The sequence below is a fragment of the Pantoea sp. RIT-PI-b genome, assembly GCF_001187905.1.
Classification (GTDB): domain Bacteria; phylum Pseudomonadota; class Gammaproteobacteria; order Enterobacterales; family Enterobacteriaceae; genus Pantoea; species Pantoea nemavictus.
In genome coordinates this window covers 461,371-519,041 of the sequence record NZ_LGIS01000033.1, presented here as the reverse complement: position 1 = coordinate 519,041, position 57,671 = coordinate 461,371, and the positions used below count along the sequence as shown (strand labels likewise).

52 protein-coding genes (1 of these 52 running past the window's edge) are annotated in these 57,671 nt (G+C 54.0%); 25 read left to right on the top strand and 27 right to left on the bottom strand.

What is annotated here, in order from left to right; genetic code table 11:
- Positions 1-206: 206 nt before the first annotated feature.
- The 4 genes from AC790_RS23175 to AC790_RS23165 all read right to left on the bottom strand — a co-directional run bounded on the left by AC790_RS23175 (position 207) and on the right by AC790_RS23165 (position 10,612).
- A complete protein-coding gene (locus tag AC790_RS23175; RefSeq protein ID WP_049853375.1) occupies positions 207-6,161 on the bottom strand; it encodes an autotransporter outer membrane beta-barrel domain-containing protein in 5,955 nt (1,984 codons plus the stop codon).
- A gap of 279 nt (positions 6,162-6,440) precedes the next feature.
- The gene (locus AC790_RS24500; RefSeq protein WP_152929156.1) at positions 6,441-6,938 is read right to left on the bottom strand and encodes a hypothetical protein; all 498 of its coding nucleotides are present in this window, start codon (positions 6,936-6,938) and stop codon (positions 6,441-6,443) included.
- A 24-nt stretch (positions 6,939-6,962) separates the two neighbouring features.
- Positions 6,963-9,977, bottom strand: coding sequence for an RNA-directed DNA polymerase (locus tag AC790_RS23170; protein WP_049853374.1), 3,015 nt, complete (start codon positions 9,975-9,977; stop codon positions 6,963-6,965).
- A 173-nt stretch (positions 9,978-10,150) separates the two neighbouring features.
- On the bottom strand, positions 10,151-10,612 hold the full coding sequence (locus AC790_RS23165; RefSeq protein WP_049853373.1) for an Lrp/AsnC family transcriptional regulator: 462 nt from the start codon (positions 10,610-10,612) through the stop codon (positions 10,151-10,153).
- Between the two features lie 260 nt (positions 10,613-10,872).
- On the opposite strand from AC790_RS23165, the gene AC790_RS23160 reads away from it, so the two are divergent.
- Complete coding sequence (locus tag AC790_RS23160) at positions 10,873-11,295, top strand: DUF2000 domain-containing protein (protein ID WP_049853372.1); 423 nt, start codon at positions 10,873-10,875, stop codon at positions 11,293-11,295.
- On the opposite strand, the gene AC790_RS23155 is transcribed toward AC790_RS23160, so the two are convergent.
- Positions 11,292-12,200 (bottom strand): AraC family transcriptional regulator, encoded by a 909-nt coding sequence (locus tag AC790_RS23155; protein WP_049853371.1) that lies wholly within the window; start codon positions 12,198-12,200, stop codon positions 11,292-11,294. The genes AC790_RS23160 and AC790_RS23155 overlap by 4 nt on opposite strands.
- A 99-nt stretch (positions 12,201-12,299) precedes the next feature.
- Between AC790_RS23155 and AC790_RS23150 the strand changes: the two genes are divergently transcribed.
- Positions 12,300-13,046: an SDR family oxidoreductase gene (locus tag AC790_RS23150; RefSeq protein ID WP_049853370.1), complete on the top strand. Its 747-nt coding sequence runs from the start codon at positions 12,300-12,302 to the stop codon at positions 13,044-13,046.
- On the opposite strand, the gene AC790_RS23145 is transcribed toward AC790_RS23150, so the two are convergent.
- A complete protein-coding gene (locus AC790_RS23145) occupies positions 13,043-13,645 on the bottom strand; it encodes a helix-turn-helix domain-containing protein (protein ID WP_049853369.1) in 603 nt (200 codons plus the stop codon). The genes AC790_RS23150 and AC790_RS23145 overlap by 4 nt on opposite strands.
- Before the next feature lie 43 nt (positions 13,646-13,688).
- On the opposite strand from AC790_RS23145, the gene AC790_RS23140 reads away from it, so the two are divergent.
- Genes AC790_RS23140 through AC790_RS23130 form a run of 3 tightly spaced genes read left to right on the top strand, consistent with a single transcriptional unit; the run spans position 13,689 to position 15,274 of the window.
- A complete protein-coding gene (locus AC790_RS23140) occupies positions 13,689-14,384 on the top strand; it encodes a B3/4 domain-containing protein (protein WP_049853368.1) in 696 nt (231 codons plus the stop codon).
- A gap of 43 nt (positions 14,385-14,427) precedes the next feature.
- Positions 14,428-14,916: a GNAT family N-acetyltransferase gene (locus AC790_RS23135; protein ID WP_049853367.1), complete on the top strand. Its 489-nt coding sequence runs from the start codon at positions 14,428-14,430 to the stop codon at positions 14,914-14,916.
- Positions 14,903-15,274, top strand: coding sequence for a RidA family protein (locus AC790_RS23130; protein ID WP_049853366.1), 372 nt, complete (start codon positions 14,903-14,905; stop codon positions 15,272-15,274). The genes AC790_RS23135 and AC790_RS23130 overlap by 14 nt, the downstream gene beginning before the upstream one ends.
- Here AC790_RS23130 and AC790_RS23125 read toward each other — a convergent pair.
- Positions 15,261-15,689, bottom strand: a complete 429-nt coding sequence (locus tag AC790_RS23125; RefSeq protein ID WP_049853365.1) for an NUDIX hydrolase — start codon at positions 15,687-15,689, stop codon at positions 15,261-15,263. The two genes, AC790_RS23130 and AC790_RS23125, sit on opposite strands and share 14 nt — an antisense overlap.
- Positions 15,690-15,768: 79 nt before the next feature.
- Complete coding sequence (locus AC790_RS23120) at positions 15,769-16,917, bottom strand: MFS transporter (protein WP_235440771.1); 1,149 nt, start codon at positions 16,915-16,917, stop codon at positions 15,769-15,771.
- Positions 16,918-17,163: 246 nt separating this feature from the next.
- Here AC790_RS23120 and AC790_RS23115 point away from each other — a divergent pair, with 246 nt between their 5' ends.
- Positions 17,164-17,658 (top strand): MarR family winged helix-turn-helix transcriptional regulator, encoded by a 495-nt coding sequence (locus AC790_RS23115; RefSeq protein ID WP_049853363.1) that lies wholly within the window; start codon positions 17,164-17,166, stop codon positions 17,656-17,658.
- Positions 17,659-17,748: 90 nt separating this feature from the next.
- Positions 17,749-18,288, top strand: coding sequence for a cytochrome b561 (gene cybB / locus AC790_RS23110; protein ID WP_009128419.1), 540 nt, complete (start codon positions 17,749-17,751; stop codon positions 18,286-18,288).
- Between the two features lie 30 nt (positions 18,289-18,318).
- Here the strand turns inward: cybB and AC790_RS23105 are convergent, their stop codons facing one another.
- The gene (locus AC790_RS23105; RefSeq protein WP_049853362.1) at positions 18,319-18,672 is read right to left on the bottom strand and encodes an MmcQ/YjbR family DNA-binding protein; all 354 of its coding nucleotides are present in this window, start codon (positions 18,670-18,672) and stop codon (positions 18,319-18,321) included.
- A gap of 126 nt (positions 18,673-18,798) precedes the next feature.
- Here AC790_RS23105 and AC790_RS23100 point away from each other — a divergent pair, with 126 nt between their 5' ends.
- Positions 18,799-19,914 (top strand): metallophosphoesterase, encoded by a 1,116-nt coding sequence (locus AC790_RS23100; protein WP_049853475.1) that lies wholly within the window; start codon positions 18,799-18,801, stop codon positions 19,912-19,914.
- Between the two features lie 62 nt (positions 19,915-19,976).
- Here AC790_RS23100 and AC790_RS23095 read toward each other — a convergent pair whose 3' ends face one another.
- Positions 19,977-20,588, bottom strand: a complete 612-nt coding sequence (locus AC790_RS23095) for a TetR/AcrR family transcriptional regulator (protein WP_049853361.1) — start codon at positions 20,586-20,588, stop codon at positions 19,977-19,979.
- A 137-nt stretch (positions 20,589-20,725) separates the two neighbouring features.
- On the opposite strand from AC790_RS23095, the gene AC790_RS23090 reads away from it, so the two are divergent.
- Positions 20,726-21,961, top strand: a complete 1,236-nt coding sequence (locus tag AC790_RS23090; RefSeq protein ID WP_049853360.1) for an MFS transporter — start codon at positions 20,726-20,728, stop codon at positions 21,959-21,961.
- On the opposite strand, the gene AC790_RS23085 is transcribed toward AC790_RS23090, so the two are convergent.
- The gene (locus AC790_RS23085; protein WP_049853359.1) at positions 21,918-22,559 is read right to left on the bottom strand and encodes an HD domain-containing protein; all 642 of its coding nucleotides are present in this window, start codon (positions 22,557-22,559) and stop codon (positions 21,918-21,920) included. The two genes, AC790_RS23090 and AC790_RS23085, sit on opposite strands and share 44 nt — an antisense overlap.
- Positions 22,560-22,672: 113 nt before the next feature.
- Here AC790_RS23085 and AC790_RS23080 point away from each other — a divergent pair, with 113 nt between their 5' ends.
- Complete coding sequence (locus AC790_RS23080; RefSeq protein ID WP_049853358.1) at positions 22,673-23,635, top strand: GlxA family transcriptional regulator; 963 nt, start codon at positions 22,673-22,675, stop codon at positions 23,633-23,635.
- Between the two features lie 34 nt (positions 23,636-23,669).
- On the opposite strand, the gene AC790_RS23075 is transcribed toward AC790_RS23080, so the two are convergent.
- Entirely contained in the window at positions 23,670-24,506 is an 837-nt protein-coding gene (locus AC790_RS23075; protein WP_049853474.1) for an alpha/beta fold hydrolase, read from the bottom strand.
- A 253-nt stretch (positions 24,507-24,759) separates the two neighbouring features.
- Here AC790_RS23075 and AC790_RS23070 point away from each other — a divergent pair, with 253 nt between their 5' ends.
- A complete protein-coding gene (locus AC790_RS23070; RefSeq protein WP_235440770.1) occupies positions 24,760-25,767 on the top strand; it encodes a GlxA family transcriptional regulator in 1,008 nt (335 codons plus the stop codon).
- Between the two features lie 4 nt (positions 25,768-25,771).
- On the opposite strand, the gene AC790_RS23065 is transcribed toward AC790_RS23070, so the two are convergent.
- A complete protein-coding gene (locus tag AC790_RS23065) occupies positions 25,772-27,712 on the bottom strand; it encodes a methyl-accepting chemotaxis protein (RefSeq protein WP_049853357.1) in 1,941 nt (646 codons plus the stop codon).
- Between the two features lie 257 nt (positions 27,713-27,969).
- The gene (locus AC790_RS23060) at positions 27,970-30,393 is read right to left on the bottom strand and encodes a membrane-bound PQQ-dependent dehydrogenase, glucose/quinate/shikimate family (protein WP_235440769.1); all 2,424 of its coding nucleotides are present in this window, start codon (positions 30,391-30,393) and stop codon (positions 27,970-27,972) included.
- A 381-nt stretch (positions 30,394-30,774) separates the two neighbouring features.
- Here AC790_RS23060 and AC790_RS23055 point away from each other — a divergent pair, with 381 nt between their 5' ends.
- Complete coding sequence (locus tag AC790_RS23055; protein ID WP_049853356.1) at positions 30,775-31,884, top strand: Fic family protein; 1,110 nt, start codon at positions 30,775-30,777, stop codon at positions 31,882-31,884.
- Between the two features lie 156 nt (positions 31,885-32,040).
- Here AC790_RS23055 and AC790_RS23050 read toward each other — a convergent pair whose 3' ends face one another.
- The 3 genes from AC790_RS23050 to AC790_RS23040 all read right to left on the bottom strand — a co-directional run bounded on the left by AC790_RS23050 (position 32,041) and on the right by AC790_RS23040 (position 33,822).
- Positions 32,041-32,397 carry a YebG family protein gene (locus AC790_RS23050; RefSeq protein ID WP_049853355.1) on the bottom strand — a complete coding sequence of 119 codons (357 nt, stop codon included), beginning with the start codon at positions 32,395-32,397 and terminating at the stop codon, positions 32,041-32,043.
- A gap of 73 nt (positions 32,398-32,470) precedes the next feature.
- Positions 32,471-33,265, bottom strand: coding sequence for an SIR2 family protein (locus AC790_RS23045; RefSeq protein ID WP_008108794.1), 795 nt, complete (start codon positions 33,263-33,265; stop codon positions 32,471-32,473).
- Positions 33,262-33,822, bottom strand: a complete 561-nt coding sequence (locus AC790_RS23040) for a non-canonical purine NTP pyrophosphatase (RefSeq protein ID WP_009128449.1) — start codon at positions 33,820-33,822, stop codon at positions 33,262-33,264. Before AC790_RS23040 ends, AC790_RS23045 begins: the two co-directional genes overlap by 4 nt.
- Before the next feature lie 375 nt (positions 33,823-34,197).
- Here AC790_RS23040 and AC790_RS23035 point away from each other — a divergent pair, with 375 nt between their 5' ends.
- Positions 34,198-35,529 (top strand): bifunctional diguanylate cyclase/phosphodiesterase, encoded by a 1,332-nt coding sequence (locus AC790_RS23035; RefSeq protein WP_235440768.1) that lies wholly within the window; start codon positions 34,198-34,200, stop codon positions 35,527-35,529.
- An 85-nt stretch (positions 35,530-35,614) separates the two neighbouring features.
- On the opposite strand, the gene AC790_RS23030 is transcribed toward AC790_RS23035, so the two are convergent.
- The 9 genes from AC790_RS23030 to AC790_RS22990 all read right to left on the bottom strand — a co-directional run bounded on the left by AC790_RS23030 (position 35,615) and on the right by AC790_RS22990 (position 44,009).
- Positions 35,615-36,103, bottom strand: a complete 489-nt coding sequence (locus AC790_RS23030) for a hypothetical protein (protein ID WP_235440767.1) — start codon at positions 36,101-36,103, stop codon at positions 35,615-35,617.
- A 244-nt stretch (positions 36,104-36,347) separates the two neighbouring features.
- Complete coding sequence (locus tag AC790_RS23025) at positions 36,348-37,253, bottom strand: ABC transporter substrate-binding protein (protein ID WP_049853353.1); 906 nt, start codon at positions 37,251-37,253, stop codon at positions 36,348-36,350.
- A complete protein-coding gene (locus AC790_RS23020) occupies positions 37,253-38,050 on the bottom strand; it encodes an amino acid ABC transporter ATP-binding protein (RefSeq protein ID WP_049853352.1) in 798 nt (265 codons plus the stop codon). The genes AC790_RS23025 and AC790_RS23020 overlap by 1 nt, the downstream gene beginning before the upstream one ends.
- On the bottom strand, positions 38,034-38,957 hold the full coding sequence (locus AC790_RS23015) for an amino acid ABC transporter permease (protein ID WP_049853351.1): 924 nt from the start codon (positions 38,955-38,957) through the stop codon (positions 38,034-38,036). The genes AC790_RS23020 and AC790_RS23015 overlap by 17 nt, the downstream gene beginning before the upstream one ends.
- Before the next feature lie 9 nt (positions 38,958-38,966).
- On the bottom strand, positions 38,967-39,479 hold the full coding sequence (locus tag AC790_RS23010; RefSeq protein WP_009128461.1) for a GNAT family N-acetyltransferase: 513 nt from the start codon (positions 39,477-39,479) through the stop codon (positions 38,967-38,969).
- Between the two features lie 9 nt (positions 39,480-39,488).
- Positions 39,489-40,421 (bottom strand): ABC transporter substrate-binding protein, encoded by a 933-nt coding sequence (locus tag AC790_RS23005; protein ID WP_009128463.1) that lies wholly within the window; start codon positions 40,419-40,421, stop codon positions 39,489-39,491.
- 16 nt (positions 40,422-40,437) lie between these two features.
- The gene (locus AC790_RS23000; RefSeq protein ID WP_049853350.1) at positions 40,438-41,751 is read right to left on the bottom strand and encodes an LLM class flavin-dependent oxidoreductase; all 1,314 of its coding nucleotides are present in this window, start codon (positions 41,749-41,751) and stop codon (positions 40,438-40,440) included.
- A gap of 82 nt (positions 41,752-41,833) precedes the next feature.
- The gene (locus tag AC790_RS22995) at positions 41,834-42,991 is read right to left on the bottom strand and encodes an amidohydrolase (RefSeq protein WP_049853349.1); all 1,158 of its coding nucleotides are present in this window, start codon (positions 42,989-42,991) and stop codon (positions 41,834-41,836) included.
- Positions 42,992-43,013: 22 nt separating this feature from the next.
- Complete coding sequence (locus tag AC790_RS22990; protein WP_009128467.1) at positions 43,014-44,009, bottom strand: MsnO8 family LLM class oxidoreductase; 996 nt, start codon at positions 44,007-44,009, stop codon at positions 43,014-43,016.
- Between the two features lie 339 nt (positions 44,010-44,348).
- Here AC790_RS22990 and AC790_RS22985 point away from each other — a divergent pair, with 339 nt between their 5' ends.
- The 10 genes from AC790_RS22985 (at position 44,349) to AC790_RS22940 (ending at position 54,921) form a co-directional block, all read left to right on the top strand.
- Positions 44,349-45,971 carry a TIGR04028 family ABC transporter substrate-binding protein gene (locus tag AC790_RS22985; RefSeq protein WP_049853348.1) on the top strand — a complete coding sequence of 541 codons (1,623 nt, stop codon included), beginning with the start codon at positions 44,349-44,351 and terminating at the stop codon, positions 45,969-45,971.
- 12 nt (positions 45,972-45,983) lie between these two features.
- Positions 45,984-46,928: an ABC transporter permease gene (locus tag AC790_RS22980; RefSeq protein WP_036621453.1), complete on the top strand. Its 945-nt coding sequence runs from the start codon at positions 45,984-45,986 to the stop codon at positions 46,926-46,928.
- Positions 46,925-47,782, top strand: a complete 858-nt coding sequence (locus AC790_RS22975) for an ABC transporter permease (RefSeq protein WP_049853347.1) — start codon at positions 46,925-46,927, stop codon at positions 47,780-47,782. Before AC790_RS22980 ends, AC790_RS22975 begins: the two co-directional genes overlap by 4 nt.
- Positions 47,779-49,389: an ABC transporter ATP-binding protein gene (locus tag AC790_RS22970; RefSeq protein ID WP_049853346.1), complete on the top strand. Its 1,611-nt coding sequence runs from the start codon at positions 47,779-47,781 to the stop codon at positions 49,387-49,389. Before AC790_RS22975 ends, AC790_RS22970 begins: the two co-directional genes overlap by 4 nt.
- A complete protein-coding gene (locus AC790_RS22965) occupies positions 49,386-50,375 on the top strand; it encodes a putative FMN-dependent luciferase-like monooxygenase (protein ID WP_009128485.1) in 990 nt (329 codons plus the stop codon). Before AC790_RS22970 ends, AC790_RS22965 begins: the two co-directional genes overlap by 4 nt.
- 235 nt (positions 50,376-50,610) lie before the next feature.
- Positions 50,611-51,714, top strand: a complete 1,104-nt coding sequence (locus AC790_RS22960) for an alkylhydroperoxidase domain protein (RefSeq protein WP_049853345.1) — start codon at positions 50,611-50,613, stop codon at positions 51,712-51,714.
- Positions 51,715-51,716: 2 nt separating this feature from the next.
- Positions 51,717-52,868: an amidohydrolase gene (locus AC790_RS22955; RefSeq protein ID WP_049853344.1), complete on the top strand. Its 1,152-nt coding sequence runs from the start codon at positions 51,717-51,719 to the stop codon at positions 52,866-52,868.
- Positions 52,869-52,891: 23 nt separating this feature from the next.
- The gene (locus tag AC790_RS22950) at positions 52,892-53,740 is read left to right on the top strand and encodes a VOC family protein (RefSeq protein ID WP_049853343.1); all 849 of its coding nucleotides are present in this window, start codon (positions 52,892-52,894) and stop codon (positions 53,738-53,740) included.
- 181 nt (positions 53,741-53,921) lie between these two features.
- Complete coding sequence (locus tag AC790_RS22945; protein ID WP_049853342.1) at positions 53,922-54,473, top strand: GNAT family N-acetyltransferase; 552 nt, start codon at positions 53,922-53,924, stop codon at positions 54,471-54,473.
- A 172-nt stretch (positions 54,474-54,645) separates the two neighbouring features.
- Positions 54,646-54,921, top strand: a complete 276-nt coding sequence (locus AC790_RS22940; RefSeq protein ID WP_049853341.1) for a hypothetical protein — start codon at positions 54,646-54,648, stop codon at positions 54,919-54,921.
- Between the two features lie 206 nt (positions 54,922-55,127).
- On the opposite strand, the gene AC790_RS22935 is transcribed toward AC790_RS22940, so the two are convergent.
- Positions 55,128-55,640: a polyketide cyclase gene (locus AC790_RS22935; protein ID WP_049853470.1), complete on the bottom strand. Its 513-nt coding sequence runs from the start codon at positions 55,638-55,640 to the stop codon at positions 55,128-55,130.
- Positions 55,641-55,815: 175 nt separating this feature from the next.
- Between AC790_RS22935 and AC790_RS22930 the strand changes: the two genes are divergently transcribed.
- Together AC790_RS22930 and eptA are read left to right on the top strand one after the other, a co-directional pair.
- Positions 55,816-56,715: a LysR family transcriptional regulator gene (locus AC790_RS22930; protein ID WP_049853340.1), complete on the top strand. Its 900-nt coding sequence runs from the start codon at positions 55,816-55,818 to the stop codon at positions 56,713-56,715.
- A gap of 382 nt (positions 56,716-57,097) precedes the next feature.
- Positions 57,098-57,671: the beginning of a phosphoethanolamine transferase EptA gene (gene eptA, locus AC790_RS22925; RefSeq protein WP_049853339.1), read on the top strand. It continues 1,061 nt past the right edge of the window; the window shows 574 of its 1,635 coding nt (coding positions 1-574); it begins with the start codon at positions 57,098-57,100; the stop codon falls past the right edge of the window.

Genomic DNA, 57,671 nt, shown 5'->3' with positions numbered 1-57,671 from the left:
GCAAAAGCTTAAAAGCCTTTAACCTACCATACAAGAACATTATAAGACGGCGAAATTCATAATCGGCATAAGGTTAGCGATAAATATTTATTTCAAAATGAAATCATCAATGGTGGCTGCTGGATAGGATTTTCAGGTTGGCATCTCGCCCACGTTGAGGCGTTCAACATGGGCGAGATGAAAACAACTATTAAAGGAAGTTAATCTTAAAACGACCAGCGCACTCCCGCGTTATAGCGCCAGCCTTTGGCGCCGTTGCCGTCGATCTCTTTGCGATAATCTGCTTCGGCATACAACGATATATCCTTGTTTAGCGTTGCGCTGCCGCCCAGGCCGACATCCCACATCTGGCCGAATTTACCGCTGTCAAACGTTTGACTGCCCTCTGCATCCGCCGCACCAATTTTGGTTTTCGCAGTGCCGCCCCAGCCTTTGTAGTAATTGGCGCGAACATATGGCGTATAGGCGTTCTGGCTGCCGTCTTGCCAGGTGCGATCGAGGCGCGCGCCGAGACGGCCAATGGTTTGATCGTAATCGTTATACGACACGCGGGTGTTATCACGATCGGTGAAGCTATCCATCTTCATCTGCAGCCAGGTAATTTGCGCCTGCGGTTCGAGGCGCACGCCGTTGGCGAAGGTGAACGGATAGCCCGACTCCACCGAGGCCGTCCAGCCGTTGCCTTTCGGTGATGCCACCTCTTTCTGCCGCGCAATATCCGTCTCGCCGCGATACCAGCCCCAACTCAGCGAGCCATCGAGGTAGAATCCGCTGTCGCGCAGCCAGGTGCCGTAGAGCGAAATGGTGTCGCTATCGAAACTGGTGGAGCTGTAACCGTCCGCCGCCTGTGGACGAATGCGCGTATTACCCCGCGTATACGCCACCCCACCGCGCAGGCTCTCTTCAGCACCATCAACCTGCAGCAGATTGCCGCCCAGTTGCACCGCGCTGTAGTCCAGGTCGAAGTCGTAACCGTAATCGGCTGAACCGCGATTACTTTGGTACTTCAGATTAGAGCCGAGATAACGAATAAACATCTCGCCGCCCACGCCTTCAGGCCCGCCTTGCTGCTGACGCAGTTCACCGAGGCGCTTATGCAAGTCGTCAGTCACCGCCAGCGAGTAGTAAGCCAGACCAACCGGCGCCGAGATATACGATGGCACCTGCGGTGTAACGGCCAGGCGCGCCGCACGCTGGCCGCTGCCCGCTTGCGGCTGGCACAGCGAGCCGTCTTCACAGACGAAGGTATTAACGAGACGATAATCCCACGCCCCCGCAGCCGAACTGCCCGGCGCGAAGGTGGCTAAGCCGTATTGCCACGGCCCGGATGCGACATAGCCATTCTTCAGCACAAAGCTGGTGGCGCTGGCGTTACCGGTTACCTGCGCCAGCGAGACGCCTTCGTTGCCAGCAATCACGCCATCGCGGTTGCTATCCAGCACCGGGCCGCCAGCCAGTTTATCCTCAATCAAAGTGGTGCCCGTGGCATTGCCATTGACGCGTAACAAATCACTTTGCGTTGCCGTCGAATTGAGTTTCAGGTTGCCGCCGGTTGATGCCAAATCGCCATCAATGGTTAAGGTATTCGCCGCTGCGTTGCCGCCGTTGGTGAGATCCAGCGTACCGGCGTTGTTTACCACCAGCGAATCGTCGGTTGCGCCCTGCAGTAGCGGATTGACGTTATCACCGGCGAACAGCGTACTGCCGGCATCAATATTGATGGTGCTGTGTGCCAGTTTGATATTGTCGGTCAGCGTCCATTGGGTATCGAAGAAGTTGAGCGTGCTCCAGCCCGCGCCGAGGTTGGTGCCTTTGCTGGCATCATCGCTGGCAAAGGAACCGCCGCGCGCCGACAGCTTGCTGAGGTTAAGCGTGCTGCCCGCTCCGTTTTCAGTAGTGATGTGGCGCGTATCCGCCAGGCTGACTTTTTGCACCGTCGCCTGATTCGCCGCACCGCTGCCCATGGTCAGGCTGCCGTTCAGCGTGCCGCCGGTAACGATCAGCTCATCGCTGCCGCTGCCGGTATTCACGTCGCCGATTACCGAACCATCAAGGAGCGCGATCACATCATTGCCTGCGCCACCGGCCACCACGACCTGATCCGGGAACGGTGCGTTGATGGTGCCTTCATTGACAAATACCGTGTTTCCGCCGCGCAAATCGATCAGCGGAGAGACGCGGCTGAGTGAGCTAATCGATCCCTGATTGATCACCTGGCTGGCGGTGCTGGTCTTAATCGCCGAGCCGCCGTTAGCATCGCGAATGCTAATCGACCCCTGCGAAATGACTCTGCCGCTGGTATTGGCGCGAACGCCGGTGCCCTGCGTGGAAACCAGAATCGAATAGTCCTTGCCGATCACCAGATCGTTACTGGTGGTCGAGCCATCTTCATTTTCGAAGCGATAGCCGGTGCCGGTACCGCTGACGTTAATCAGCACGCGACCATTAGGATCAAATGAGGTGGCCGAACGCACGCCGTTGCCGCCTGATACTTCAAGCATCACGTTATCCAGCGAGATGTTGGCGGTTTCAGCCCGGTTATTGAGGACACTTCCGCTGCCTAAAGCGCCGATAATGATGTCGTTGGCTTCAACGCCCTGCGCACCGCTATCGAGCAGCAAACCGTCGGCTTTGCGCATCGCTTGTATCGTGCTCGCGCCCTGCCCGTCGCCATAGATTTTTAGCCAGCCACCGTCGCCAACACGCAACGCGGCGATGCCGTCGTCAACGCGCAGGGAGCTATCCATTGGCACGTATTGCCCGTAGCCGCTGCTGACGTCTACGCCCGTGCCCGAAGCAATATGGATGCTGCCACGGTTAATGAAATTACCGCCGTCATGCACGCGCGCGCCGGTGCTGTTGGGGCCGCGCAGATCGACTGCGCCCTGATACTGGTTGAAAATGCGCGCGCCGTCGCTGACATCAAAAGCGGTGGCATGGCGGCCATTGCCGTTGATTAAACCGGCGGCGTAGATCTCCGTTTCATTGGTACTCGCCTGTGCCGCGGTATTGTTGCGTCCGTTAAGCGTGATGGTGTTGGTTAATACGCCGGAAGCGTTATAGGTTGCGCGCATCACCGTGGCATTCTTGCCGGTAACAAGATAATTATCGGTCCCAGACACGTAGGATCCCGACTCTGACACCACAATACCGGTGGTGTTTTTGCCGCTGAGCGTAACGGTGCCGGCGGCCTGCGGGTTGAGCCACCCCTCAGTGGCGACTTCATACAGCGTCGAACCTTCAGTACTGACGTTAACGTTGCCACCATTGCTGATCAGCCGCGAACCATGATCCTGAATCTGATAGCCCACCTGCTGTGGATGATGAAACACCACGCTACTCTGCGGGCCAAGGTTAACCTGTCCCCCCGCGCTCACCAGTCCACCGACCGTGTAATCGCCAAACAGATTCATAATGCTGTTTTGATTGATGCGGGATAGCCGGTCATAGGCAACAAAGCCGTAGGCGCCCGAGTAAATATTCAGCGTACCGGTATTGTTGATGTCAGTGGTTGTCACCTTGTCGCCGACAAACTCATAACCATCGGCATACAGCGCCACACCATTATTGGCGACGCTGATTTCGCCGCTATTGGTCACCTTGCCGCCGTTGGTCGCATAGATTGCCTGCGGTGCCAGCCCCATTAAGCTGATATTGGCGGTATTGATCACCTGCGCATGATTACGCGCAATCAAACCACGCTGAAATTTATCATTACCGCTTAGCGCTGCATGGTTGGTTAACAAGGTATTTTCATTAAACTGCGTGTCGGGATTAACCACAGAGCCCTGCAACAAATAGCGATTACCGTCCACTTGAGCCCAGCGGGCATCTTGACCGATAAGGTTGACCTTGGTTGCCGCATCAACGGTGGCACGTGCACCGTCGGTAATCCACAGCCCGGAAGCGTAATCACTGTTCAGATTGAAGGTCGCCCCGTGAGTGGCGACCTCGCTGCCGTCGCCGGCGGCAAATACGCCAAGGGCAAAGGGCGCATTCATGGAGAGCGTCATGCCGCGGCCATCAAAATCCGCGCCCTGCTCAAGGCGAAAAAGCGTGCCGCCGTTACTAGATGTGGCGTAGTGCCCGTTAGCCGGCAAGTTGATTTTGGCGTTGGGCCCGATGGTGTAAAAACTGATTTGTCGCTGAGCGAGAAAGTCTCCATTGCCTACGGATGAGGGCACGGCGCTGGGAGTGACGTTGACTGTGGCATTGCCTTCAGCGCGGATGCCGATGCCTGCCGTGCCGCGCAAATTAATTTTCCCGCTGAGATTAGCCGTAGCGCTGCTGCCCGGCTCACCTATCACCCAAACCGCGGTATTGTTGGTGCCGCTAAAACGATCGGCATCACCACGCACGTTAATGGTGCCGCTGGAGTAAGCGCTGGCGCTGTCACCATCACGCGCGATGACTTTGAGGCCGGTGCCGTTATCGCCATTAAGATTGATGGTGCCAGCATTGCCCACCTTACCGCCGCTGCCGGCATTAATCGCCAACATGCCAACGTTTTCCAGAGGCTGATATTGCGCTTTGCCGTTTACATCGATCACACCGTTGTTACGGGTGACGGCGTTCGGTGCAAGTTCTACCCGCATTCCCACCGCATTTTGTACTTTGGAACCAATCACGATGCGGCCATCGTTAATCACTTTTGAATCCAGCAGCTGATAAATGCCGCTGACACCGCCACTCAAATTAACGGCGACCTCTTCGCTGCGATCATTTTTACGATTCTGCGGTGCACGGCCGATATAGAGGGTGCCGTCTTTGGCATTTACGAAACTACCGTTTCCATCGCTGCTCGGCAGCACGCCCGCCGCGCTGCCAGCGCCGGAAATGTTGCTGACGCCGACATTGATATTGCCGTGGTTCACCACCTTGCTGTTGTAGGAACTGATGCCGGTACTGAAGCCCGCGCCGGGTTGCAGATTGATGACGCCTCGATTGATAAAGTGGCTACTGTAATTGGCGGTCACCGCGCTACCGGCCGCACCAACCGTGCTGCTATCGACGCCTTTGCCGTTGGCGTTATTAAGAAAACCGGCATTAATCACGCCATTGTTTATTCCGCGCGCGCCGTTGAGCAACTCCAGGCCAGAACCGGTGCTGGAGAGCTTGCCATTGATAATCGCTTTCGCGCCATTTATGGCGCGCATCACCACGCTATTGCTGTTCACCACCTCCAGCGTTTTGCCGCGATTGATTTTGACCGTCGCCTTAGGACCATCGGCGCTGAGCACCACCTGATCGAAAATCGGTAGCGCCACCTCATCGTCGAAGTTGTTGCTGCTCATGCGATAGACCACGCGTCCGTCCCGCAGCGCGTAGGCTTTGTTAAATTCTGCGTTGTAGCTGTCGGTGCTGAGATTGGCGTTGGACAGTTGATCGATCAGCCAATCGTTGTAATTGCGAAGATCATTGAGATTGGTGACGTTGAAGGTGCTGGTGCCGCCGTCCAGCGTGTTGACGGTGAAAACACCCGCATATTGCACCACGTTGCCCACGTCATAAGCCAGGCGATCGCCGCCGTATGGCGTGGTGCCTGCGGTGAAGGTGATGCGATTATTGGAATTCCAGTTGAGGTTGCCTTTGTTGCTGGCGGTAAATAACTGGCTTTGCTTCGCCGCCATCGACCAGCTATTCGTTGAGGAATTGGCCGCTGCGTTATGCTCGCCAATATCGATATTAAGCGTGCCATTGCTGACGGCAGCGACGCGTGCATTAATATATTGTTTGTCGTTTACATCAAAATAATCTGGCACTACGGTATCCAGACCTACCGCGGGAAGATCGACAATTTCAGACGTTTTAAACACTGAATATGTGGTGTAAGTATTTTCCTCATAATTAGGAATACCAATTAAATAGCTCTGCTGACCGATTTGCAGTCGCGCTTCGCCAATGACATTGTCATTGATAATTCGACCAATAGTGCGCAACTCACCAATCGTCACGCTGCCCGTGCCATTTTCACCGGGCGTAAACTGCGGCAATCCACTGAGCGTTTGCGTGCTGCCATTACATAAACAGTATGCACCCACTTTATTGTCATTAATTTCAGGCGTATAGGGCTTTAATATCGCAGCCGTTGTCGGCAGCACAGGGAACATCATGCCTTGCGCAGCCACAAGGCTTAGTAACACCGGATTTAATTTAAACACAATGTTTTCCTCAACAGAGAAAAGACAAATTGCGTACGGATGTACGCTTCAGGTTTGTTTAACTGACTGAATTATTTTGTTTCAGGTTTTTAATGTTTGAAATTGGGTGAAATGAGTATCAACGCTAGTTAGGGTTAGCGTCTAGTTTGAGTTAAGGATTTGTGAGATGGGAGAGAGGATTTAGGAATTTGGCTAAAAACACATAGCATAAAAATGGACCTAATTAGCGGTCATAAATAAAACTCACCAATGTTTATTATTATAAACATTGGTTTTGATTCAGGGAATAGATGTGGAAACTAAATCATTTATCAAATCAATTAAAGATTCATCCCAGTGACGCTCCCTAACAGTGCTTGATATTTTAAGATGATCAATATGTCTTGAAAGCTGTGATTTTATAGTCGAATTCCACTTTTCGTCATTTATATCAATGGATAATATTTGCTCAAATGAAAAAAGCATTGATGAGACGAACCAACAATATTTAGCATATTCTTCTGTAACTGAAAGTGGCTTCACCATTCCGTTTGAGAAGTTTGGATATGCGATACACATTGACAAATATTGGTGATAAATTTGGTACGCTGTAGCACTCTTAGATTCCTTCCTACTTGATATTAATTGGTTATATGCAACACTCGCAGCATATAAAGCAATGACTACGCCAGCTATTGTAGCAATACCAGATAAAATTCCGATCCATTTTAGCCACATATTAACGTCTATGAAAACAGACCAACCAGTTTCGAAACAAGTGAAGCTTTTACTTTTCATTTTTTAAAATTACCACCGTCGTATTTACATTCTTGTTTTACACATTTCAAACCCTACTGGAACAGGTTTGAATTCAGAGTCACTATCTGTCATATCCCCATTTTTTTGAAACTCTCTTAATGGACCATATTTTATTTCGGCTATCACATATGTATCAGACACTCCCCCTTTTACTCTTACGGTATCTCTTTTAAAATCGGCTCTGTAAGGTGCACGAACACGGCTATCACCATACTTTCTATTATTTACTTGGACAATGAAAGAATGCGTGTCATGAGAAGCGCCTTCAATTAAATAACTAAAAGTTTTAACGTCAGGATTCCATTCTAAAACGAATAAACAATCAACTAAACCTTGATATCTTGTTCTATTCAACGGATTTGTCAGATCGCTGCACAAGATTACTCCAAAGTGAAAGCCGCCATGTTTATATGTAGGGAATTTCTCATTATTACTTAAGGAAGATGAATACAACATTAAACCAGAGTCACTTAACGCTTTCCTTTCTCCATGCGACGGAGAGTTTTTAGATTGCAAAATTAGAAAATTACTATCATAACCAGGCCATACAGTAGTTAAGGAAAGCAAACAATCATTTCTTATTATTTTGCTATTATTAGTGTCAACATAGCATTCTATACCTGCTATTAATGATTTTTTCTGTCTTCCAAGCCGATAAGATATATTAATCGCCCATCGCAAAGGGATGGAGCACTCTGGGAAAACAATGTAATCAGATGGCTCATTACATTTCAAAATATCATTTATCAATTTATTTATCTTTTTATATCTTTCTAAAGATTCATCACACTTTCCCTCAAGCGTTAATTCATATTGGTTATCTTCAGTTAAAAAATTTGTTAGCGCAACCTTGACAGTTAAATAATGAGAACTAGGTATGTTAATTGAAACCACTCCACTTTCAGACTTTGAATAACCAACATTACCATTAAAATATGTGCCAGCGCCTCTTAAAGCAAATATACTATCTTTAAAAAAAATCACATCTTCTAATACTTTCGGGCAAATAAAAGCAATTTCCTGTATTGTTTGAGGTCTTGTTGGAAAAACTAATGCTTGTAAGTGTGGCGTTTTCAGCTGCGTTTCTTTACAAAATTTATCAATTAAATTCAGTCTTAGAACATGATTGAAACTTTCATTTTCAGACATTAAAAGATTATCAAAGTTATCTTTTTGTGAGTAATGCCAATAATCTTTATATGGTCTGTAGCCAAAATCGGCATGTAAGACATTTAGACATAAATTTTTTAACTCGTATTCTGAAAGCTCAATATGGTTATTACCAATTAGTCTTGTCAGCTCGTCAGTTATTTTTTTTAACTTACTCCAACCATCAAATCCTCGGACTGTAGCAGACTGTATTGCTGAATCATATAGTCTTTCGTGAAGATATTTTTTACAACTAATCAGTTTTTCATCAGCCAATGTCCCTGACGTTTTCTCAATAAGATCAAAGCATTTATTTATTTTTTTTATGAAATCTAGAGAAAAATCAAAATCATTATTTACTATCATTAACTTAAATGTTCTATGTATATAAACAAATAAATCAAAAATCCCTTTTGGCGTTAGTAAATAGCGATCAACCAAACCATAAAACTCTTGTCGGACATTAATCCACGATGCAGCAGACAGATCGGCTGTATAGCTTTCAATATCTTTCAACAATAATGCTAAGCCTAACCGGCGGATAGAAACCACATCTGCTTTTCTCAATGCATCTGGAATTAAAGATGTATCTGATGAAGCTAAAAGAGTTTTATTGGCCATTTCCACCGAGTTTTCCGGCAGCTCAGGAAGCATACGATATTCACTAGATTGAGCTTGTATTTGTGAAGAAATTTGGTCAATAAAATCTAGCCCATGCTTGCCTGAAAGATTAAAAATCTTTTGTTTATTTGCTCCAAACTTTAAGTTGCAACTTTTAGCATACTTAAATCCGATACTAAGATCATACTGTTTCTTATTTTCATTGGTAATTTTTATACACTCAATGTTTTCTTCAATATATGATAATACTGAATTCCCGCCATCACAACCCACAGGTGTCTTAAAAACAATAAATATATCATCCACATAACGTCCGTAGTAAGCAGGTTTTAGGTCTTCACGCATTTGTTTATCTAGCTCATATAACAAAGCATTGGATATTACTTTTGAAGCAGAAAGACCTACTGGTAGAGAATAGTTTTTCCTCTTAACATTTGATCCATTTGAGTTTAACGTACTAATATGCCATTTCTTTAATGAACTAATAAACAATCTAGTAAATAAAATATCATCTTGAGTTAATTCAACACCTATTTCATGTAAGAATTCTTTTTGTAATAAGAAGGATGGTGAAACGTTATGATAAAAACCTTCAAGATCCATAGTGATTGCAGTAACTGGGAAATTACTCTCTAATAAACCCCTCATTGAGTCTAAGCCATCACTCCTCCATTTTTTATATGCAATAAAATATGGATTAAATAAACCCGGTGATTCGGTGTTGATAGGCCCATTCATTGTATCGTTGATATCAAGCTCATGATATTGCCGTCTTAATCTATTACCATACGATAAAGCCTTATCTAATTTTTCATCAAACTTATGACCAACCTTCAATATCCAAAGTGCAGAAATTATCTGAAAATTAGTTGTTGGCGTCATAATTAGCCTGTAATCTGGAGTGATCTTTTTCTGATCATTATCATTATATCTTTGCCACCAATCTTCCATCGGGTTTATTGATCTATAATAAATACTATCTTTGTTAACCCATTCTTTATCGCTTAGTGCTTTTGGTGCATACCTAAATCCACCGATAAATTCTATGTCATCCCACCTAGCATTATCTTTATCAGTGACATTTAAAAATAACGCACTCAATTTATGATTAAAATCACTTTCGAAATTTGCAAAAGAAATTGCATTAGAATGAAAACTATCGTAAAAGGCTTCTGATTTAGCTTTCCGATATGCAACATATAGATCCTCAAATTTAATATATCCTTTTGCAAAATTGAGTTTGCTCATCGAATCCTCATTATTCTGTTTTTTTAATAAATGTTAAATTAATTAATTGATTGATTGATTGATTGATTGATTGATTGATTGATTGATTGATTGATTGATTGATTGATTGATTGATTGATTGATAATAACATTTAATTAAGCCTAGTATATCATTCAATCTAAAAATACTAATATTATACTAAAGGCCAGGCCGCCATTCCCTTTATCTCCTTCAGCACAAACATACTCTGCATCTCTTTTATCCCTGGCAGTCTACGAATAACCGACATCGCGAAGTCGGCATACGCATCCATATCTGCCGCCACCACTTGCAATAAGAAATCGGCATCGCCGCCGATGCTGTAGCAGGACACCACATTATCCAGCGACATCACTTCCTGTTCGAATTTACGCGCTTCGGCTTCACTGTGGCTATCAATAGTGACGCGCACAAACACCATCACATTAAGGCCAATTTTTTTTCGATTAAGTACCGCACGATAACCCTGAATCACTTCATCCTCTTCCAGCTTGCGCACTTTGCGCCAGGTGGGGGATGCGGAGAGGCCAATTTCGTCGGCGAGATGTTGGTTGGTGATGCGCGCGTCCTGCTGCAACTGCTGAAGAATTCTAATATCTGTCTTGCTTAAGCTCATAACAGGATGATCCTTTCCGTAGATTTGCGGTTTAGGGATTTTTTATCCCTAACGCGTCCTTTTTGCAATGCATTCCGCAAGCACTTTTCTTTCTCCTTGCCGCATACTTTTCACTTGATGATTGCCATCAGAATCATTGCGTGGAAGTCGCCATGAATGGCGACCCTACGTCGAAGGGTGCGCATTTATGCGCACCAGGCAGACCAGCATTATTCGCTGAACCGCGCACCTCTAAACCCACTCAAAGTGAAGGCTGTATCATGAATTTCTACGCAAACACCCATCGCTGCACCATCGTGATTGATCAGCAACTGCCCGCAGGATTGGCAATGAACGCTTGTAGCGTTATCGGCATTAGTTTTGGAAAATTGATAGGCAATTTGGTGGGGCCGGACCAGCAGAGCCAGGATGGCGTGAGCTATCCTGGCGTTATTTACGCGCCGCTGCCGGTGTTATTGGCTGATGGCAATTACCTGCGCGAGTTGCAGCAAATAAGCGGCGTCGATAACCAGATCTTTGCGATGCCGTTCAGCGCGCTGGCACAATCCTGTAAAACCTATGAGGAATATGGCGAACGTATTGCCAACGCGCACAGCGATCATATTGAGTTGGTGGCGTTGGGTTTGATCGGTCACAAGAAAAAAATCACCCGTTTAACCGGCAATCTGAAGCTTTATCGCTAAACATCTTGTTCTGCCTCGGCCGCAAACCATGCAGGTGGCTGGCCGACGTAGCGGCTGAATGCCACGCTGAACGCGCTGGCAGAGCGATAACCGACGCGCTCCGCCACTTCGGCTACCGCCATGTTTTTACCACGCAGCAGATCTTTCGCGAGTGCCATGCGCCATGTCAGCAGATAAACCATCGGCGCGACGCCAACTGCAGCCCGAAAACGCACAAAGAAAGCGGAACGCGAAAGCGCAGCGGCTTTAGCCAGTTCTGCCACCGTCCAGCTGTGCGCGGGATTAGCGTGAATAGCGCGGATCGCTGCCGCCAGGCGCTCATCGGCTAATCCGCCCATTACGCCCGGACACGCATTACAGATCGGCATCGATCGCAGCGCCTCTATTAATAGCAGCTCCAGCAAGCGCTCCAGCACCACATGGCGCGCCGGCCGTTGCGCGCGACATTCGTTCATCACCAATTGCACCAAGGTGGTCAAACGGGATTCACCGCGCACCTGAATAAACTGCGGCAGCAGCGAGACGATCAATCCAGCATCGGGCGCGCCGAACTGGCAATAGCCAATTAAGGTTTCCACGTCGGCTGGCTGCTGTTGATCGCCAATCCAGAACTCGCCGGGTGCGAGCATCTGCGGCACGGTTTCTGGCGCATCGTCGGCAGGTGGTTCAGCGCTGGTCATGCAAAATTCCCATGCGGCCGGAATCAGTACAAAGTCGCCCTGCTCAAGGGTTATTGGCGCATGTCCTTTCATCTTCAGTTGGCTGCGGCCTGCCAGCACCAGGCAATAGAACGGTTGGCCGGTTTCGCTGCGATGCACGCGCCAGCGGCCATTAGCTCGCGCACGCTTGGAGAAAGCTGCTTGCGGCTGTAGCAACGAAACCATCTCAGCTAAGGGATCGATCATTTGGACTCCTGCTAATGAAAGTAGGACTCTGCATTGTAGTGAGTCCAGCACATTGACTCTATAGTGGTCATCTACCCTAAAGCAATGCAGGAGTGAAAGATGAAAACGATTCTAATCACCGGCTGTTCTTCCGGCTTTGGTCACGCCACTGCGCTCTATTTCCTCGAGCGCGGCTGGAACGTGATCGCCACCATGCGCAATCCGCGTGCCGACCTGTTTCCCGCTGCAGATAATCTGCGTTTGCTGCAGTTGGATGTCAGCGATGCGGCCAGTATCGAGCAGGCTATCGCCGCAGCGGGTGATATTGATGTGCTGGTGAATAACGCTGGAATTGGCGTGCTGACCTCGCTGGAAGGCACGCCAATGTCGACCGTGCGCGACGTCTTTGAAACTAACACGCTCGGTACGATTGCACTGACGCAGGCTGTGCTGCCGCAGTTCCGTGCCAGGCAGAGCGGTACCATTATCAACGTGACATCGACGGTCACACTGAAATCCTTACCGCTGCTGGCGGTTTACACCGGCAGCAAAGCCGCGGTGAATGCCTTTACCGAATCGCTGGCGCTGGAGCTACAACCGTTCAACATCAACGTGCGTCTGGTGCTGCCGGGTCTGGCTCCCACCACCGATTTCGGCAAGAACGCGATGCCGCGCATGGAAAACACCCAGCTTGAACCGTATCAGCCGCTGCTTGATGGCGTGTTTAACGCGATGCAACAGCCCCAGCCGACCACCAAAGCGAGCGATGTTGCTGAAGCGGTGTGGCGCGCGGCAACCGATCCCGATGCGCCGATGCGCATTCCGGCCGGTGAAGATGCGGTGGCGTTAGCCAACCAGCCAGGTTAACTGTGAATCTCGGCGACGGCCATGGTGAAAATCAGCGGCTGCTCGCCGAGGTTGGTGTAACTGTGCGGCGCAGCGGTTTTGGCCACCGCAGAGCTGCCGCGCGGCACCCGCAATATCTGCTCATCAACCGTCAGCGTTAGCTCGCCCTGCTCAACGTGCAGCAGTTCATAAGTGCGCTGTGGATGGCCCGGTGAAACAAACTGTTCGCCGGGAAACATCTGCCAACGCCACAGCTCAATCATGTCCGGCCCTTGCGTGCCCGCCAGCAATCGCGCCGTGCCGCCTTTTGCGCCCTGCCACAGCACCGGAATGTCCGTTTCTGCGACTAAATGCGCGAGCGGATCGGCGGTAACGTTGACGATATCCGCCACCGACAAACCTAGCGCCGCCGCAACCTTGCACAAAATGGCGATGCTGGGATTGGCGCTTCCTTTCTCAATGTCCACTAACATCCCTTTACTCACGCCCGCGCGGCGCGACAGCTCGTCCAGCGATAACTTTTGCTGTTGGCGGTAGGTTTTGACGCTGGTGGAGACGGCCGCGCTAACAAAGTCGATATCAGCACCCGTTTCGGTCAGTTTATTGACTTTGGTCTTCATCGGTCACTATCATGGAATAAATTAGTCATTACAGGATTATGTTATGTTCGCCTTTAACCCGTCAATCGATCCTTCTGTTTCTGAACTGGCCCCCGAGTTCACCGCGCTCAGTCTTCAGGTACAGGCTGCGCCGGTGTTACATCCGCAGGTGGGAGAACAGGCGCTGACGCGCGCCTGTCGCGACATGCTGGAGCAGGATTTTCCCTGGGCCGAAGAACATTTATCGCAATGGGCGGAGATGTTTAAGCGCTTTGGTGCCAAACCCAAGCGCACGCCCTGCTCGGCGGATGCGTTGCGCAAGCGCGTGCAGCGTGACGGCAGCATGGCCGCCATCGATCCCATCGTTGATCTCTATAATGCAGTGAGCGTTCGTTTCGCCATTCCGGTAGGCGGCGAGAACGTAGCGGCTTACGTTGGCAATCCGCGCTTAACTCGCGCCGCTGGCAGCGAACAGTTCGATGTCTATAAAGAAGGCGTGCTAAGCCATGAATCCCCGGAGCCGGGCGAAGTAATCTGGCGCGATGAGACGGGCGTGACCTGTCGGCGCTGGAACTGGCGTCAGGGTGTGCGCACGCGTCTCAGCATTGAACAGACGCAGATGTGGTTCGTGCTGGAGCGTTTACCGGCGATGCCGCTGGACGCCTTGCAGCAAGCAGGCGATATGCTGGAACAGGGTATTCAGCAGATGATGCCGGGCGCCAGCGTGCTGCGCAGTTTGTTTGGCAATATCAATAGCTAACCGCTATGTTGTCACTCTCGCCTGCTCACTTTTAGGACTCTGCATGCACATCAGCCCGTTGGCGCAGCAGCCACAGTTATTCGATGCGGTCACCCAGATGTTGCATCGTGAATGGTCAGATTTACCAAACTGGCGCGATGCGTCTGTTATTCAGCAGCGCTTGCAGGCACGCAACGCGGAACAGGCTAAAACGGTCACGCTGGTAGCGACCACCACAGCTGGCGAGTTAATGGCGACCGCCAGCATCATCCACTACGAATTAGGCGATCTCAGCGAGCGCGAGTTTTGGCTCGGCGAGGTCATTACCGCGTCAGAACATCGTGGCAAAGGCCTGGCGAGTGCTTTGGTGACGCAATTAATTGCCGAAGCGCGTCTGCGTGGCATCACGGCGCTGTGGCTGTATACACCCGACCAGCAAGCGCTCTATCGCCGCTTCGGCTGGCAGGATGTGGAACAGCGCGAGATTGCTAATGAAGATGTGACGGTGATGGTACTTAACATTGTTAAAGGAGAAACAGATGCTAGTACGTAAAAACTATGCGCAATTAGGTGAAGTCAAAGCGCCGTATGTGCACGCGGTAAAGCATGGCGATACGTTGTATGTGTCTGGCTTGACGGCGTTTGGTACCTCAGCGCAGCAAGCTGATATCGCCGCGCAAGCGGAAGTCATTTTCCAGCAACTGCACACCATCGCAGCAGAAGAAAAACGCTCGCTACAGGACCTTATCAAGGTGACTATTTTTATCACCTCATTTGATGAGATCACCGCATTACGCAGCGTCCTGTTTAAGCACTACGGCGACCATCTGCCCGCCAGTTCGCTGGTGCAAATCAGCCAACTGTTTTCGCCCGATTTGAAGATTGAGATTGAGGCGATTATCGCGCTGTAACGCGCGCCAGCGCCTGCAGCGCCGCCAGTCCATCACGCGTAATCCAGCTACGCAGCGGCGCAAATAACGGTTCAGGCAATTCCTCGGGCGCGAACCAGTGCCAGCCGCTGCACTTCTCCGGCTCCATCAGCTGCGGCTCGCCGCTAGCGTCCTGCGCCACCATTAACAGCGTGATGTAATGCTTGTTGACCTCGGGAAACACATCGCTCACAAAGGCGCCGTTTTGCACCTCACCGAGTTGCAAGCCGGTTTCTTCCAGCACTTCGCGTCGCGCGCACGCTTCCGGCGCCTCACCAAATTCCAGATGGCCGCCCGGCGCGGACCAATCCCCTGCGCCATGGCTACCTTTACGCTGTCCTAACAACAGTTTCCCATCGCGAAAAATTAACACGCCGATGCCCACTTGTGGCGACATATGTGCTCCTTGTTTGCCAGGTCGTCATAAATGACGACCTGAGGTTATCGAAAAACTGCCCCACGTTTTATCACACTCTTTATTGCTGCGGTTTGAAACGTAACGCCATCACCATCAGCAGCACAATGCCCACGCTCATTATTGCCCACGCGCTATCCAGCGATGCGGCGCGATCGCGCACCATGCCGGCAATCAGCGGCATTAGCGCTGCCAGCAAATAGCCACCGCCCTGCACGAAGGAGAGCAGCGCGCCCGCCTCTTCTGGCGTGCGCGCATGATCCAGCGTGACAATTAGCGAAAGCGGGAACAACGCGCCGATGCCCAATCCCAGCAGCAAGGTGGGCAGCCACACCTGCGCGCCGCCCAGTAATATCAGGCTGATCAAACCCAACAAAATCAGGGCCAAGACCACCAGCAGCGGACGGCGACGATCGCGGAAGCGGTGAATCAGCGCCGACAGCACAAACCCCGCCACCACCTCGGTTAGCGTTAAAGCCCCCAGCACGTAACCGCTCTGCTCCGGCAGCCAACCGTGCTGGATATAAAACGGCGGCAGCCACGCCAGCACTAAGGTATAAGCGCCGGTACCTATACCAAAAAAGGTCATCAGCAGCCAGGCACGGCGTGCGCGATCCGCGCGGGGAGCGGTGCGGTGTTGTGCTGGCGTGCTGCCGGGCGAACCTATCAACCACAACAGCAGTGCAATCGCAGCGGGTAACAGCGGAATTGCGAGCGTTACCGCCAAGCCGTGGGCGTTCGCCAATGGCACGGCACTGGCTGCCGCAATCGCTGCCCCTGCCATGATGCCGGTGGTGAACAGCGCCATCAGCGTGCCCGCTTTCACGCCGAAGTGACGTTTAATCTGCGCCGGCATCAACGCCTGAATTAAGCCAATGCCACAACCCGCCACCAGCGCGCTGACAATCAATGCAGTGGCGGATTGATCGAATCCACGCGCCAGGCTGGCCAGCGCCAGTAACAGCAATCCCGCCGCTATGCCACGCACTTCGCCCAGCGTACGCAGCAGCAGCGGACCGGCCAGCGCCGCTAATCCCATCATGATCACCGGTAAGGTAGTCAGCAGACTTAGCTGCGTGGCGCTAAGCTGCGCGTCCTGTTGCAGCAGCGGAAATAGCGGCCCCATCGCCGCCATTATCGGCCGCAGATTCAGCGCGATAGCAAAAACCAGTAAGGCAAACATCCCAACCGCAGGTAAAGTACGATTCACTTTGCAACTCCTTGCACATTAAAAGTATCTTAACGTTAAGATACTTTTCGCGAAAGCAATAGCCCCTGCGCACAAAGCAACAAATTGAAAGTTAGGAGGGCAAGGCTGAATAACACATACCAATCGTAGCGGCGCAATTTATTGCGCAATGCCTGGATGGGCATTTAGCCGTCATTGAGATGCGCGATAAATCGCGCCGCTACGGATGGTGCAAAATGTATAAAAGTTAATGAATGGAGAATCAGATTGGCGGATCACGTTGATTTTGTAATGGAACAGTGGGCCAGCGCTATGCCGGAGCTGGATGCATCATCAATGGCGGTGTTTGGTCGCATGCTGCGCATCATGCAGCATCTGGCGAAAACCCGCGCGGCGGCACTGGCACCTTTTGGTTTCCGCGATGGCGAATTTGATGTGCTGGCGACGCTGCGGCGCGCAGGTGCGCCCTATCGCTTATCGCCGACGCAGCTGTATAAATCCTTGCTGGTGACCTCGGGCGCCATGACCAATCGGCTCAATCGACTGGAAGACGTGGGTTTGATAATGCGTATCGCCGATCCTGATGATAAGCGCAGCACGCTGGTGGCGCTCACCGACGCTGGCCTCGCAAAGATTGAGCAGGCGCTGCAAGTGCATACGCAAACGCAAAACCAGTTGCTGAGCACGCTAGATGATGCGCAGCAGCAGCAACTGCAATCTCTGCTCAGTCAACTGCTGGTGGCAAGCGAAACGGGAAGTTAATTCGCGGTTATCGATGTGTCAAAATATGAATTAATTCAGCGCTTTTTCCGTTAAAGTATGCCTCCCGCCCGGCATTGTCACGGATTAGAGATGAGCAATAAATACGCCCCGTCGCAAATACTTCTTCACTGGTTGACCTTTCTGTTGGTCGTCACTGCGTATTGCACCATGGAATTTCGTGGACTGGCGACGCGCGGTTCATGGCAAGGCTTCGCGATGATCATTGGTCACTTCAGCGCCGGCAGTTGTGTGCTGGTGCTGATGCTGTCACGCGTGATGCTGCGTTTTCGTCATCGTAGCCCGGCAATAATACCCAAGCCCCCGCACTGGCAAACCGGCCTGGCACATCTGATGCATCTGGCAATCTACCTGTTTTTCATCGTATTGCCGACGCTGGGCATTTTGTCGCGCTTCTATATGGGCCGCACATGGTGGATTTTCGGCATCCCGATGCCGGTGAGTGGCGATCCCGATCCCGATTTTGCTGACATGATTGCAGACTGGCACGAAACCCTCGCGCCTTATGGCTATTGGCTGATTGGCATTCACGCGGTTGCCGCATTAGCGCACCATTATCTGTTCAAAGACAATACGTTATTGCGCATGATGCCATCGCGTCGCTCACGTTAACACGCATAGTGACAACGTCACGCAGCATGGCTAAAACGTCAGACTAAAACTGTCGTCAAGCAAGGCTAAAATCTCGCTATCCGGCAAGCCGTTTTCCAGCGTGATGCTGAGCCAGTGCTCTTTATTCATATGGTAAGCCGGATAGACGCCATGCTGTTGACGCAGCGAACCATTCAGTTCGGGCCGGGTTTTAATGTTCATCACGTCGATCACCGGGCCATCCGGCAAACCGAGTTTGTGGCTCTCCAGCGGGAACACCAGCGCAAACCATTTGCGATGTCGCGGATGACGCAGCACCGCGTATTCACTGTGTTTTTTCCAGGGATAATCGGGTTCTACCTGATAGTGCTGATGAATGTAGTCGAACAGCTGCTGGCGTGTCATGCATCCTCCGTGGTGAACCACGCGCAAAAAAAGCACGTGCGAAGCCATCATACTAATCAGTAAAGACTACACTGCGTATTGATTTTTTTGCGCTGAAACAGCGCCCTTAAACCAGGGAAGTGAATGATGTTTCATCTGATTTTCAGCATACCGAGCTGGTATGTAATCGCGCGGTTTATATTCCCGTTAGCGATGCCGTTGCTATTAAAAATTGTTCTCTCTCTGCTGGTGTTACTGGCTTCACAGTATCTGCTGGTCAGTCGATTTACCTCCGGCAGCATGTTCTCGCCGGAAATGCCCCGCGCCATCGTCATTCTGTTCAACTGGGGTTTTAGCGCCGTTTTGTTTCTCGCGCTCACCCAGTTTGTGATTGATGTGGTGGCGCTGATCTCGCTGTTATTCCTTCATCCGTTTGAAATCGTGCCGGCAATTCGTTATGTGGCGGCGGCTTTTGCTTTCATCCTTGCCACCGTCGGCGTTTATCAGGCGATACGCGTTCCGCCGGTTAAAGATGTGACCATCGCCATTAAAGATCTTCCGCGTGAGTTCGAAGGCTATCAGCTGCTGCAGCTGACCGATATGCACATCACCAAACTGTTCAATGAGAAGTGGACGCGCGCGCTGGTGCAGAAAGCCATGACGCTGGATGTCGATCTGATTCTGGTGACCGGTGATGTGATTGATGGCACGTTGCACAATCGCCGCGCGGACGTGGAGCCATTGCGTGATTTACATGCGCCTGATGGTGTTTTTGCCATCACCGGCAACCATGAATATTTCTTCGAGCAGGAGCGCTGGACCGCGCATCTGGCATCGCTGGGACTCGAACCCTTGCTTAATCGCCATACCGTAATTAACCGCCATGGCGCAGAGCTGGTGATTGCCGGCATGCCGGATACCTCAGCTTCACGTCGCGGTGCCGTGGGGCCGGATTTAGATTTGGCGCTGGCAGGTGCACCGGAAAATGCGCCGGTAATTCTGCTCGATCACCAGCCGCGCAATGCACGGCAAAACGCCGTGAAGAACATCGATCTGCAGCTGTCCGGACATACGCACGGCGGCCTGATTGTGGGCTTTGACCGGCTGTTTGCCAAACCTAACGCGGGTTTTGTCTCGGGGTTGTATCAGGTGGATGGCATGCAACTCTATGTCAACAACGGAACCGCACTTTGGCCGGGTATGGCGGTTCGCTTAGGCCGACCATCGGAGTTAACTCGCATTACCCTGCAGCGTAAAGAGTAAAGCGCTCACTCAGATCGCCAGCGCGCATTGAGGCTTCAATGCGCGCTGGAATGTAAAGCACATCAGCGCCGCGACGCATCCCACAATCTCATCATTTGCGCGATGCCCCGCTCAACCTCCACGAGGGGAACGTTATCTCGCGCCAGCGTTGAGATGCCCAGCATAAAACTGTTGAAGCTGACCGCCAGTGTCAGCGTCTCCTCATCATTTTTCAACTCACCGCTGCTGATGCCTCTCTCAACGCAATGCTTAATGCCTGCACCGGTACGCATGCGCGACGCCTCAAGCGGTTTCAGCACGTGACGATTCTCTTCGGCGCAGGATGACATCACGCTGAGCGCAACCATGCATCCGCGCGGATGCGAAGGATCGTACTGCATTCTGGCGGAGTTCAGCAGCGCCGTCTCCAGCGCCTGCCGGGCAGGTAAGCGGGTATCCCACAACGCTTCCGTTACCTGGGCATGCGTTTGCAGATAACAGTTCGCCGCTTCAGCAAACAGTGCTTCTTTCGATCCAAACGCGGCATAGAAGCTTGGCGCGGTTATCCCCTTGCCTATCGATGCTTTCAGTTGCGCGAGCGAGGTTGAATCGTAGCCATTTTGCCAAAAGAGGTGCATGGCTTTCACTACCGCTTCATCCCGGTCAAATTGTCTTGGTCTGCCTGTTCTCATCATCAACTCCTCCACTATTTATACTAATCGATACAGAATTCATTGACAACGTACAGCAGCTCTACGCAATATAAATACCGATCGATACATATATTGATATTGCGCGATGGCGTTGTTCTTACTCACCTAAAGGCTTAACGATGAAATTAGATAAACATGGAGAAGCGCAGCAACTGCCGATATTGGCGCTGCTGGCGCTGGCGATGGCGGGCTTTATTTGTATTCTGACGGAGACGATACCCGCTGGTTTGCTGCCGCAAATCAGTCAGGGACTGGCTATTTCGCCTGCGCTGGCGGGTCAGCTGGTTACCGCGTATGCCGCCGGTTCCCTGATCGCAGCGATTCCGCTGACGCTGCTGACACGAAGCTGGTCGCGCCGCGTGGTTTTGTTGAGCACCGTCGGTGGATTTCTGGTTTTTAATACGCTCACCGCCGTCTCTTCTAACATCACCCTCATTTTAATCGCGAGATTTTTAGCCGGGGCGTCGGCGGGCTTAGCGTGGAGTTTGATTGCGGGCTATGCCCGCAGAATGGTGATTCCCTCGCTGCAGGGACGTGCATTGGCACTCGCCATGGTAGGCACGCCAATTGCGCTCTCATTGGGCGTTCCAGCGGGAACCTGGATGGGATCGTTACTTGGATGGCGTCTGACTTTTGCCGTGATGTCGGGGCTGTCGATCATCCTGATTGGCTGGATACTGCTGGCCGTGCCGAATTATCCCGGCCATTCCGCGAAGCAAACAATGCCGCTCGCGGCGGTATTACGTCTGCCCGGCGTACGCGCCGTGCTTGGCGTGGTGCTGGCGTGGATGCTGGCACATAACATTCTCTATACCTATATCGCACCCTTTATTGCCTCGGCGGGACTGGCGACGCGAGTGGATCTGGTGCTACTGATCTTTGGCATTGCCGCGCTGGGCGGGATTTTCATCACCGGCAAAATCATCGATACCCATCTGCGCAAAGCGGTGCTGTTATCCCTGTCGATCTTTGCGGTGGTAGCGCTGGTGTTTGGCTTGATCACGTTAACACCCGGCGTGATCTATGTAGGCGTCGCCGTGTGGGGGCTGACATTCGGCGGTGCCGCGACGCTGCTCCAGACGGCATTGGCCGATGCTGCCGGTGAATATGCCGACGTCGCGCTCTCGATGAATGTCGTAACATGGAACAGCGCCATCGCCCTCGGCGGTTTAACCGGCGGATTGCTGCTCAAGCATGCCGGTTCCGAATCGTTCCCGTGGGCGATCCTCATATTGCTGTTGGTCGCATTAGCGATTGCCCGACGTGCACATCAGGGTTTCCCAGCGATGAGCAGCAGAGCCAAAGCGTCACTTAGCCCTGCCAGCGAGACTGACGTATTACACTGCAGAAATTGAGCGGCGAGAATTCAGGCTGTTTGTCCTTGATCACATCGGCTTTGACATTACCAAAGGTGGTGTCCGGTTTATGCCGGATGCCATCGTAGAACGCCTGGATGATCTCCTCTTTAAACGCCGTCGAACGCGGATAGCGGCTCGTCACCGCGCCAATCTGCTCCTCAGCAAATTGCTCATAGCCAATGCCCAGCACATCCATCTCCACCCCAGCGGTAACCAGCGCGATTTCTGGCGCCATAAACTCGGGAATTCCCGGCGTGGTGTGCAACGCAATGGCGGTCCACACCTTGTCGATATCGCTGGTGGCGATGCCGTATCCTTGCAGAAAATCTCGTGCGGCATTTGCCCCATCAACTTCAAAACGTTTATCACAGCTGCAATGTTCATGCGTCAGCCCAATGTCATGAAACATGCAGCCGATATACAGCAGCTCGTTATCCACGCTGAGTCCGCGCTGCTGTCCAGCCAGCGCGCCCCAGTAATACACGCGGCTGGAGTGGTTAAACAGCAACTCTGATTCGGTATCGCGCACAAATTCTGTCGCTTCGCGCGCCATTTTGCTATCCGGGATGCGGATGCCGGTAATGTTCAAACTCATGTTCTCTCTCCTGTGGGTTGTCTACAGCCAGAATAAAGCGCAAGCTAAATGTCTTGAAGTGTTCAATAAAGATGATTAAGGACATTGCGTTGTTTTGGGACAGGAGAAAGAGAATGAGTCATGAGATCGCGATTGTGGCAATACCGGGCGTTCAGCTGCTGGACGTGTGCGGCCCGCTGGATGTTTTCGCCGAAGCCAATCGCCTGCTTAAGCGCCAGGTTTACTCATCAAGGATTATTTCCGTCACCGATGCTGAAGTTCAGGCTTCCTCCGGCGTAAGGTTGAATGCCGATCTCCTGCTGGAAAATAGCGACAACTTTACGCCACACACCTTACTGATTGCGGGCGCGCCGGGCATTGCCGATTTCGCCGCCGATGAAAGCACGCTGCACGCGCTAACCGGTTTATGCGAGCGCAGCCAGCGTTTCGGATCGGTTTGCAGCGGCGCATTGTTGTTGGCTCGCACTGGCTTGCTGCAGGGCAAACGCGTCACCACCCATTGGGAGTGCGCGGGTTTGCTGGCGGCGCTTTATCCCGAGATAACGGTAGATGCCGATGCGTTATGCGTTGCCGATGGACGTGTGCGCACCGCGGCTGGCGTGACTTCCGGGCTGGATCTGGCGCTGCGCCTGGTTGAGGAGGATTTGGGACGCGACGTGGCGATGGAGATTGCCGCGCATCTGGTGATGTTTTTCCGCCGTCCGGTGAATCAGACGCACTTTATGCGCAGCAACGGCGCATCGCTTAATGGCCGCTCGGCGTTGCAGGAGCTACAGCGCTGGGCGATCTCCCATTTGGCAGAGGTCAAAACGGTAGCAATGATGGCAGAACATATGGCGATCAGTGAGCGCCATATGACGCGGCTGTTTCGCCAGGCGATAGGCATGACGCCAGGACAATGGCTGGAGCGCGAACGCGTCGCCAAAGCCAAACAACTGCTGGAGCAAAAATCACTGCCGGCAAAAGCGCTGGCGTTGCAGTGCGGATTCTCGGGTGCAGATGTCATGCGGCGTGTGTTCAGCCGGGTAACCGGTATGACGCCCTCGGCTTACAGCAAAATGAACGCAAAAAGCTAAAAGCCGGACGGATGTCCGGCTCATGAGAGGATAATTACGCTTTAGCAAACGCCAGCAGATCGGGGTTAATCTGCTCAGGATGGGTCGCGAACATACCGTGTGACAAACCCGGATAAGTTTTCAGCGTGCCATGCTTCAGCAATTTGATGGCTTTGTGTGCTGAGTCATCAATCGGTACCACCTGATCGTCTTCACCATGCAGCACCAACACCGGCACGCCAATCGCTTTCAGATCCTCGGTAAAATCGGTTTCAGAGAAGGCAGCGATACAGTCGTATTGCGCTTTGGCGCCGCCCGCCATGCCCTGACGCCACCAGTTATCAATCAATCCCTGGCTGATTTTCGCGCCTGGACGATTAAAACCGTAGAACGGTCCTGCCGGCACATCGATAAAGAATTGCGCGCGGTTGGCTGCCAGCGCCGAGCGGAAACCATCAAACACCGACTTTGGTAAACCTTGCGGATTGGCTGCGGTTTTCAGCATGATTGGCGGCACCGCGCCCATCAATACCGCCTTCGCCACCCGACCTTTCTCAGCGTGCGCCACATAACGCGCCACTTCGCCGCCGCCGGTGGAGTGACCAATATGGATGGCGTTGCGCAGATCCAACGCCCTGGCCAGTTCCGCGACGTCGGCAGCGTAAGTGGTCATATCATTGCCGCTGTCGGTTTGATCGGAACGCCCATGTCCGCGACGGTCGTGGGCGATAACGCGGTAACCCTCGGCTAAGAAGAACAACATTTGGTTGTCCCAGTCATCGGCGCTTAAAGGCCAGCCGTGGTGAAACACCACCGGTTGTGCGTTTTTTGGGCCCCAGTCTTTGTAGAAGATGCGGGTACCGTCTTTAGTAGTGATGATGCCGTTGCTCATTTTAGAATCTCCAGACTGTGATGATAATGATGTTAAACCGGTGGCGAAGGCCGAGTGCGCCAGCCCGATGCTGGCTGACAGCGTACCGCCAAGAATCAATAAACTTCGTCGTGAAATCGCTAACTGTTCAATCACTGCACCTGACATATTCAATCCCTGTTAACGCTGATTGCTGTTCGATGGATGCATTGTCAGGGAAAACGGCAAGGTGTAATATTGTCATTAATGACACATTAAGGGCCGTAAGTGACAAATGATGAAATCAGCTGAAAACCACGTTGTTGCCGAGGTCGGCCTGGTGATGTATCCCGATTGCCAGCTCGCGGCGATATATGGGCTGACCGATATGTTCAGGATCGCCGCAGAGTGGGCGGAGAATATCTCCGGAGAGGAACGCAAACGAACCATCCGCGTATCGCATTGGCAGATAGACCCAAACAGCGATCACATGCAGTGCGTCTGGGATAGTCATCCTGATACGCCGCATCGTTTAAGCTACGTGATTGCGCCGCCAAGCCTGGTGGTGCCCGCCAGGATGGTGCCGATGAAGGTGCCTGCCGCCTGGATGAGCGAACTGTATAACGCGGGTGTTACCCTGTGTTCGGTATGCGCCGGCGCATTTGTGCTGGCTGAAACCGGGCTGATCGATCATCGCCGCGCCACCACGCACTGGGCGTTTGCGCAGACGCTGGCAGAGCGTTTTCCGGCGGTTGAGGTGGCGGTAGAAAATATGGTTATCGACGATGGCGATATTATTACCGCTGGCGGGATACTGGCATGGACGGATTTAGGTTTGACGCTGATCGAAAAAGTGTTAGGCACCGGCACCATGTTAGCCACTTCGCGCTTCTTGCTTGTCGATCCGCCGCGACGTGAACAAAGTACCTATTCCGCTTTCATTCCTAACTTTGAGCACGGGGATAGTCAGATTCTGCGCGCGCAGCATCACCTGCATGCACGCTATGCGGAACAGCACAGCATTGAGACCATGTCCGAGCTGGCAAGCATGACGCCACGCACTTTCCTGCGTCATTTTCAGAAAGCGACCGGCATGCGCCCAACGGATTATTTGCAGCAGGTGCGTATTATGAAAGCGCGCGATGCGCTGGAGCTGAGCAATCGTGCTGTCGATCAGATCGCCTGGGAAATTGGCTATAGCGATCCTTCCGCCTTCCGTAAAATATTCCGTAAACTCACCGGCATCACGCCTGGCCAGTACCGACAGCGGTTTGGCACCCAGGAACGGGTGCCAAACGCTTAAGACATCAACTCAGCTGGAAACGCCCAACGGTGTTCGCCAGCTGCGATGCCTGATCTTCCAGCGAACTGGCGGCGGCGGACATCTCCTGCACCAGCGCGGCATTCTGCTGCGTGGTGCTGTCCATTTCATTGACTGCGATAGTGACCTGGCTGATACCGCGCGCTTGTTCATCGGAGGCAATAACAATTTCACCGATGATGGTGCGCACCGAATTTACCGCCTGCGTCATCTCCTGCATGGTTCTGCCGGCATCCTGCACCAGCTGCACCCCGCTACCAACGCGCTGCGTCGACTCCTCAATCAGCGCACCGATATCCTTCACCGCATTGGCGCTGCGCTGCGCCAGATTCCGCACTTCCGATGCCACCACGGCAAAACCGCGCCCCTGCTCACCGGCGCGTGCGGCTTCAACTGCGGCGTTCAGCGCCAGAATATTGGTCTGAAAGGCGATGCTATTAATAATCGCCGTGATATCGCCAATCTTCTTCGCGCTGTCGTCGATCTGCGCCATGGTTTGCACCACCTCACCCACCAGCGTTTCTCCACGGCTGGCGATGTGCGTAGCGTTATCGGTCAGCGTTGTCGCCTGATGCGCATTGGTGGCGTTGTGTTTCACCGTCGCGGTGATCTGCTCCATGCTGGCAGCAGTTTGCTCCAACGCGGCAGCCTGCTGTTCAGTGCGTGATGCCAGATTCAGGTTGCCGCTGGCGATCTCACCCGCGCCCTGACGTACCGATGAACTGGCGTCCTGAATCTGCCCAACGATCTCACGCAGCTGGTTTTGCATGGTATGCAGCGCATAGAACAAGCTGCTGTTATCGCGCCCTTTCAGGGTGATGACGTTATCCAGTTTGCCATCGGCCACCGCCAGCGCGATGGTTGCCGCCTCCAGCGGTTCGCCACCAATGGGTTTCAGCACCTTACGGTTAAACAGCATGCCAAGCAGCGTACACACCACCAGAATACTGATGATCATCAGGATTACCGCGTGGATCAGCTGGCGATGCGCGGCGGCCATCACTTTGCTCACCGGCGCCACCACGCCGAGATACCATTGCTGATCGCTGTTACCGATTGTCACCGGCTGCCAGGTCACCAGCGCATCTTCACCGAGCAACGCATCGTGTTGTTCCGTTACGCTGTTGCTGTAGTTGTGGGTATCGCCCTTCCACGCTTTGCTGGTCTGGCTTTTGTCCGGGTAGGAAACCACCCTACCGGCGCTGGAAAGCAGCATTGCATAGCCGCTGCCTTCCCAGGGTTTGATCTTATTCACCTTCTCCTGCAGCGAAGCCAGCGAAATATCCGACGTCACTACGCCCCACAGCTTGCCCTGGCTGACAATCGGTGCCGCGACGGACGTCAGCAGCGTTGGCACGCCGTTGTAGGCGTAGCTGTAAGGCTCAATCAGCGTGTCTTTCTGGCTTTTCTGCGGCAGCAAATAGTAATCGCCCTGACCTGGCGTGAAGATTGAGGTCAGCGGATGCAGGTTGAAATTGCCGGTTTGGTCGCGATCGACAAAAAACGCGTAGCGACCTTTTGGCGCCGCATTCGGCTGGGCGGCAAACTCCGCGTCGCGGCCGTCAAAGGCGTTTTCTTCGAAGATCACCGAGATCGAGAGATAGTCTGGATTGTCGCGCAGTGCCGACTCCATCAGTTTGTCGGCGACCTTACGATCCTGAATGCCCGCTGCGGGCAGCGCGATCAGGCTATGGCCGAGGTTGTGGGCAACATCGCGCGCGTAGCTGAGTTGATGCTGAATTTGCAGCGCCTGGCTCTGCGCGATCTGTTGCAGGTAGTTTTCGGCCAGCGACTTTTGTTCGTTACTCGATTGCCAGCTCAGCACGCCGATGGTTACGGCAAAGCCGAGCGTGATAGTTAAGGCGCCCGTCAGCAGCATCTGCGTGCGGGTGCTCATGGTTTTCTTAGGTGATGCGTGTTTGGCCATTATGGCGCTCCTGGAGTTGACACTTTTCGGTAATCAGAACCACTCCCTGTGCGCGTACATCCCTCTGAAGAGACTATCGGCGCGCGGCGGGGGAACTTGATGGCGAAGGAGGTCGGATCAGAGCGCGGAATCGAATCATCGCACATTCCGTAGCGGCGCGATTTATCGCGCAATAAATTGCGCCGCTACGGAATGTGCGCTTTTGAAAGGGCGACCGGCATCAGGCCAGCGCCCAATGCCGGTCTTTTCTTTAAGCGTTACTTTTTCTCCGGCAACGCATAGGCCAGCACGTAATCGCCAACCGGCGTCTCCATAAAGTGGTGACCGGCAGCGACAATCACCAGATATTCACGCCCATTCTGCGTGTAGATCATCGGATTGGCCTGGCCACCCGCAGGCAATTCAGTGCTCCACACCTGCTTGCCGGTTTGCATATCGATAGCGCGAATCAAATCGTCGGTTGCTGCGGCAACAAAGATTAATCCGCTCGATGTCACCACTGAACCGCCGTTATTCGGCGTACCGATATTAATCGGCAAACCGGTCGGCAGACCGAACGGACCATTACGACGCGCCGTGCCGAGCGGACGATCCCAAATGGTGCGACCATCACGCATATCAATGGCGCGAATGCCGCCGTACGGGGGCTCTTTGCACAGCATGCCGGTGAACGGCAAGCGCCAGCCCGCATTGACGTTGACCGCATAAGGCACGCCAATCTGTGGATCGCCGGCGCCTTCCGCATGCCCTTCATCGTGTGGATTGTAAGGAATCTCATCGCGCGGTTTCCAGCCCAACGCATCCGCTTTGGCGCGTGGCACCAGAATGTTGTAGTTCGGCATATCGTTGTAGTTCGCAATGATGATGCCGCGAGTAGGATCCACGGCAACGCTGCCCCAGTCAGAACCGCCGTTGTAGCCCGGATACTCAATCGAATGACGATCGGCTTCCGGCGGCGTGTACTGGCCACGGTAGCTGGCCTTCTGGAACTGAATGCGGCATACCAGCTGATCAACCGGGGTTAAGCCCCACATATCCTGCGGCGTCAGATCCGGCTTACTCAGATGATGGAACAGCGAATAGGGCTGCGTGGGCGAGCGCTGATCCGGCTCAATCCCGCCGCCGGTGACTTTACGCTCCTCGACGCCAAACAGTGATTTACCAGTGCGGCGATCCAACACGTAAATCTCACCCTGCTTGGTCGGCATGATGATAGCCGGGATTTTGCCACCGTTTTTATCCGGATAATCCACCAGCGTAGGCTGCGAGCCAGGATCGTAATCCCACACGTCTTTGTGCGCTGTCTGGAATGACCAGGCAGGTAAACCGGTGTCGATATTCAGTGCCGTCAGCGATACCGAATACCTGTTCTCCGCCGCTGTCCGCGTGCCGCTCCAGTAATCCCCCGAAGCGTTGCCCACCGGCAAATAGACCAGTCCGAGCTTGTCGTCACCGGTGAACGAGGTCCAGACATCGGGCGAACCGCGTTTATAGGCATGCGGCCCGGTTTTCGGCGTCGCGGTATCCGGTGCTGCCGCATCCCACGCCCACTTCAACTGACCGGTGCGCACGTCGTACGCTTTGATCACGCCCGGTGGGCCAAATGCGCGTTGACCATCAATGGTTTGGTGCGCCACTACTAAGGTATCGCGGATCACCACCGGCGCGGAGTTAATCGCCACATAGCCGTCATAGGTTTCGCCCATATCTTCAGCCAGATTTACCGTGCCTTGATTGCCAAAGCTGCGGCAGACTTCACCGGTTTGCGCATTCAGTTCGATAATGCGTGCGTCCAGCGTGCCGAGAATGATGCGCTGCTGGCAATCGCTGTTATCGCCGGCTGGCGCACTCGTCACTGCGCTGTTTTGTCCGGCGGTGACGTGGCTGTTGGTTTGGCTGTCATACCATGTCAGCCCGCGACAGGCCGCGGTATAAGGAATGGATTTATCGCTAACTTTAGGATCAAAGTGCCATTTCTCCTTACCGGTGCTGGCATCCAGGGCAAACACACTATTGCGCGCGCTACAGGTGTAGAGCGTATCGCCCACTTTAATTGGCGTGTTCTCCCCGCCCCAGCGCGCCTTAGGCAAATCGCCAGTACGGAATTGCCACGCCAGCTTGAGATCTTTGACGTTGTCCGGCGTGATTTGACTGGCATTGACGAAGCGCTGAGACGCCAGCGATCCGCCGTAGGTATACCAGTCGCCGCTGTCCGGCGTGGAGGCTTTGCCGCTACCGGTATCCGCCATAAAGTTGGCCGAGCCGGCCGCTGGAACGTTGCTGGCCGGCGTTTCATTCAGCGGGGCAAACGGCAGCGCAGCGGCGACGATGAAAGCGACAATTAACACGCTCGCCAGCACGCGTGAGGTGCCACGACTGACGCGTGGCGCCAGATTAGGCAGCTGGAAAGCGAACCAGATGCCCAATATCAGCATCAGTGCGAAGCGCGGCACCCAACGCCAATAGTCGAGACCCGATTCATAAATGGTCCAGATTAACGTGCCGACAAACACCAGCGTAAACAAGGCTGCACCGCTGGTGCGTTTCATGAAGATCAGCACGGCAGAGATAACTAAACCTATCCCCGCCAGTACGTAATACCAATTACCCCCTAGCGCGACCAGCCAGCCGCCGCCTGCCGCTAATGCAATGCCGAGCAGCAGCAAAACCGTAGCGAACAAGATATTCCAGAGCGAAAGTCTGGTTATTCGATTTGCGATATCCAAAATATGTTTCCCTTTGCCATTAATAATCACAGGTACAAATATTTTTTAACTTCGCTGTAAATTTTAGAATTCATTAACCACTTCGCCGGATTAATTGGTAAATATGCGCAATATTCGGCACTTTTTATCCGCTTATTTTCCCTATAGTTTCTGGGATAAATTTGTATAGCGCGTTACCGATATTACTTTTGCCGAAATTTTCTAATCACTGATTCTCTCTCATCACCAACCCGCTCCTTTCCTTCTGGTTAATGAGCCGATTACAGGCTATTATTCAGCTCACTAACTGAGTCGAATAGCATCGCTATTCGACTCATGCGACTCCGGAGCAACTTCATGATGTGGATTTGGCAGCTGCCTGACTGGCCGCAGTTCCGCTGGCAGGATGAAAAATTATTGCCACGCTTACGCCAGTTGCAGCAGCAACGTGGCGTATTGCTGGGGCGCGCCAGCGTGCAAGATAATAGCGATCAACAGACGCTGGATACGCTGCTGAGTAACATCCTGGCATCCTCAGCGATTGAGGATGAACGCGTCAATGCGCAGTCGGTAAGATCGTCTCTTGCGCGCCGTTTGGGCGTTTCGCTCAACCAACCTTATCCGGTTTCCGAACGTTCAGAAGGTTTGGCAACCATGATGATGGACGCCATCACTCAGCGCGATGAAGCGCTCACGCTGCCACGTTTGTGCCAGTGGCATCGCTGGTTGTTCCCCGCAAGTGAATGGACGTTCAAGCGATTGAATGTCGGAACGCTGCGCGGTGAAGAGCCGATGCAGGTGGTTTCGGGCCGTATCGATCGGCCAACAGTGCATTTCGAAGCGCCACCGCGCGCCGGGCTGGAAGCGCAGCTCAACGAATTTGTCCGCTGGTTTAATCATAGCCGCGAAGATCCTCTACTTGATCCGCTGCTACGCGCCGCGCTTTGCCACCTGTGGTTTGTCACGCTGCACCCGTTTGATGATGGCAACGGACGTATCACCCGCGCCCTGACCGATCTGGCACTGGCGCAGGCCGATAGCCAAAGCATCCGTTTGTATGCCATGTCGGCGTCGATTCTGACGCGACGTGTAGATTATTACCGCATCCTGCAGGAGACGCAGCGTGGTGAACTGGACGTTACGGCTTGGCTGCTGTGGTTTTTCGATGTGCTGAATGACAGCCTGGAGCACGCGCTGGAGGCCGTTACGCGCACGCAAAATAAAGCACGCTTCTGGTTGATGCACAATGCGGCCGAGCTAAGTGCGGAACAAACCCGCGTGTTGAATCGTTTACTGGATGGCGGTGAACAGGGCTTTAGCGATGGCATCAGCGCCGGCCAATATCAGAAGGTGGCGAAAGTGAGTAAAGCCACGGCGACGCGCCATTTAGCGGAATTAGTGATGAAAGGCTGTCTGGAGAAATTACCCGGCGGCGGGCGCAGCACCCGCTACCAGATCAAACGTTAAAACGCGCCGGTGCGCATGAATCTGTTAATAAGCACTTAGCTAAATCACCGCACGTTTCGTAGCGGCGCGATTTATCGCGCGTATCAATGGCGACGCCGTGCCCATTGAAAGATAGCGCAATAAATTGCGCCGCTACAGTGTGTGCGTGGAGTGATATCAGGCTGCTTTAACCGCGCGGACTTTCTTTTCCGGCGCTGCCGCTTCAGCATCCGGTTCCGCAGACGCCTCAATAAGCTCAGCAGGTTCGGCAACTTCCGCCGCGTCACTCTTCACCACGTCCGGGAGTTTGCTGGTACGCAGGATATGCTGCACCGCGTCTTTCTGTTCAGCCAACAGCAGACCCAATGCTTCGGCCTGCGCTTCATCCAGAGCTGGCTGATGCTGTTGCAGCCAATCGGTAAAGGCGTCTGCCATATCGAGCATTTTGTCCCAGGCATCCGCGTCTTTTTTGTTGGCAAACGTCATCTTCTCTTCACCCTTTCTGACTACAACATATTTGGTTTCGACTGCCATGATGCACCTCGATTGACTGTATTTATATACAGTATATTCTGATCAAACTTTTTCAGGCAATCACTTTCTGCCCTTAAGCCAGTAATTCTTCCAGGAAGAGCGCCAGCGCTTTGCGCGGATCGTCCTCTTCAGAAACGATCATCTCAATGCCCCACTGTCCCAGCACCTCTTTCGCCACCGGATTGTTACGGTTGGTGAATAGATAGGATTTGGGGCGCGCGGTGGCCAGTCCGGTTCGACCCCACATTTTTGTCAGGCGGTAGAATAGCAGACGAATATTGAAATCACTGATGCTGTAGCCGACAAACAATACCGAGTTACCCATCACGTCATGCGTCAATTTAATGTCGAGCGGCGAATCGAAATAGAGGCGCTCAAAGTAGCTGCTCTCATCCAATACAATCGAGGTATCGTCGTCGAAATCGCCGTGCAGCTTAATGATGTGGCGTTTATCCTCGGTCAATGACACCAGGTCTGCGGCATTGGCTACCTTGCTGTAAGGCACGTTATGCGCTTCATGCGCCATCTCCAGCCAGCGGTCATAATTGGTGGTATAGATGCGTGAGAAATTGCCCTGGGTGATCATGGTGTGAATTTCAGAACTGCGTACGTCGATATCCGGACGATGCCATTCGCGATCCATCCAGCTACGCAGCGGCCCGAGTGAACCTTTCCGCTGCTTATAATATTCGGCTAACGACAGATGCGTGCCGTAAGTATTGAAAATCTTCGGGTCGTAACCCAACTCTTTAGCCAAATGGGCAATCAACTCATGCCACTCCGGCAGGCCAAGATTGCGCGAGATACCTGCACCCGCAAACAGGATCAGTTTACCGGCGTCGTAGGCGCGTTTGAGCTCCGGTTTCATGCCAGTCCCCGCGATGTTTTCAAGAAGGTAGCGAAGCGATCCAGCGCCAGGCGACGCATGGAGATCTCATTTTTTAATTCGCCCATTTCGGCAAAGGTTTGCGTGTGGCCTTCAGGGATAAACACACAGTCCCACTGAAACTCTTGCGGACCGGCAGGCTTAGTGGCAATAGTGCCGCGCAGCTCACCTTCAAACTGATACATTTTTTGTCCGTCGCAGTAGCCCAGCACGGTTTTCGCCGTGACGCAGGGACTGTCCAAACCATTCACCAGTTTGGTAAACCGTTCGGCATTGAGGCGGCTCCAGAAGATGCGCGTCAGACCGGCCGGTAAGCCATTTAAGCCGTCCAGATACAATCCGGTATGTTCAACGAACAGTGGGCGACCAATAATCGAGAACGCCTTAGTGAGCTTATCGCGCACCAGTTCAACTTCATTTTCCGTCTGGATCTCTTCGATACGACGTGCGATAGGAAGAACCTCGACGCCCACCGGCTCAAGGATGGTACGCACCTCGGCCAGCTTTAGCTCATTTGCGGACAGGAATCGTATTTTCATTGCAATCAGTAAGTTAAGAGTGAATTTACGTTCTGAGACAGCCTGTTGATTATGCTTTCATTCTAACGCGTGAAGGGTTAACTGGGTAGGAACAATCTCTTTCAGCGGCAAAAGCACAGTTGATCGGGATGCGTTTAGCTCATCGCGCACTGAGCAAAATTGCTGAACGCTTGAACCACCTGAGCAGAAGAAATTAGACAATTGTCATTGCCTGGGCCAAATTTTAAATCAGCTCAGCCAAATGTAAAATTTCAGCAAAAAGTTATGGCACTCGCCTCGCTTAACCCTAGAATAGTTATAGCAAAATATTAAATTAATATGACAGTAAAGAAATGAGAACTCCAGATGATCTCTTATTTTAATTCCAGATATTCTATGGTAAAGAACCTGCCCTTTATTTTACAAGGTGACAGTCCTGAGAAAAAATTACGCTTAACCTTATTAATTGCAGGGTTTTCCAGCATTTTAGCCGGCACCTATATGGTGGTAAGCAATTTCTACAGCGGGCACAATGAGATTGCAGGTCTATATTGCTTGAGCACCGCCTTTGGATTTTATATTTCAGCAGCCGCTTTTCGTGACCAGCTGAATAAACATCTGTATGTCATCGTCCATGCTTTGTTACTGATCATAATACTACTGTTTCTGCTGGATAATGGTCATGCGATTGAAAAACACTCCGAATACAACTATCTGATTGCATTAACCGTGGGATCGGCGTTGGTGTTACGTCAGCAATCACCCTATTTAAGCAAGATATTTCCGCTAATCTGTCTGGCGGTTTATCTTTTTTTCATTTCGACTGGCTTGACCTGGCAGTTCAAACAGTTCCACTTTAATTTCCCGCAAGAGTCGGGATTCTATATCGTAAACTGCGCAGTACCGATGATTTCACTGTTATTAACCGCCTTTACCCTGCGCGGTAACTACTCTGAAACTGACCTAATCAAACGTGAGCTTGCGCTGGCGATGGGTAAAAACCAATTGGAGCTCTATTACCAGCCTCAGGTCGACAGCGATAAAAAGCTGATTGGTTTCGAAGCGCTACTGCGCTGGAAGCACCCTGCCAAAGGATTTATCTCCCCTGAAGTATTTATTCCCGTCGCGGAGAAAAGCGGCTTAATTATCGAAATCGGTAAATGGGTCATGGAGCGCACTCTGCAGCAAATCGCCGAATGGGATCGTGCGCAATATCTGGGCGATTTAGTCTTCTCTATTAACATCAGTCCACTGCAGTTAATGCACAGAGATTTTACTCAGGACACGTTACTGGCACTGTCACATTACAAAATTCGACCTGAACGCTTGAAGTTCGAAATCACTGAGACGACGTTTATTTACGATCAAAAGCGCATTGGCGATGTTATCAGCCACTTTAGCCAGCTAGGTATCAAGTGGGCGATTGATGACTTTGGCGTAGGCTATTCGTCGCTGAAATCAATTAGCGACTTCGCCATTGATGATATAAAGATTGATAAATCGCTGATTATGCAAATATTCAAGAATGAATCATCGGCAATTGTAGTGCAGAAAACCATTGAGCTATCACGTGAAATGGGGATGAAGGTCCTCGCCGAAGGCATCGAAAGCGAGGAATATTTCACTTACCTGCGCGATAAAGGTTGTCACTTGTTCCAGGGCTATCATTTTGCCCGACCGCTTCCCGTGGCCGATGCAGCGCTATGGATTAAAAAAGCGAAAATATAAATTACTATTTACCCGGTGCGCATTAATGCGCACCTTACGATCTCATGGGGTCGCCATTAATGGCGACCGGTACAAGGCATACTCATTAAAACAGCAATTTCGCAAGTGAAAGACCCGCTCCTAAGGTTACAAATTGGGTAGTCACCATCCATTTAGTTTGCGTCATCATCGCTTTATACAAATCTACCTTTATCGCCGCAACATCCTCTTTAGTGGCGTAATTGGACTTGATCACCGCCACATCCGCTTTCACCGCAGCCACATCCTCCTTAGTCGCATAATTTGACTTGATTACCGCCACATCCGCCTTAACGGCTTCCACATCCTGTTTCGTGGCATAGTTCGACTTAATAACTGCCACATCCGCGACCAATACGGTCACGTTATCTTCCAGCCTTTTAACACGTTCTTGCATTCCTTTTCCTCCGCGCGGTGGTTGTCCGCCTTGATCGCATTTAGGTCGACGGCACGAATAATTGATAACGCTTTTACTTAACGGTTCAGCTAACATTACTTCACCCCAATCTTGTTTGCTATTGATTGGGTGATGCAGGTCGACGGTAAGCCATATCATCAAACTCCCTTTTAATATGGTGAACGTTAAACACCGCACTCGCCCAAAACCATCAGTATCGTGGCACAGCAATTATTTAAAAACATTAGCGTTTGCCATAAGAAGTGGAAATTAAAAAAATACCACTAAGCGCAATCACTTATTAAATGGCGCAATAAAATGCGCAGCCACCTAAATAAAAACAAAAAAGCCCACGACTTTTACATCGTGAGCTTTCTCGCAAAATCAGGCCAATTAAAAACAATTACTGATAAACAATGCCCGTTGGATTAACCTGAGATGTTTCAACCGCCTCCTCCTGTTCACCCCAGCGCGCCAGCACCTGTTTGTACTCGCCGCTGGCGATAGCGCCGTTAATCGCCTGCTGCAGCGCCACGTCCAGGCCATTCCCTTTCTTCGTCGTTACCGCCACCCATGCGCGGAACGGGCCGTGGCCGACGATTTTGGTTTGTCCGCGTGAGGCAACCTTCCATGCCGCCAGCGCCTGCGGGCCAAACGACGCATCCGCGCGTCCGGAAAGCAGCGCCAGCGTTGCCGCCGCATCATCATTGAGATAAATCGGTTGCACCGGCGCTAAGCCCTGCGCACGGTTCTTCTCATCCCAGCCGAGCAGAATACGCTCCTGATTGGTACCGGAACCGACGATGATGCGTTTACCCGCCACATCCTCGCGCCCTTTGATTGCGGTAATCGCGCTGTTGGTTTTCACCGCAAACGCGTGGTTATCCGCGCGATAGGTGGCGAAATCGAACTTCTTCTTGCGCTCCTCGGTCACCGCAATATTGAACATGGCCACGTCATAGCGTCCGGCGGTTATGCCCAGCGGCCAATCTTCCCACGCCGCCGGCACCAGTTTCAATTTAAGGCCCAGACTATCCGCCAGCAGACGCGCCATATCCGGATCGCTGCCAATTAGCGTCTTATTATCCGACGCCCACAACCCAATCGGCGGTGAATTCATCGCGGTAGTCGCTACCGTTAAATAGCCTGGATTGACGAAATGAAAATCGGCCGGAATTTTGGCAATCGCCTGCGGATTGGCGGCAATATTGATCGGCGTTTCGTTATTTTTGGCATCCAGCGTTTCTGCCGCGATAGCCGGCGAGGCCAACATCGCGCTCAGTAGCGCTGTAATAATTACACGTTGCATTAAAGTACCCGCGCCAGAAAACGTTTAGTGCGCTCATGGCGCGGCTGATTCAGCACCTGATGGCTGCTGCCCTGCTCAACAATGCGTCCGTCGACCATAAACACCACGTTATCGGCCACTTCACGTGCAAAACCCACTTCATGCGTCACAATCACCAGCGTGGTACCGGAACGCGCCAGCTTTTTAATCACGTCCAGTACTTCGCCCACCAGCTCGGGATCGAGTGCCGATGTCGGTTCGTCAAACAGCATCACGCGTGGATTGAGCATCAGCGCCCGCGCAATGGCGATACGCTGCTGCTGACCGCCGGAGAGATGACGCGGCCAGGCATCGGCTTTGTGGCGCAACCCCACCACATCCAGCAGATCGCCCGCGCGATCGATAGCTGCACGCCGCGACAGCTGACGATGCGCAATCGGCGCTTCAATCAGGTTCTCCAGCACCGTCAGATGCGGGAACAAGTTGAAGTTCTGGAACACGTAGCCGACGTTGATGCGCTGACGCAGAATCGCCTTTTCCTTCAGCTCATACAGCTTGTCGCCGCGCCGCTGGTAGCCAATATAGTCGCCATCAATCTGGATATACCCTTCATCGACGCGCTCCAAATGGTTAATGGTGCGCAGCAGCGTCGATTTACCCGAACCGGATGGACCGAGGATTACTGTGACCGATCCCGGTTCCAGTTCCAGGGACACGTCATCCAGCGCTTTTAGCTTGCCGAACGATTTGCTCACGCCGGTAATGCTAATCGCGCCAGCGGTATGCAGATTCTTGCGGTAATCAATGGCTTCGGACATGGGAGAGCTCCTCGGTTGCAGGTTTGGCGCTGCGGTTACGCCATTGACGCCAGCGCGACGGCTGTGGTTCACGCGTGACGCTACGTGCCAGCCAGCGCTCAACGCTGTGCTGCAGCAGTGACAACACGGTGGTGATAATCAGATACCAGGCGGCACCGACCATCAGCAGCGGAATCACCTGCTGGGTACGGTTGTAGATCATCTGGATGGTGTAAAACAGCTCCGGCATCGCCAGCACGTACACCATTGAGGTGCCTTTGGCGAGGCTGATAATTTCGTTAAACGTAGTAGGAATGATCGCGCGTAGCGCCTGCGGCAGAATGATGCGGAAAGTACGCCGCGTTGAGGACAAACCGAGCGCCGATGCCGCTTCAAACTGACCGTGGTCGACACCCAAAAAGCCGCCGCGAATGATCTCGGCGCTGTAGGCGCTCTGCACCAACGTCAACCCAATCACCGCTGCCGGGAACTGGCCGAGCACGTTGATGGTCTGGAAATGGCCCCACGACAGCGCGGTAAACGGAATACCGAGCGACAGCGTGTCGTATAGATAGGAGAAATTGTACAGGATGATCAGCACCACAATCAGCGGCAGCGAGCGGAACAGCCAGATATAGCCGAACGCCAGCGTGCTCAGCAGCCACGATGACGAAAGCCGCGCCAGCGCCAGCAGGCCGCCGAAGATCAGGCTGAGAATAGTGCCAAACAGCGTTAGCAGCAGCGTTTGCCCTAAACCGCTAAGGATCACCGGATCAAAAAACCATTTGGCGAACACGCCCCATTCCCAGCGCGGGTTAAAGGCAACGGAATCGATCACGCTGGCCAGAATAAACAGCGCGACAATCGCGCCGACGGTACGTGCCGGATATCGCGCCGGCACCACGGTTAATCGTTGTTGATCGCTCATTGTTACTCCTTAGCTGGCCTGCGCCACGCTATGCACATCAATCACTTTCAGGAAGCGCAAGCGTCCATCGTGTGGCGGGCGGCTGTAGATCTCCATATCCTCCAGCAGCTCAAACTGTGGCTGATAACCGTGGCCGATATACAGCTTCACCGCTTCCGGCTGGCGGAAACCGGTGGTGAGAAACACGCGCTGGTAACCCGCGCGCAGCGCGCGCCGCTCCAGTTCCTGCAGGATGAGCAGCGCCAAACCCTGACGACGCAGATCGCTGCGCGTCCAGATGCGCTTGAACTCGGCGGTCACCGCGTCATACGGTTTGTAAGCCCCCATGGCGATAATCTCGCCGTCGCGCTCCAGCACAATAAATAGCCCGCGCGGCGGCAAATACCATTCGGTCAGCTCAACCTCTTTTTGGCTGGTAAAGAATTCGCCGTAGCGCGCCGTATACTCGCCAAACAGTCCAGTCAAAATCGGCTGCAGCTCCGGCGCTTCCGGTGACACTTCGCGGAAAAATTGCTCGCTCATGCGGCCTCCTTAGTCGCCCAAGCCGGCTGGATTGATTTCGGAACTGTCGATGCGCTCGACGCCTTCCCCCCAGCGCTTCAGCACCTTGTCGTAATCACCGTTCTTGATCACGCCATTCAGCGCGGTGTTGATCGGCTGCACCAGGCCGCCATCTTTCTTCACCGTCACCGCGATGTGTGCCGCTTTCGGCCAGCCACCATCGACGCTGCCCACCAAACGCGTCTGTTTAGTCAACGCCGCTTTCCACGCGCCAATCACGTTGGGGCCAAAAAAGGCATCCGCGCGACCCGACTGCAGCGCCAGGGTTTGTGCCGCATCGTCTTTGGTATACACCGGCGTAAACGGCTTCAACCCTTTGGCCTGATTCTCTTTATCCCAGGCCAACAGGATCGACTCCTGATTGGTACCGGAACCAACGATAATGCGCAGTCCGGCGATATCTTCTGCTTTGGTGATCGCCTTAATCGGGCTGGTGGATTTGACGTAAAAACCGAGTGAATCTTTGCGGTAGGTGGCGAAATCGAAGCGCTCTTTACGCTCTTTGGTGACGGTCACGTTACTGATCGCCGCATCGTATTTACCCGATGCCACGCCAAGCGGCCAGTCTTCCCACGAGGTTGGCACCACGTTAAGTTTCAAACCCAGGCTATCGGCGACTAAGCGGGCGATATCCACTTCGCTGCCGAGCAGGGTTTTGTTGTCATCACTGAACACCGTCAGCGGCGGTGAATTGAGCGCGGCGACGGCCACGGTGAATGAACCTGGCACCGCGAAGCGATGTCCGGCCGGAATCTGCGCCACAGCGGCGTCATTCTTCGCGGTATTGATCGGCGTTTTGTTGGCTTCCACACTGACATTCTGACCGTTAACCGCCACATCCTCGGCAAATACGGCGCTGCTCATGCCCAGCAACAGCAGCGCGATAAGGGATTTTTTCTGCATAGCGTTTTCTCGACTCTTATTGTTGTGTGAATTGGTTAAGCGGATCTTTTAGGCCAAAGCTGGCACGCAGCGTGGTGCCGGGATATTCGGTACGGGTTAAGCCGCGCGCTTGCAGAATCGGTACCACGCGATCGATAAAGCGTTCGAAGGTATCGGGCGTGCCGCCCTGAATGATGAAGCCATCGGTCGCTTCGCTCTCAAACCACAGCTGCAAACCGTCAGCCACCTGCTCTGGCGTGCCGTGGAACAATGGACGCGGCGTCGCAGCCTCCAATGCCGCCTGACGCAGCGTATGACCGTGGTCGCGCGCCTTGCGTTTGATTTCGTCGGTGGTGCTGCGGAAGCTGTTCTGACCGATAGCGCCGAGTTCCGGGAACGGTTCATCCAGCGGATATTGCGAGAAGTCGTGATGATCGAAGAAGCGACCGAGATAGTTGAGCGCATCCTTGATGGAAACCAGCGCCGCGGTGGTTTGATACTGCTGCTCCACATCTTCCGCGCTATCGCCCACAATCACGCCGACGCCCTGGAAAATGTGCAAATCGCCTGGCTCACGGCCGTTCGCCACCAGCTGCTTTTTCACATCGCGGTAGAACTCCTGCGCTTCTTCACGCGTCGGCTGATGGGTAAAAATGGCATCGGCATGGCGCGCCGCCAGCTTTCTGCCATCTTCAGACGCGCCCGCCTGAAACACCACTGGACGGCCTTGCGGCGTGCGTTCGATGTTCAGCGGCCCCTGCACCTGGAAGAAATCGCCGTGGTGATTCAAGGTGTGCAGTTTGCTGGCATCAAAGAACTGACCGCTCTCTTTATTGCGCACGAAAGCATCGTGTTCCCACGAATCCCACAGCCCTTTCACCACTTGCAGATACTCATCGGCAATGCGATAGCGCAGCGCATGTTCCGGATGCTGCTGACGCGAGAAGTTCTTCGCCGATCCCTCCAGTGGCGAAGTCACCACGTTCCAGCCGGCGCGACCACCGCTCAGATGATCGAGGCTGGCAAACTGACGCGCCACGGTGAAAGGTTCGCTGTACGAAGTGGAAACGGTGCCGACCAAACCGAGATGCTCGGTGACGCCCGCCAGCGCCGACAGCAGCGTCAGCGGTTCAAAGCGATTAAGAAAATGCGGGATCGATTTTTCGTTAATAAACAGACCATCGGCGACAAACAGAAAATCCAGCTTGCCCGCTTCCGCCTTGCGCGCGATGTGTTTGGCATAGTCAAAATTGATGCTGGCATCGGCCAGCGCCGCCGGATGACGCCACGCGGACATATTGCCAGATGCGCCATGCAGGATGGAGCCCAATCGCAGTTGTCTTGCAGTCATAATGTTCTCTCTTTTGCCAAGGCGCAGCCTGACGGCGACAGAGCGTCGCCGTGCAGAACAGGTATTAAATGAGTGAATCGAGTTAGTTCAGGATGGCGTCACGACATCGCGCATTAAGGTGCTGCAACGCTTGCTGAGCCAGTTGCGTAAAGTAGTGTGCAGCGGGTGCAATCAGCGCTTCATCAGGGTTGAAGCCGCCATGATGCAGACCAAACTCGCTGGCGCTGCCAATGCTGACAAACGCGCCGGGGATGTGCTGTAAGTAGAATGCGAAATCTTCACCGCCAAGATGAAGCTCGGCGGTTTGCACGCGGTAACCGGCTTGCTGCGCCACGTGGCTGGCAAACTGCGCCCAGCGCGCATCGTTCTCCAGCACCGGTGGACCAGGATGCCAGCTAAAGGTGGCGCTGGCACCGTTGGCTGCCGCGATGTTCTCTACCAGCGTGCGTGCGCGCTGCTCCAGCTCGGCGCGCACCTGCTTGTCATGGGTGCGCACCGTGCCGCCAAATTCAGCCTCACCGGGCAGCACGTTCCAGGTTTTGCCGGCGTCGATGCGCGTGACGCTCAGCACTAAGCTATCCAGCGTATTGAAGCTTCGGCTGGTGAGCGATTGCAGCGCCTGAATGATCTGGCTGGCGACCACAATGCTATCGACGCCCTCTTCCGGGTGCGCCGCATGCGCGCCTTTACCGCCCACGCGTACGATAAATTTATCCGCATTGGCATAAAACGCGCCGCCGCGCGTGGCGAAGGTGCCGGTCGGTAAACCGGGTTCATTGTGCATACCGAAAATCGCCTGCACGCCGTCGAGCACCCCGGCATTAATCAGCTGGCGTGCACCGGTAGCGTTCTCTTCCGCCGGTTGGAACAGAATACGGATGCGGCCTGGCAACTGATCTTCAATCGCTTTCAGTTGTAATGCCGCACCCAGCATTACGGCGCTGTGCACGTCGTGACCGCAGGCGTGCATCACTCCGCTATTGCGCGAGCGGTAAGCGAGTCCGGTGGCTTCGTGAATAGGTAACGCATCGATATCGGCACGCAGCGCAATCAGCGTGTCGCCGCGTCCCACTTCTACCACTACGCCGGTTTCCAGCGGGTAGTCCAGCAGACGCAAACCGGCGTCCTGTAACCAGCGGCGCAGGCGCGCAGTGGTTTCGACTTCGCGACCGGATAACTCCGGCCAGCTGTGCAGCTCGCGCCGCCAGTCGATCAGCTGATGTTCGCTAAATTGCGTCATACCTGCCTCCGGAATCGGCGAATCATGCCGTCACTAAACGGTGCGTGGCCAACAGTTCGAGTGATTTCACGCGCGCCTGCTCTTCAGCCACCGGCGTATCAATCACGAACTCTTCAATGCCGAAATTCTGATGCAGCGCATCCAGCTTGGCATGCACCTGCGCGGCAGTGCCTTTCAGCAACGATGGCGTGCGCGGTTCAATCACGTAATCGCTGTAGCCGCCCTGACGCACATAGCGTTCCGCCTGCTCAACGCTGCCGACATTGACGCTTGGGCCATCTTTTACGCTGACGTGATAGACGCGCAGCGTATCCACCAGCAGATCGGCTTCCGCCGGAGAATCTGCCACGACCACCTGCACCGCCACCAGCGCGCGCTGGCCGTTGCTGTGCTGACGATAGCTATTGAGGACTTTCTCCATCAGCTGTGGATCGCCGTTGTGATGCGCAGCGAATACCAGCTGCCAGCCGAGTTCAGCCGCCAGTTTGGCGCTCTCTTCACTGGCACCCAGCAGGAAACGATTCGCCGGACGCGGCGGCTGCGGCGTGGCGCGCAAAATCTCTTCATCGCCTACCGGCGGCACTTGCAACCAGCTATCCAGCAGCGTCAGCTGCTCCGCAAAGCTGCCTTTCTCCTGCAGATGGACACCAAGCTGCAGCGCCCGCGTGGAGAGCGGCAAGCCGCCCGGCGCTTTACCAACACCGATGTCGATGCGGCCCGGCGCCAGCGATGCCAGTAAGTTGAAGTTTTCCGCCACTTTGTAAGGGCTGTAGTGCTGCAGCATCACGCCACCGGAGCCAACGCGAATATGTTGCGTCTGTCCAATGATCCAGGCGATTAGCAGTTCCGGCGAAGGGCTCGCCAGACGATCGGTATTGTGATGCTCCGCCAACCAGAAGCGGTGATAGCCCCAGGCTTCCGCCTGTTGCGCCAGCTGTAAAGTGCGATGTAGCGCGTGACTGGCGGTCTCTCCATCGGCAATCGGCGATTTATCCAGCAAACTCAGTCGGTATGACATGCGCCTTATCCTTTTAATAGTGAATATGGTGAGTAGTGTGGTGTGACAACCGCTTATTCGTAAAACAACAAATCCGAGATAGAGAATATGAAAAATGGGAATAGCCGATAATTAAATATCGCCAAATTGATATTCCGTCCGCGCATTAAATAACGGTCGCCATAAATGACGACCCTACAAAAACGTTCAGGCCTTTCGTAGGGTCGCCATTTATGACGACCTGGAATGTCTATTTATTTTTTTCGGCAAAGCTTAGTGCAATTCATTGGTTCAACTCCCGGATGCGGCATTTGATGATGCAATCAGACCGCTCAAGCTTTGATAAAAAAGGGAAACACCATGACTAAGCATTTTCACTTGCAGGCGCTCAGTTTAGCCCTGCTCTCAGGGATTTTTAGCGCCCACGCGGCGGACACGCCGGTCAAAGGCGGTACGCTGGTTTATCTTGAACAACAGGCGCACACCAACCTTTATCCACCCGCTGGCGGCTTTTATCCGAATGGCGGTATTCTGAATCAAATAACCGATAAGCTGACGTGGCAAAACCCAAAAACCTTACAGGTTGAGCCGTGGATTGCCGAAAGCTGGAGCAGCAACGCCGATAAAACCGAATACACCTTTAAAATTCGTCCCGGCGTGACTTTCTCTGATGGCACGCCATTAGATGCTAATGCGGTGGCAAAAAACTTTGATACTTACGGGCTGGGAAATAAAGCCCAGCGCCTGCCGGTTTCCGAAGTGATTAATAATTACGATCGCAGTGAGGTTATTGATCCGCAGACGGTGAAATTCTATTTCAAAAAACCGTCCCCCGGTTTTTTGCAGGGCACCGCAACCATTGGGTCAGGTCTGGTTTCCCTCAGCACTCTGCAGCGTAGCTTCGATCAGTTAGGCGATGCACGCCATATCATTGGCTCCGGCCCGTTTGTGGTCAGCGATGAAAAACTCGGGCGCGAAGTCGATTTAACCGCGCGCAAAGATTACCAGTGGGGCCCGAAAAACAGCGCCCAGCAAGGTCCTGCCAATCTCGACGGCATCAAGTTTATCGTCACGCCGGAAGACAGTGTGCGCATTGGCGCATTGCTGGCCGGTCAGGCCGACTTTATTCGTCAGGTGCAAGCCTACGACGAGAAGCAGGCGCAGCAGCAAAACTTCCCGATTTATGCCGCACCCACGCGCGGCGTCAACGACAGCATCAGCTTCCGCCCGGATAACCCGCTGGTCAGCGAGGTGAAAGTGCGTCAGGCGCTGCTGCACGCCACTAACGCGCAGCAGGTGGTGCAAACCCTGTTCTCACCAAACTATCCGCAGGCCACCTCGGTGATCGCCACTTCGGCGGCCGGTTACGTCAACCTCGCCGACAAGCTGAAATACGATCCAACGCTTTCGAAAAAACTGCTGGATGAAGCGGGCTGGAAACCGGGCAGCGACGGCATTCGTGAGAAGGATGGTAAGAAACTGGCGTTAACCATTTATGAGTCATTGCCGCAGCCGCAGAACAAAGAAGTGCTGCAGCTGGTGGCGCAGCAGTGGCGTCAGGTTGGCGTGGCGCTGGCGGTAAAAGCCGGTGATGCCGGCAGCCGCGTGCTGGATAACCTCGATCCGCTGAAAACCCCGCTGGTGGTTTCCGAAGTGGGCCGCGCCGATCCCGACGTGGTGAAAAGCCAGTTTTATCCGACTAACCGCGATGCGCTGCTGCAGAAAGGCGGCTCCAGCGACAAGGTGCAGAACTTCCGCGACGACAAGCTCAACACGCTATTGCTGAGCATCTCGTCGGAGGTCGATCCGGCTAAGCGCCTGGCGGTGACCGCCGATGCGCAGCGTTATCTGCTCGATCAGGCATATGTGATTCCCATCTTCGAAGAACCGCAGGTCTTTGCTGGCGCGCCGTGGTTGAAAGGCGTGAATTTTGAAGCCGTGGGTCGCCCGTCGTTCTACGGCGCGTGGCTGGAAAAACACTAAGGCAGGTCAATGATGCAACGTTCACTGCTGCGAAGAGTGGGTCAAAGCGTTTTGGTGCTGTGGGCCGCGTTTACCCTGTCGTTCTTTCTGCTGCAGGTGCTGCCCGGCGATGCGGTGCTGATCAAGTTTCAGAACCCGGATCTGGGCCTCAGCCCGGATCAAATCGCCGAAATGCGACTGGCTTACGGCGCGGATAATCCGCTCTGGCAGCAGTACGTGCACACGCTGCTGGCGATGCTGCGCGGCGATTTTGGTTACTCGGTGCAGGCGGGCGTGCCGGTCAGCGAACAGCTGGTTAGCAACCTGCCCGCCACGCTGCAACTGGCGCTGCTCGGTTTTGCGCTCGCCACGCTGATTGCCTTTGCATTGGCGGCGCTGTCGCGTTTGCCGGGGCTGCGCTTCCTGCGTTCCGTGCTGCAATCGGTGCCCGCGCTGTTTATTTCGCTGCCCACCTTTTGGCTCGGCATCGCGCTGATTCAGCTGTTCTCCTTCCAGCTGCGCTGGATTCCGGTAATCAACCCTTCAGCGCTACAAGGCTTGATCCTGCCGGTGATTACCGTGGCGATTCCGATCTCCGCGCCGCTGGCGCAGATTCTGTTACGCAGTATCGATCAGGTTTCCACCCAGCCGTTTGTGGCGGTGGCACGCGCTAAAGGCGCCAGTGAAAGCCACGTATTGTGGCATCACGTGATGCGCAATGCGCTGCTGCCGGTACTCAACGTCGCCGGTTTACTGCTCGGCGAACTGATTGCCGGTGCGCTGATTACCGAAACCGTATTTGGTTTGAGCGGCATCGGACAGCTGACGCAGCAGGCGGTGAATAATCAGGATGTCGCGGTGTTACAAGCGGTGGTGATGATCTCTGCGCTGGCCTTTGTGCTGATTAACCTGTTGGTCGATGCGCTGATGCCGCTGTTCGATCCGCGTCTGCAATCCATTGCCGGAGGCCACCGATGAGCCTGGTCGATTACTCAACTGCGCGTCAGAGCAACGGCAAGGCCCGGGCGTCGCGCGCGCTACATATCCAGCCGGGTTTATGGCTGGCGTGGGGCGTGATGCTACTGGCGCTGCTGGCGGCCTTTGCACCCAGTTTGTTTACCCATTTCAGCCCAACCGAAGGCGTGCCCGGCGCGCAGCGTCTGCCGCCGCAGGCTGCTTACTGGCTCGGTACCGATCAGCTGGGCCGCGATCTCTATGCGCGCATTATTTATGGTTCGTCACAGTCGCTGTCGGCCGCCGTCGCCGCCGTCGCGATGGGCCTGATTGGCGGCACCACGCTCGGCGTGCTGGCGGGCGCGATTGGCGGGGGCAGCGAGAACTGGCTGATGCGCGTAGTCGATGTGCTGCTGTCGATTCCGTCGCTGCTGCTGTCACTGAGCATTCTGATCCTGCTCGGCTTCGGCACCGTGCACGCCGCACTGGCGGTGGGCATCGCGTCGATTGCCAGCTTTGCCCGCCTGGCGCGCGGTGAAGTGGTGCGCGTGCGCCGCAGTGAATTCGTCGAAGCCGCTTACGGCAGCGGCGGCAGTTTCTGGCGCGTGCTGTGGCGCCATATTTTGCCCAACTCGCTCACGGCGGTGATCGCCTTCGCCGCCCTGCAGTTTGGTCAGGCGATTCTGGCGTTATCAACGCTCAGTTTTCTCGGCTACGGCACGCCGCCGCCAACGCCAGAATGGGGTTTGCTGATCGCCGAAGGCCGCAACTATCTGGCCACCGCCTGGTGGCTCACGACCTTCCCCGGCATCGTGGTGGTCGCCGTCGTGCTGGCCGCCAATCGCATCAGCCGTCAACTGGCCGGAGGTGACGCATGAGCGCGCTATTAGCCATTGAGAATTTAACCCTGAGCTATCGCCAGCGCGGCGAGTGGCGCGCGGTGGTACACAACGTCAGTTTCGAATTACAGCCCGGTGAAATGGTGGCACTGGTGGGGGAATCCGGTTCCGGTAAAACCACCACCGCGCAGGCGATCATCGGTTTGATGGCGGAAAACGGCCGCCGTGATAGCGGCAAGATTGTGCTGAACGGCACCGATATCGCCGGTTGGTCGTCAAAACGGCTCGATAGCCTGCGCGGCGTCAGCATCAGCTTAGTGCCACAGGATCCGGGCAACTCGCTCAATCCGGTGAAAACCATCGGCGATCAGGTGGGTGAAATGCTGCAGCTGCACCTGAAAATCAGCAAAGCCGAGCGCCAGCAGCGCGTGCTGGAGCTGTTGCAAAAAGTGGGTTTGAGCCATCCGGAGCAACGCCTGAAGCAGTATCCGCATCAACTCTCTGGCGGTATGAAACAGCGGGTGCTGATTGCTATCGCCCTCGCCCTGCGCCCACAAATCATCATCGCCGATGAACCGACCAGCGCGCTGGATGTGACGGTGCAAAAGCGCATCCTTGATCTGCTGGACGTGCTGCGCCGCGAATCCGGCACCGCGGTGCTGTTTGTCACGCACGATTTAGCGCTGGCGGCAGAACGCGCCGATCGTTTGCTGGTGTTCCGTCACGGCGAAGTGCAAGAGCAAGGTCCGGCGGCGCAGGTGATCAACGCGCCGCAGCATCCCTACACGCGACAGCTGCTGCAGGATGCCGATGCCGGTGAAGCCGCGCTGGCCGTTCCTGCCCGTGCCAACTTCTCATCACCGGCGATTCAGCTCTCCGGCATCAACAAACAGTTCTCTCTCGGTCGCCAGCAGCAGCTGCAGGTGGCCAAAGAAGTATGCGTCACCGTGGCGCGCGGCACCACGCACGCGCTGGTCGGCGAATCCGGTTCCGGTAAAACCACGCTGGCGCGCATTCTGCTGGGATTTGAGCAGGCCGATAGCGGACGCGTAGTGATCGACGGCATCGATGCCACCGCGTTGCGCGGTGAAGCCCAGCGCCAGCTGCGCCGCAAGATTCAGTTCGTTTATCAGAACCCATTTGCTTCGCTCGATCCGCGTCAGACGCTGTTCGCCATTATTGAAGAGCCGCTGCTTAACTTTGAAAAACTCAGCCGCGAAGCGCGTCGTCAGCGCGTCGAAGCGGTGGCGCAACGCGTCGCCTTGCCGCTCGAGTTATTGACGCGCAAACCGCGCGAGTTGTCCGGCGGCCAGCGGCAGCGTGTGGCGATTGCCCGCGCCCTGATTCTGCAGCCGGCGATTCTGGTGCTGGACGAAGCCACCTCAGCGCTGGATGTCACGGTACAGGCGCAGATTCTGCAACTACTGCAGCAACTGCAACGCGAACTCGGCCTCACCTACCTGTTTATCACCCACGATCTCGCCACCGTGCGCCGCATTGCGCACAGCGTCACCGTGCTGCGCGCCGGTGAAGTGGTGGAGCAAGGTGACACCGTCACGCTATTTTCTGCGCCTCAGCATGCCTATACCCGCGCGCTGATTGACGCGATTCCCGCTTTCCGTCCGCTGATTAAGGAGTCTGCATGACGCGTAAACGCATTGGCTTTTTCACCCGCCTGCTGGATGACACCAGCGCGCAACAGCGCTATCGCCTGGCCACCGAACAGATTCAGCACGCCGAGCGTACCGGTTTTGACAGTGCGTGGATCGCTCAGCACCACTTTCATGAAAAAGAGGGCGGCTTGCCGTCGCCGCTGCTGTTCCTGGCACACGTTGCCGCGCATACCCGCACCATTCGCCTCGGCACCGGCATCATCACGCTGGCGATGGAGAACGCGCTGCGGGTGGCTGAAGATGCTGCAGTACTGGATTTGCTGAGTAACGGACGGCTGGAGGTCGGTTTAGGATCGGGCGGCACCGCCACTTCGTTTCTGCCGTTCGGTATCACCATCGATCAACGCGCCAGCGTGTTTGCCGATCATCTGCATCAGCTGCTTAGCGCATGGCGCGGCGATACGCTGGGACATCCGGATAATCATCTCTATCCTGCCGCGCCGACGTTGGCGCAGCGCGTGTGGATCGCCACCTTCTCGGTAGAGGGTGCGGCACGCGCGGGCCAGGCGGGCCACGGTTTGATGCTGTCGCGCACCCAGCCGCGCCCGGCGGGTCAACCTGATTTAACGCTCGATCAGATGCAGAACCCGATGATCGACGCCTATCTGGCGGCGTTACCGCCTGGCATCGCACCGCGCATTCTGGCGTCGCGCACCGCTTTTGTCGCTGACTCCAATGACTACGCGCGCCGTCTTGCCGAGCCCGGTTTACAGCGCCAGGCCGCTCATTTCCGCGAGTCAGGACATGTAGTTGGCCATACGCTTGACGAGCAGGCGCGTCAGCTGGACGCACACTTTGGTGATGCCGATCGGGTGCGGCAATCGCTGCTGGCCGATAGCGTGTTGCAACGCGTCACCGATATCAGCTTCCAGGTGCACTCCATCGATCCGCCGCACGCCGACATTTTGCGTTCCATAGAGTTAATTGCCGACCACATCGCGCCCGCGCTGCGTGGCTAAGTCGGTGCGGTCACCATAAAGGTACAAACCGGGATGATGGGTAACATTAGGAGGTGCTTGCTGTCCCCCATCCCGGCCTTCCCCCGCAAGCGGGGGAAGGAGACGCTGCCACATGCAGCTCCCAACTCACATATAGCAGCATCTTCCACCCCCATTTATGGGGGTGGACCGAGGTGGGGGACAGCCAGCACGTTACTAAATGGCGACCCTACTGATGCTTTAACTGGAGAATTGTATGTCTCAACCGTTTGATTTACTTAATGCGCTGGCCGATATCGATCCCGCATCCGAACTGGCGCAAGCCCGTGCTGAACGCGCCGCCGCCACGCAGCATACGCAAGGCAGCTACGAGGTGCTGTTTACGCAAGATGATGAGGATTTCCCGTTAGCCGAACGCTTTGCGCTCGCCGCACAGGTCGCGGCCTGGCACGGGGTAACCGCGCTGCAGGCGCATTATCAGCAGCAGGCGCAACCGCCAGCGCAAAACGCACGCTTTGACGCGGGTTTAGCGTTTGCTGAACTGCTCAGTCTGCATCCGGTGGAGGCCGCGCCGCAGCACATCGAGACGCTGCAACATGCCGGCTGGTCGCCGCGCGGTATCGTCACGCTGGCGCAGCTGATTGCGTTTGTCAGCTTCCAGAGTCGTTTGCTGCTCGGTTTGCGTTTACTCAGCGGCGAAGAGACGGCTGCGCAGCCGCATGCGGTGGCCGGAAAGTGGCACGATGCGCCGTTAACCCTGAGCGGCAAAACCGCCCTCACCGCCTTTACCCAGCAGGAACTCGGCTGGGAGCCGTGGCTGGCGGCTAAACCGCTCAATGAATTTAGCGCTGACGAGCAGGCCACGCTGGCGAAATTCGGCCACAGCGATTCCGATTACTTCCGCCTGTTGGGACGCAACCAGCCGCTGCTGGAGCAGCGCACGCTCACCGATAAAGGCATCTTCTATACCGCGGGTGGACTTTCGCGCGCGGAACGCGAACTCGCCGCCACGGTGGTAAGCAAGGTTAACGGCTGCATTTACTGCGCCTCGGTCCACGCGCGCAAAGCCAGCCAGCTGTCGAAAGATGAACCGGCGGTACAGAAGTTGCTGAATGTTGCGCCGGGTGCCGAATTGTCGCACGGACAATCGGCGCGCTGGGCGGCACAGATCGATCTGGTGGCGACCTTATCGATCACCCCCGCTGCCACCAGCTTGAAGCAGCTGCAAGCGCTGCGCGATCAGGGATTCAGCACGCTGGAATTGCTGGATCTGATTCAATCCGCCGCCTTCTTTGCCTGGGCGAACCGCCTGATGCTGACGCTCGGCGAACCTTTCTTACCTGCACAAACCCAAGGATGACCATGACCGATCTTTCCCCTCAACAGCTGGTACGCTGGCGACGCGAGCTGCATCAGCATCCCGAACTGTCGGATCAGGAATTTGCCACCACCGAGCGGCTAACGCGCTGGCTGCAACAACTCAACGTTAAGCTGCTGCCGCTGGCGCTGAAAACCGGGCTGGTCGCTGAAATTGGTCAAGGCGAACCGCTGATCGCGCTGCGGGCCGATATCGATGCCCTGCCGATCGATGAGCAAACCGACCAACCATGGCGCTCGCAGCAGCCGGGCGTGATGCACGCCTGCGGCCACGATCTGCACAGCAGCGTAATGCTCGGCGTGGCACAGCAGCTAAAACGCATCGAAGCCCAATTGCCTGGCCGCGTGCGCATTCTGTTCCAGCCCGCGGAAGAGATTTTCACCGGCGCGAAACAGCTGCTGGCGGCAGGCGCACTTAACGATGTGCAGGCGATTTTTGGCCTGCATAACGCGCCGGATCTGCCCACCGGCACGCTGCGCACGCGCGGTGGCGCTTATTACGCCAACGTCGATCGTTTCCAACTCAATATCACCGGTAAAGGTGCGCACGCCGCGCGACCGCATGAAGGTATCGATAGCATTGTGATTGGCAGCCACATCGTCACCGCGCTGCAAACGCTGCCGAGCCGCGTGTTCAGCTCGCTGGAATCGGTGGTGGTTAGCGTAACGCGCTTCACGGCGGGAAATAGCTGGAATGTGTTGCCGCAAACGGTGGAGCTGGAAGGTACGGTGCGCACCCACAACGCTGAGATACGGGCACAAATCCCGCAGAAAATGACGGCGCTGATTAACGGTATTGCCGCCGGATTTGGCGCGCAGGTTGAGCTAGTGTGGCAGGAAGGTCCGCCATCGCTGGTCAACACGCCAGAATGGGCCGATTTCGCGCTGGATTTGGCTGCCGATCAGGGCTATGAAACGCAAGTCGGCACGCCGCAAATGGGCGGCGAAGACTTTGCCTTTTACCTGCAGCAGCTGCCAGGCGCTTTCGTCAGCATTGGCAGCGCCAGTGAGTTTGGCCTGCATCACGCCGGTTTCGATCCGGATGAAGCGATGCTGGAACCAGCGGTGCATTACTTCACCGAGCTGGCGCAGCGCGCGCTGCTGACGCTGCGCCAACAACAGGCGCTGGCATCGTGACCCTAAGAGCAAGGAGAAAAGCGATGGCGATTCCTGTACCGGTTCCACGTCTCGACCATGTGGTGATCAATGTTGCTGACCAGCTAGACGACGCCAGCGCGCTGTTTCGTCGCCTGGGTTTTCAGCTTACCGAGCGCGGCCACCATTCGCTCGGTTCCAGCAATCACCTGGCAATCTTCGGTGATAACTATCTGGAGTTATTAGGTTTTGAAGCCGGGCGCGGCAATCTGCGCCAGGATTTGTGGCAGTCGCCGATTGGCCTGAGCGGTTTGGTGTGGAAAACCGAAGATGCCGATGCGGTGTGGCGCTATCTGGAGAGCCAGGATATCGACGGCGATCAACCGGCGAGCTTTTTCCGTCCGGTGACCTTGCCGGATGGCAGCGAGCAGGAAGCGCGTTTCCGCACGGTGCGGCTGCGTCCGTCGCTGGTTGCCAATGGCCGCAGCTTCTTTTGCCAGCACGACACGCCAGATTCGGTGTGGCAGGACGCGTGGCGCATCCATCCTAATGGCGTAAGCGATATCGTTGAGTTTGTGGTGGTGGCGCAAGATCCCGCCGCCGCCGCACAGCCTTACAGCCGTTTGTTTGGCGCCGATAAGCTCACTGCCTGTCAGGAGGGCGCGTTTGTGTTGAAAGCGGGCGTGGCGACGGTGCGCTTTGCCGCCGCGGAATACGTCACCCAGCGCTTTGCCAGTTTACCGCTCGATTACGACGGCAGCGCGCGCATGGCCGGATTAACCTTGCGCACTACCGATTTGCGCAAGGTAAAAGCGAGCCTCCTGCTTGGCGATGTAGCGTTCCGCGAAGAGGAGTCCGCGATTATTGTCGGTGCCGAACAGGCGTTTGGCGTGGCGTTAAGGTTTCAGCAGTAAAGATCAGCGCAATTTATTGCACCGCTACAGAATGATTGCACATATTTGTAGCGGCGCGATTTATCGCGTGTATTAGTCGCGACTCCGTGCCCATCCAGATATTGCGCAATAAATTGCGCCGCTACGTTACGTGCGTTCTAAAATACCTTCATCCTCCTTGTCGGATTTATGCAGGTGAACATTGACCAGCCGATTGCATCTCGAAACCACCAGACTCACCTGCGCGCAGCTCGAGGAAGCCGACTGGGCTTTCTACCGCCAGCTACAGCTAGCGCCACAGGTCATGCACTACGTCGCGGACCAAAAATCCGAAGAAAAAATTCTCACAGATTTTTCAGCAAGATTGCCGCTTTGGTCGCCCCAGAGCGAACATTGGCTCTGCCTGATAGTTCGTGAAAAACAGTCGGGCAATCGCATCGGCGTTAGCGGCTATATTCATCGCGACAGCGACTGTGCCGAGGTCGGCTTTCTGTTCGCGCCCGAAGCGCAAGGCAAAGGCTATGCGTATGAGTCGCTAATCGCGCTGTGTGACTATGCGTTTAAGGACGGCGGCATCCGGCGGCTTACTGCAACCGTTACCGCAGGCAATATGCCCTCACGTCGATTGCTGGAAAAAGTTGGCTTCGTATTGGAGGGAGAACTGCGGGAAAGCTACTGGCTGAGAAATGAGTGGCATAACGACTGGCTGTTTGGACTGCTGCGCGGGGAATACTCAACATCCCTCTCCCTTTAAATGCATGTATGAGGCGAGGCATTAACCTTTCAGCAGTGACTTCCAAGCCTGAAGGTTGTGTACTTCATGTAATTACAAAATAAAACCAAGATTTTTCTTAACTCCATTTCTTATCCTCTAAAGTTTAACCATACGAGGACGAAAATCCTTAAAGGTATTTGGAGGATGTCATATGTTAAAAATCCTGGTTGTATTGTCAGGCCTTGTGATGCTGCAAACGGCGATGGCCGAGGGTGGAACGATTAACTTCAGCGGTGCCATTGTTGAACCCGCCTGTACCACGTCCACGCTGCAACAACGTACGTCAGTTACTTGTAATCGCGAAGGTATTAACAAAGTGCGCACGATTGCATTCAACAGACAAACACAAACGTTGCCTTATCAACTGGGCACCCTAATTGTCAAAACCGTAAATAATTTTAAAATCATCGAAGTGACGTACAAATAAGCAGCACACCTAATGTCTGCCGCTTATTATTTATTCGCAACGTTGTTTAATCGCAAGCTCGACGCAACTGTTTAAAGGCTGCGCCACGTTTGTACTCACCGTAGCGGCGTAATTTATTGCGCGCCCTTAAACTACACGCGTTAAATCGCGCCGTTACAAATTGAGTATTATGCTGATTCCAAATCTGTCTAATCGGCTTTAATACATTACTGACGGGCTTTGGCCGCAGCGACCAAACCATCCAGCCAATCCTGATGACCATTTATCATCGGATTAGGCTGCGCTTTTGCCAGCTCAACAGCCGGTTTTCCATTTTGCGTTTCCTGGGTAAGAATGCGCACCCGGTTATCGGAAAGATCTTCAATCAGCCACGCATGCAGCACGTCCAGACGATCATCGCTACCCGGCTCGCCTGCCCAGCCGTGCCAGGAAACACGCGCCGGTTCGCCCGCAGCAGGCGCAATCAACTCGGTAACCAATGCATCAACCGGGAAGCCAAAGGTTTCAAAGTAAAAACGCACGCCCTGCGCCAGCTCCGGGCCTTTATTGTCATAAAAACGCGCGTTCGCTGAGTTCTTGTAGTAGGTCGGCCACAGTGCCGGCGTGCTGAGCAGCGGCCAGATTTCACGGGTGGTCAGGCCAGCAACGATCACTTCATTCGAGCAGTAATTGTCAGTAAAACCGGGTACGAAGCCTTCCGGCCAGTTAATCGCGTTCATTTTCATTGATACGTTCTCATGTTGTTCGATGAGCCACCGCCGTCGGTAGCGGACGGATGCAGTATTCCGCTGCGAAAGAAATAAGGCCAATCGCCATTTTTTATTTTTGATATTACTTATCGTGATAACTGAACAAGGTTATGCTGCACACCTTCCCGGCTGTTGGTGAATTAACATGAAAACCGATTTGCGTACGTTGGATCTCAACTTATTGAAAGCGCTTGATGCCCTGCTGGACGAGCGCAACGTCACGCGTGCGGCAGAGCGTCTATCACTCACGCAGCCTGCCGTCAGCGGCATGTTGACGCGTTTACGGGAATGTTTTGACGATCCGCTGTTTACCCGCACCCAGCGCGGTATTGTGCCGACGCTGCGCGCGCTGGAGCTGGCGCTGCCGGTGAAAACTATTTTGACCGATGTCAGTGAGCTGCTGCAGCCAAAGCAGTTTGATCCGGCAACGGCACAGATGACCATCAATATCGCGGCCACCGATTACGCCCTGCGGGCGGTGGTTGTGCCGTTTATAGCGGCGTTGCGTCAGCAGGCACCGGGCATACGGGTGGCGGTTTTGCCGGTGAATAATGAGCAGTTAGCGCTGCAGTTTGAACGCGGAACGGTGGATATCGCCTTAATCACGCCCGATAGCGCGCCGCCCGACCTGCATGCCCGCGCGTTATATGATGAAGAGTATGTGTGCCTGATGCGCAATGACCATCCGCTGGCGCAACAGGAAACCCTTACGCTGGACGACTTCTGTGCACAGGATCACGCGCTGGTCTCGTATCTCGGCGGCAATTTTCACGGCGTCACCGATCAAGCCCTGGCGGCAATCGGACGTTCGCGACGCGTCACGCTCTCGGTATGCAGTTTCCTGGTGTTGCCCGAAATTTTGCGCGTCAGCGATCTGATTAGCGTGGTGCCACGTCGTCTGGCGCAGCATCACGCGGGTTTAAAAGTGTGCGCACCGCCGCTGGCGATTCAGGGCTTCACTAAAACCGTAGCGTGGCACGAACGCACACACCGCGATGCTGGGCATCGTTGGTTGCGCGAACTGCTGTTCGCCACGGCAATTTGAGTCCGAACTTTAGCGCTGCCCGAGGTTGAATAAACGGCGGTAAGCTAAGTAGGCGGCGATGAGGGTCGATAAACTGTCGCTGCCGATCACTATCGCTCTTAAAGGGATTTATTCGCCTCACGCTAAGGATCGCTTAATCTTCAGCACTGAAAATAGCCTCAACTGAAGAGGAAATTTTCCATGAAATCGATGATGTCCCGCCCGTTTAGCGAATATCTGGCTGTAGCTGTCAGCGCATTTGCCGTAGTGAGTTTTGTTACCGTCTGGTTCTCCTGGTAGCACGCCCGTCTGTTAAGTCGAGCGTCAATGCTTTGCCTTAATTAAGGTTCACTTAACCTTGGTTTATTAAGCTCTCGCCTTCTCCACCTATTCGGATAAACCCATGACATTTTCGCTGCCTAAAAGACCGACGGTAAGTCGGCTGACTTTTATTACGCTGTTTTCAATCTATATTGCACTGTTTCTGAACATCGCCTTTTACCGTCAGGTTATTGACGCCATGCCACTCGATAATCTGCGCACGATGTGGGTGTTCGTCTCAATGCCGCTAGTGGCATTTAGCGTTATCAATATTATTGCAACGCTTGCCTCATTGGTCTGGCTCGACCGCATTGTTCTGGCGTTATTCGTATTGGTGGCGGCTTCCGCTCAATATTTTATCTGGAGCTTCGGCATTGTCATCGACCGCTCGATGATCGTGAATATTCTCGATACCACCGCTTCTGAATCCTTTGCGTTATTGTCACCCAAACTGATTATTACGTTGGGCTGCAGCGGCTTATTGGTCGCCGTGCTGGCTTTTTGGCTGCGTATTAATAATGGAACACCATTGTGGAAAAGTTATGCTAAACGCGCCGCGTCGATGCTGGTATCGATTATTTGTATCTGCTTAGTGGCCATGTTTTTCTATAAAGATTACGCCTCGCTATTTCGTAATCAAAAAGAGCTGATTAAAT

Excerpts from the sequence above, each read along its gene's own strand:
- AC790_RS24500 (WP_152929156.1), bottom strand. The coding sequence starts at position 6,938 with ATGAAAAGTAAAAGCTTCACTTGTTTCGAAACTGGTTGGTCTGTTTTC.
- AC790_RS23170 (WP_049853374.1), bottom strand. The coding sequence starts at position 9,977 with ATGAGCAAACTCAATTTTGCAAAAGGATATATTAAATTTGAGGATCTA.
- AC790_RS23165 (WP_049853373.1), bottom strand. The coding sequence starts at position 10,612 with ATGAGCTTAAGCAAGACAGATATTAGAATTCTTCAGCAGTTGCAGCAG.
- AC790_RS23160 (WP_049853372.1), top strand. The coding sequence starts at position 10,873 with ATGAATTTCTACGCAAACACCCATCGCTGCACCATCGTGATTGATCAG.
- AC790_RS23155 (WP_049853371.1), bottom strand. The coding sequence starts at position 12,200 with ATGATCGATCCCTTAGCTGAGATGGTTTCGTTGCTACAGCCGCAAGCA.
- AC790_RS23150 (WP_049853370.1), top strand. The coding sequence starts at position 12,300 with ATGAAAACGATTCTAATCACCGGCTGTTCTTCCGGCTTTGGTCACGCC.
- AC790_RS23145 (WP_049853369.1), bottom strand. The coding sequence starts at position 13,645 with ATGAAGACCAAAGTCAATAAACTGACCGAAACGGGTGCTGATATCGAC.
- AC790_RS23140 (WP_049853368.1), top strand. The coding sequence starts at position 13,689 with ATGTTCGCCTTTAACCCGTCAATCGATCCTTCTGTTTCTGAACTGGCC.
- AC790_RS23135 (WP_049853367.1), top strand. The coding sequence starts at position 14,428 with ATGCACATCAGCCCGTTGGCGCAGCAGCCACAGTTATTCGATGCGGTC.
- AC790_RS23130 (WP_049853366.1), top strand. The coding sequence starts at position 14,903 with ATGCTAGTACGTAAAAACTATGCGCAATTAGGTGAAGTCAAAGCGCCG.
- AC790_RS23125 (WP_049853365.1), bottom strand. The coding sequence starts at position 15,689 with ATGTCGCCACAAGTGGGCATCGGCGTGTTAATTTTTCGCGATGGGAAA.
- cybB (WP_009128419.1), top strand. The coding sequence starts at position 17,749 with ATGAGCAATAAATACGCCCCGTCGCAAATACTTCTTCACTGGTTGACC.
- AC790_RS23105 (WP_049853362.1), bottom strand. The coding sequence starts at position 18,672 with ATGACACGCCAGCAGCTGTTCGACTACATTCATCAGCACTATCAGGTA.
- AC790_RS23100 (WP_049853475.1), top strand. The coding sequence starts at position 18,799 with ATGTTTCATCTGATTTTCAGCATACCGAGCTGGTATGTAATCGCGCGG.
- AC790_RS23095 (WP_049853361.1), bottom strand. The coding sequence starts at position 20,588 with ATGATGAGAACAGGCAGACCAAGACAATTTGACCGGGATGAAGCGGTA.
- AC790_RS23090 (WP_049853360.1), top strand. The coding sequence starts at position 20,726 with ATGAAATTAGATAAACATGGAGAAGCGCAGCAACTGCCGATATTGGCG.
- AC790_RS23085 (WP_049853359.1), bottom strand. The coding sequence starts at position 22,559 with ATGAGTTTGAACATTACCGGCATCCGCATCCCGGATAGCAAAATGGCG.
- AC790_RS23080 (WP_049853358.1), top strand. The coding sequence starts at position 22,673 with ATGAGTCATGAGATCGCGATTGTGGCAATACCGGGCGTTCAGCTGCTG.
- AC790_RS23075 (WP_049853474.1), bottom strand. The coding sequence starts at position 24,506 with ATGAGCAACGGCATCATCACTACTAAAGACGGTACCCGCATCTTCTAC.
- AC790_RS23070 (WP_235440770.1), top strand. The coding sequence starts at position 24,760 with ATGATGAAATCAGCTGAAAACCACGTTGTTGCCGAGGTCGGCCTGGTG.
- AC790_RS23065 (WP_049853357.1), bottom strand. The coding sequence starts at position 27,712 with ATGGCCAAACACGCATCACCTAAGAAAACCATGAGCACCCGCACGCAG.
- AC790_RS23055 (WP_049853356.1), top strand. The coding sequence starts at position 30,775 with ATGATGTGGATTTGGCAGCTGCCTGACTGGCCGCAGTTCCGCTGGCAG.
- AC790_RS23050 (WP_049853355.1), bottom strand. The coding sequence starts at position 32,397 with ATGGCAGTCGAAACCAAATATGTTGTAGTCAGAAAGGGTGAAGAGAAG.
- AC790_RS23045 (WP_008108794.1), bottom strand. The coding sequence starts at position 33,265 with ATGAAACCGGAGCTCAAACGCGCCTACGACGCCGGTAAACTGATCCTG.
- AC790_RS23040 (WP_009128449.1), bottom strand. The coding sequence starts at position 33,822 with ATGAAAATACGATTCCTGTCCGCAAATGAGCTAAAGCTGGCCGAGGTG.
- AC790_RS23035 (WP_235440768.1), top strand. The coding sequence starts at position 34,198 with ATGGTAAAGAACCTGCCCTTTATTTTACAAGGTGACAGTCCTGAGAAA.
- AC790_RS23030 (WP_235440767.1), bottom strand. The coding sequence starts at position 36,103 with ATGATATGGCTTACCGTCGACCTGCATCACCCAATCAATAGCAAACAA.
- AC790_RS23025 (WP_049853353.1), bottom strand. The coding sequence starts at position 37,253 with ATGCAACGTGTAATTATTACAGCGCTACTGAGCGCGATGTTGGCCTCG.
- AC790_RS23020 (WP_049853352.1), bottom strand. The coding sequence starts at position 38,050 with ATGTCCGAAGCCATTGATTACCGCAAGAATCTGCATACCGCTGGCGCG.
- AC790_RS23015 (WP_049853351.1), bottom strand. The coding sequence starts at position 38,957 with ATGAGCGATCAACAACGATTAACCGTGGTGCCGGCGCGATATCCGGCA.
- AC790_RS23010 (WP_009128461.1), bottom strand. The coding sequence starts at position 39,479 with ATGAGCGAGCAATTTTTCCGCGAAGTGTCACCGGAAGCGCCGGAGCTG.
- AC790_RS23005 (WP_009128463.1), bottom strand. The coding sequence starts at position 40,421 with ATGCAGAAAAAATCCCTTATCGCGCTGCTGTTGCTGGGCATGAGCAGC.
- AC790_RS23000 (WP_049853350.1), bottom strand. The coding sequence starts at position 41,751 with ATGACTGCAAGACAACTGCGATTGGGCTCCATCCTGCATGGCGCATCT.
- AC790_RS22995 (WP_049853349.1), bottom strand. The coding sequence starts at position 42,991 with ATGACGCAATTTAGCGAACATCAGCTGATCGACTGGCGGCGCGAGCTG.
- AC790_RS22990 (WP_009128467.1), bottom strand. The coding sequence starts at position 44,009 with ATGTCATACCGACTGAGTTTGCTGGATAAATCGCCGATTGCCGATGGA.
- AC790_RS22985 (WP_049853348.1), top strand. The coding sequence starts at position 44,349 with ATGACTAAGCATTTTCACTTGCAGGCGCTCAGTTTAGCCCTGCTCTCA.
- AC790_RS22980 (WP_036621453.1), top strand. The coding sequence starts at position 45,984 with ATGCAACGTTCACTGCTGCGAAGAGTGGGTCAAAGCGTTTTGGTGCTG.
- AC790_RS22975 (WP_049853347.1), top strand. The coding sequence starts at position 46,925 with ATGAGCCTGGTCGATTACTCAACTGCGCGTCAGAGCAACGGCAAGGCC.
- AC790_RS22970 (WP_049853346.1), top strand. The coding sequence starts at position 47,779 with ATGAGCGCGCTATTAGCCATTGAGAATTTAACCCTGAGCTATCGCCAG.
- AC790_RS22965 (WP_009128485.1), top strand. The coding sequence starts at position 49,386 with ATGACGCGTAAACGCATTGGCTTTTTCACCCGCCTGCTGGATGACACC.
- AC790_RS22960 (WP_049853345.1), top strand. The coding sequence starts at position 50,611 with ATGTCTCAACCGTTTGATTTACTTAATGCGCTGGCCGATATCGATCCC.
- AC790_RS22955 (WP_049853344.1), top strand. The coding sequence starts at position 51,717 with ATGACCGATCTTTCCCCTCAACAGCTGGTACGCTGGCGACGCGAGCTG.
- AC790_RS22950 (WP_049853343.1), top strand. The coding sequence starts at position 52,892 with ATGGCGATTCCTGTACCGGTTCCACGTCTCGACCATGTGGTGATCAAT.
- AC790_RS22940 (WP_049853341.1), top strand. The coding sequence starts at position 54,646 with ATGTTAAAAATCCTGGTTGTATTGTCAGGCCTTGTGATGCTGCAAACG.
- AC790_RS22935 (WP_049853470.1), bottom strand. The coding sequence starts at position 55,640 with ATGAACGCGATTAACTGGCCGGAAGGCTTCGTACCCGGTTTTACTGAC.
- AC790_RS22930 (WP_049853340.1), top strand. The coding sequence starts at position 55,816 with ATGAAAACCGATTTGCGTACGTTGGATCTCAACTTATTGAAAGCGCTT.